This is a genomic window from Desulfosporosinus cupriresistens (assembly GCF_001707885.1).
In the GTDB taxonomy this organism is placed as follows: Bacteria; Bacillota; Desulfitobacteriia; order Desulfitobacteriales; family Desulfitobacteriaceae; genus Desulfosporosinus.
This window is the reverse complement of the sequence record NZ_MASS01000001.1, coordinates 115,343-172,001: the sequence shown is the minus strand read 5'-3', so window position 1 is coordinate 172,001 and position 56,659 is coordinate 115,343. Positions and strand designations below refer to the sequence as shown.

The following is a 56,659-nucleotide window of genomic DNA, read 5'->3' as shown; positions in this document are numbered from 1 at the left end:
TTTTCCCCGGCTTCGGCAAAAAGCAGCTCCTGCAATCAGTGATCGGTTCGCTGGGCGCGGGAGTTGTTTCTGCTTTTGTATGGCTGCTTTCGCAAAGCGTCACCTTCACCGTCATTGGCGTTCTGGTTGGAATTGTCGGCTCGGTGATGATGACCACCAAGGACCAGACCAATCTATCGGTGGTGGATCAGGTGCAGAATATGACCCGGTTTGCGAAAAGCCAAAAAATTTATCCGTACCGGTACGGCGATGAATGGAGGTTGGGCTGAAGTACGCAATGATACCCGTATATTACCCGTCCATCAAGGTAAACCCCCGTATTGTCAACGATATTTTCAAAGAGCTGATGAAAATAGAAAAGCAAAAAAATATTGAGGAAGAAAATGAGCTTAATATGGAGCTTAATGAGGGTATCGGACAGGAAACGTGAGGCCGCCCATGCAGACGACCTTCATAGACTATTTCTCAGGTATCGGGGGCTTTCGCGCGGGACTTGAAGCCTGCGGCATGAAATGCATCGGACATTGTGAAATCAACAAATATGCGGATAAAAGCTATCGGGCTATATTTGATGTGAAGGAGGATGAATGGTTTGCGAGCGATATCACCAAAATCCAACCGGGAGATGTGCCCTACGCCCATCTCTGGACAGCCGGTTTCCCTTGCCAGGATATCAGCATCGCTGGCAGCCAGCGGGGGCTTGCCGGAGAACGAAGCAGCCTCTTTTTTGAGATTGTTAGGCTCATCGAAGGCAAAGCTGCCGAAGATCGCCCCCAATGGGTTATCCTTGAAAATGTTAAAAACCTGTTTTCCGTTCATGGAGGATGGGATTTTGCGACCGTTCTCTTTGAAATGGCCTCACTCGGCTATGATTTGCAGTACGGACTTGTTAATTCACGGGATTTCGGAGTCCCCCAAAACAGAGAACGGGTCTACATTGTCGCTCATCGACATACTGGAGACGGATGTACCGGAAGGATATTTCCTCTCCCAAGCGGCAATGGAAAAGCTCTTATCCAAATCATAGGCGGGATGCAGGGACGGAGGGTTTACTGCCCCGAAGGCATCAGCGCCACCCTCACCGCACAGGGCGGCGGTGGTGGTGCCAAAACAGGCCTTTACTGCATGTGTGTGGGCGTAAACCGCATTGACGGCTTCAAAGAAAGGTTGGAGCTTGCCCATACCATCACTGCCGGAGACTACCGGGAACTGGACCGGAACCAAACGCAAAATGCCGTGCTGGAGGGCTGTGAAGCCTGCATGCAGCCGGAGGATAAAAACGGCTGTCCCATCTCTTTTATCGACCTGAATAAAAACCCGAAGCTGACCAACATTGCACGGTGCATCAGGGCCCATTATAACACCGGAGTTACCAACAGAGGCGCGGATAAATCCGGCGTTCTGCATTTGTGCGCAAGGGCGGTTTTAACACCCGACCGTGTGGAAAAACTGCAGAACGATCCCCACAACAAGGCGTGCGGTCAGCCGAGCTTTACCCTTACGGCACAGGACAGGCACGGAGTTTTGCTCATGCACTGCAAGGCGGCCGACTGCTGCCCAAAATTAAAAATACGGGAGGACCAAACAGAGGGCTACGGCGACAGTATCAGCCTTGCCAGCCCTGGCAGCGAAACACGGCGCGGATGGGTCGGCAAAGGATTGGCGCAAACCCTGGATACAAGCTGCAATCAGGGGATTTTCCTGGTTTGCGGGCGGATACGACGCCTGACGCCAAGGGAGTGCTGGCGCTTGCAGGGCTTTTCGGACGGGATGTTTGACAGGGCCAAGGCGGTCAATTCAGACAGCCAGCTTTATAAGCAGGCTGGAAACTCCGTCACCGTAACGGTGGTATACACCATCGGCATGAGGATTTTGGAAGTGCAAAAAAGGAGGATAGAAAAATAGTTCAGACGGCTAGATACATGCTGTGCGGCAGGCTTTCTATGATCAAGAACCGCTTTCAGCCGCAATATGCACCTTCTGCGGCAAAACGGGCTGATTGACCCAATTTACCGATGACGGCGGCAGGCTTGCAAACAAGTATATTTTAAAGTGACAGGAGGTGTATATACAGAGCCATGATGGACGGATCGATATGGAAGGGCGCGCTGTTTTCGGCTTTGCTCCTTACAGCGGCGGTTTGGGATATCCGCAGGCGTGAGATCCCCGATTGGATACCGCTGCTCATCGTTCTAACAGGTATTCCACAAATGAATCCGACGGAAGCCTTTTCCGGGCTTGTGCTAACAGGGCTGCCGTATCTGCTTGCGGCAGTCCTTTCCTATAAAGGAGAAGACTTTTCCATAGGCGGCGGCGACATCAAGCTAATGGCCGCCTGCGGCTTTGTTTTGGGTGTTTGGGGCGGTATCCTTCAAAGCATTGCAGCCCTGACCCTTTTCCTTGCCGTCGGTATCGGTATCTGCGTTTACCGGGGAATGAAAAAGCTGAATACCGTCACCCTGCCCCTTGCACCGTTTTTCTGTGCAGGGGGAATTTTATCTTACTGTGCGCATCTCTTTAGCGCCGCAATCTAAAAAAATAGGAGGACTTGCGATTATGAAATTAAGCATTTTCAAAAACAGGACCGTGATCGGCCTGGGCTGCATCATCCTTTCCCTGATCATTTGTTTTGGTCTGACGCCGCTTTGGGGCAGCGCAGTACGCGCCCAAACGGAAATCGTGCGGATTACGGATACCGTTAAAAAGGGCGAGGTGCTCACCGCCAACAAACTGGAAACGGTACAGGTTGGCGCATACAACTTGCCGAGCAACTTAGTGAAAAACAAAAATGAGGCCATCGGCAAATACGCCGCCGCCGACTTGCAAAAGGGGGATTACATCCTTTCCACCAAATTATCCGGTACGCCCCTTGCTGAATTTGAATACCTGACCGGGCTTGACGGTACAAAACAGGCCATGTCCATCACCATCAAATCCTTTGCGGCGGGACTGTCGGGCAAGCTGGAACTGGGCGACATCATATCCCTGATTTCCGCGAGTTCAGGCAATACCGGGATTATCGTGACGCCGCCGGAGCTAAAGTATGTCAAGGTGCTGGCGGTCACTTTAGGCACGGGAGTGGATAAGGAATACAAGGCGGGTGGGGACAAGAGCGGCGACGCGGAAAAGAAACTCCCCTCCACCTTGACCTTGCTGGTAAATTCCGCCCAGACCAAGGTGCTGGCCGGACTTGAGCAAAACGGCAACCTCCAGGTAACCCTTGTCTATCGCGGGGCAAAGGCCAATGCGGATAAATTCTTAACGGCGCAGGACCGGTACTTTGAGACGGGTAAAATCGAGGCTGCCGCCATCATTGAAAGCAGCTCGCTGCCGGAAAAAGCGGAAAACACAGCCCAGGGGGATAACAGCAATGCCAAATAAGGGAAAGCAGATTCTGGCGGTCTGGGGCAGCCCGTCCAGCGGCAAAACCGTAACGGCTGTGAAAATCGCAAGGGAGCTGTCCCTGAACAGGAAAAATGTGGCGGTATTTTTCTGTGACGGGGTGTGCCCCGCCTTGCCCACGGTGCTGAAAACCAAAAAGCCGGTGGAGGGCTCCCTCGGCGAAGTGCTGTCCGCACCCAACCTAACGCAGGAGCTTATCTTGAAAAACTGTGTATGCCCCGCCAAAAATCCGTATATCAGTTTTCTCGGCTACAAGGTGGGTGAAAATGTCTTTACCTACGCGGAATATGCGAAGGAACGCGCGGTGGACCTGCTGGTGCTGCTGCGCCATATTGCCGACTGTGTGGTGGTGGACTGCGCAAGCAGTCTCACCGACAGCATTCTGTCCACGGCGGCCCTGGAGGTGGCCGACGCGGTACTGCGGCTGGGTAGCTGCGATTTAAAAGGCGTGTCCTACTTCATGTCTAGCCTGCCCCTCATTGCTGACCGCCGGTTCAAACCGGAGAAGCACATCAGGGTGCTGTCCAATGTAAAGCCCCGGCAGGATTCGGGCGGCTACGAAAACACCTACGGTGGTGTTTCCTACAAACTGCCCCATGTGGCCGCCATTGAGGAACAGTTTTATTCTCTTTCCCTGCTGGACGGTCTTTCCGGCAAAGAGGCAAAGACGTATGAGACCGTTATCCGGGAAATTGCAGAGGGGGTGTTTGCCAATGGCTAAGAATATCGGCCTTTTTTTCAACACGGCAAAGCACCAAAAGCCGTTTTCTGAGGTGCTGCAGGAGGTGCAGGAATACATCTCCGGCAAGTATGCCACCGTGATTACGGGCAATCCGGCAGAGCAAAAACAGCAGATCACCGCCTACATCTCTAAGTACCTGACCGATTACAGCCTGGGTGTGGAGGGCTTGACGCCGGATGAGCTTGTGGAAAGGCTCTACAGTGAAATGGCAGAGTTTTCGTTTTTGACCCCCTACCTTTTTGCCACCAATATTGAGGAAATTAACATCAATTCCTGGAAGGACGTAAAAATCACCTATGCCGACGGCAGGGTGGTTCCCTCCAATGAAAAATTCAACAGCCCCGAACATGCCATTGATGTGGTGCGGCGCCTGCTGCATAAATCCGGTATGATTCTGGACCATTCGCAGCCTGCTGTCGTAGGGCATTTGAGCAACAAAATCCGCATCACCGTCCTGGGCAATCCGCTGACCGACCATGGCAAGGGGGTTGCGGCTTCCATCCGGATTGTCAACCCGCAGAAACTGGCGCGGGAGGACTTTATCCGCAATGGGACCTCGACCGCCGAAATGCTGGACTTTTTAAGCGTCTGCCTGCGGTACGGACTTTCCATGTGCGTCACTGGCTCCACGGGCAGCGGAAAAACCACGCTGATGAGCTGGCTTTTGTCCACCATTCCCAATGATAAGCGTGTGTTTACGATTGAAAACGGCTGCCGTGAATTCGACCTTGTTAAAGAGGACGAAAACGGCCATGTGGTCAATAACGTGGTGCATACCGTCACCCGGTATTCCGAGGACAAAAGGCAGAATATCGACCAGGAAAAACTGCTGGAGTACGCCCTGACCTGCAACCCTGACGTGGTGTGCGTGGGCGAAATGAAATCAGCCGAAGCGTTTGCGGCGCAGGAGGCGGCCCGGACCGGTCACGCCGTCATTACCACTACCCACGCCAATAGCTGCAATGCCACCTACTACCGCATGGTGACGCTTTGCACGCAAAAATACGACCTGGGCGATCGGACACTATTCAACCTTGTCACTGAGGCGTTTCCCATTGTTCTGTTCGTCAAAAAACTGGAGGACAACTCGAGAAAGTGTATGGAGATAACTGAGTGTCAGATACTTCCTGACGGAGAAAGGCGAATTCATACCCTTTTCCGCTTTAATGTTACCGAGAATATGGTGGTAGACGGAAAAATGAAAATTCAGGGCGGATTCCAGAGGGTGAACACCCTGTCCGAGAGCTTGCAGAAAAGGCTGCTGGAAAACGGTATGCCGATGAGCCTTCTGAACAAAATCACGAAAGGAGAGGATGCTGCATGACATTTCTCATTATGCTGGCGTTCATCGGCCTGATCGCTGGTAGTTTCCTGCTTCTAAGGCTTTCTCCCTTTGAGTTTGCCGAAAGCATCATCAGGCCGCTGCAAAGTCGGAAAAAACCCATCGGAAAGCAGATTGAGGAAGCAAAATTCCCGAGGCAGGCGCGGGGCATTCGTAAGACCATCCAGGAAACCAAAGAAGTGCTGGCGCTCACAGGCAAAAGCACAAAATTTGGAGCGTTGTGCGTCCTTTCCTTTTTCCTGCTTGTGGTTGGCGTACTGGTTTCCCTGCTGATGGAAAATTTCTTTATGGTGCCCGTGGCGGCGGCGGGGATGGCGCTGCTGCCTTTCTGGTACATCCTGTTTACGTCTCACTCCTATAAAAAACAGATGAACGCAGAGCTGGAAACCGCCTTGTCCATCATTACCACCTCCTACATCCGAAATGAGAGCGTCATCACGGCGGTGGAGGAAAACTTAGGTTACTTGAACCCGCCGGTCGCAGATGTTTTCCAGGGCTTTCTTGCCGACGCCAAATTGATCAGCATCAATGTGAAGCAGGCCCTTCAAGCCATGAAGCCCCGGCTGAACAACGATGTCTTCCATGAGTGGCTGGACGCCATGACCGCCTGCCAGGAGGATAAGACCCTGAAAACCACCCTGACCCCTATAATTTCAAAGCTGTCGGACGTGCGGGTGGTATCGGCTGAGCTGGATTATATGATGTATGAGCCCTTAAAGGAGTTTATCACGATGGCGCTGCTGCTGGTCGGCAACATACCGCTGATTTATTTCTTGAACAAGGACTGGTATTCCGCGCTTGTGGATACGGACTTCGGCAAGGCGATACTGGCGGTTTGCGGTGCAGTGATCTTCGTGTCCCTGGCCGCGGTGATCAGGCTGACAAAGCCGGTTGAATATAAGCGATAATAAAATTCTGAAATGAGGTGAAACCCTTGTATGCCATTCTATTTTTCTTCGTCCTGTTCTTCGCGGCAGGGGCGTATCTTGTCCTTGCCGACGTATTGAAGCTGCCGACCCTTGCAACGACAAAGGCGGTCTTGACGGTGGCAAGGCAGGATAAAAAGCAGACCATGAACCTTGAAACAGTCGTCTTTGAGCTTTCATCCAGGCTTTCCGGGCTTATCAGGCTGGACGGCTACAAGCGGCGCAAGCTGGAGGCCGCTTTGAAATCCGCCGGGATGAAGCTAACTCCTGAAACCTATATCGCCAGGGCCTGGGTAAAGGCGGGGCTGATAGCGCTTTTGATTTTCCCCCTGCTGCCCATCTTCCCGATTTTATGCCCCGTCATCCTGTTTTTGGCGGTGGCGGTCTTTTTCAGGGAACAGCAGGTGGCCGACGAAATTGTTAGGCAGAAACGTGAAAGGATTGAATATGAGCTGCCGAGGTTCGTTTCTACCGTTTCCCAGGAGTTAAAGGTTTCCCGCGATGTGCTGTCCATTTTGAATTCCTATCAGAAAAATGCGGGCGAAAGCTTCAAGCAGGAGCTGGAAATCACCATTGCCGACATGAAATCAGGCAATGAAGAAACGGCGCTGACCAGGTTGGAGGCAAGAATCGGGAGCACCATGCTCTCCGATGTGGTCCGGGGGCTTATTTCCGTTAAGCGCGGCGACAACGGCGCAGTCTACTTTGAAATGTTGAGCCACGATTTTAAGCTGCTGGAATTGCAGCGGCTGAAGCTCATCGCCATGAAGCAGCCGGGCAAGGTGCGGAAGTATTCCTTCTTTTTGCTGGGCTGCTTTCTCCTGATGTATCTCGGCGTTCTTGGGTATGAAATTATGAACGCCTTTGGAAAGCTGTTCTAGGAGGTGGAGCCATGATAAAAGTGCTTAAATCCAGAAGCGGAAAAGGCTATATTGATGCGGTCGTGGTAGTTCTTGCGGTGATGATGGTGCTTGCCCTGGTGGTCAGGGTTGCGCCGGTATTTGTCGCCAAACAGCAGCTTGACACCTTTGCTGCGGAGCTTTGCCGCTCGGCTGAAATCGCCGGGCGTGTGGGGAACGAAACCACGGCAAGAGCCAACCGGCTGAAAGATGAGACCGGCTTGGACCCGGCCATCAGTTGGTCGAAAACCGGCGACATCCAGCTTAATGAAGAATTTACCGTAACCCTTTCCAATACGGTCAATATCGGCCTGTTCGGTGATTTTTCTTCCTTCCCGATTACTCTGACCGCGAAGGCGACGGGCGTATCGGAGGTGTATCACAAATAATGGTAAGAATAAAGAAAATCCTCCGGCATACCTCCGGCAATTCCGCCCCTTTGACGCTGGCGATTGTCCTTGTCGTGATTATCCTGTCCTGCGTGGTCTTTGAATATATGCGGCTGATGGTCATAGCAAGCGGTGTGCGGGACGCAGTTCAGTCCGCAATGATTGACGTTGCCACCGAAAATTGGGACGACGCCTACAACGGACTGCGTGAGGGCTACAGCGGAGGCTATACCTTAAGCGGGACGGATTGGGTGGTCAAGCTGGACACCGGGGATGTATACTCCCGCCTGGAAAGCACCTTGGGCGTAAAAAAAGAAGGCGGAAAATATATAAAATACACAGGCCCCGATGTGGAATACACCCTGTCCGACCTTTCCGTCAGTATGCAGAACGCGCCCCTTGCCCCGACCAACACCGGCGGCATTTCGCAGCTATCTGCGACGGGGACAGTGGATGTAGAAGTGCCCCTCTCCTTTGGGTGGGGAGATCTTCCACCCTTAAAAATTACCATGAAGCTGAAAGGAGGATTTACACCAAAATTCTAGAAGGATTGTGCATTTTAACCCCGTAGGATGGGAAAATTATAGGACTAATGGCCGCTAGACGCGGCCCAAATGGTAATGGTATAATATGTATGAAAATACACTTCGATTTTTATAGATAAACCCTATGAAGGAGGTTGAGTTTATGAGCAAATTAAATGTCAAGACCCAAAAGAGACTGCTAGTTTCAGGACTTGCCGTCCTATGTGTCGTTCTGGTCATTGCCGTTTTCTCCTTTGTCGGAGGTAGCGGTGAAAAGGATAAATCAAATATCGCAAATAACATAAGCAATAACGTAACAGTAGATGATATAAAAACCGACGACAAGGCCGGGGTATCCGTCCCCAATATTATGGCACCCACCAACGGGACGGAAAGTCAGACATCAAGCAATGTAGTCCTTGATATAGACAAGCAGCAGGACGTTGAAGTACCGATTGCCGAAACCCCACAAAAACCGGCTGAACCGGAAAAACCTGTGGTCAAGGATGAAGGTGCCCTGAAAAATCCCGATACGCCGCCTGTATATGATAAAGAGCAGACCACTGTGGAGAAAAAAAGCAGTGAGCCCAAAAGCGGGGACAAAAAGGACGGCCAGGTATATATCCCCGGCTTTGGATGGGTGAAGGATGAAGGCGGCGGCAGTCAAGGTGTAAAAGTAGGCAACGAAGGTGACAAGCTAACAGGAAACAAAGTTGGTCAGATGAATTGAATATAGCCGTAATAAATCGTTGGAGTATGGTATAAAAAGCCATACTCCTTTTATTTTGACTGGAGGTGCTCATTTGAAAAGAATTATCCCCTTTATGCTTTGCCTTGTGCTGCTTTTCTGCTTTTCGCCGATGGCCGCTCTTGCAGATACGGGCGGTAGTGGCAATATTGATGGAGGCGGCGGCGGTCTTGGAGGAGGAAGTGATGAAAACTATTGGAACGGCGGTAATGACGGGGTACGTGTAACGGTTGTCAATGCGAATACGGGTTCGCCTGTGACAGTATCTATTGACATTACTAATATAACGCCAACAGTACAGTATCATTTTGGAAAGGTCAGTAAAATCCAATACCGAAATGGGACATCATTGTCGCTTGAAACAAACACATATACGTATGCAAATCCATCTATAGAAATGCCGAGAATTGTTAGCGGGGACGGTAACGCTAATATTGATGCGATTAAAGCATATTTTTGTGATGAAATTATTGTCCGCTATATTTCCCAACTTACAGGAATTGAATACCAATCCCTCATTAGCGGAGAAAACAAGCTTTTTTTGGAGCCCATTGCTTACTTCACTTTTCAAGGGCAGAAAGTAGCCATGACCGCAACGGAAACCGCCATGTACGACAATTTGCTAAGCGGTGGTCTGGGTTCCAAAATGGGTTCTCTGACCCATAAAAACCTGCCCTTCGCCATGTTCCTGGAAACCCCTGATTTGGGCTTTGTCGCCTATTCCGGCGCAACGGACCAAAGCCAGTCCAACGATACCATTATAGCCGAGTTGGGACTTGGCATTGTGAGATTTGCCGGCCAGCCCGCAACTCCGCCCCCTGAAACGGATTACGATTACGAATACAGGGTTGATACGGACGTAATCACTCCGGTCATGCTCTACGCTTCCAGGGAAATTAATCCCGACAGTCCTGCAAAAGTGACTTTCAGGATCAAGGGCAGTACGTACACCGTCAGCAATATCGTCATACCCGCAGGCGAAAGCCAGCTTGTGTGGTGCAAATGGCACACACCCTCCAGCCCTGAGGAAATCACCATTACGGTAAGCAGTACAAAAGGCACATTAAGCCAAACGTCAATTCATGTAAAGATTATCCGTCTGGACGAAAATGAACCGCCGAATCCGACGGCAACGGACAGAAATGACGGTTTTTCGACAATCGGTATTCCGTCAAGGGCAGTGAAAGCCTCGGCCTCCTGGGGGGTTTGGTGGGCGCAGTGGCATCCCTATTGGGTCTGGATATCCCATTGGGTGTGGGTTGGCGGTGAGGATGGAAGCTGGGAAGATCATGGCTGGTGGGAGGACCACGGCTGGTATGATTTTTTCAGAGACAACTATTCCGCATCCCTTTCCGGCAGCATGAGCCTTTTGCCGGATGATAAAGTGCCCACCGCCAGCGGCAGCACTATGAAATCGGGCTATGGAGTAAAAACCACCGTCAATGCGCAGTTTACAACCAACGCGCCGCCCTCCCATGTGACGGGTACGCAGACGGCGACAGCCTATTTTCCTGAATTCCATTACAAGGATTACTGGCGCTTGCTGGACCGGACGGCAAACGGATACTCCGCGCAGTTTCAGTTTAAGACAAACAAGTATTCCACCTACAACCGCAGGGTGCATTTTCTTCCGATTTGGTATCCCAACGGACAATACACGGTGGATACCTACATTCAGGACGCCTGGACCCCTGCCGGTATGCTGTCAATCAGCATAAGGGATGATGTAAGCATTTCCGGCTCACTCTATGACGATTGGCACCTTGCGCCCCTTAACCCATAAGTACGGATGGAGGTTTTATATTTTTATGGAAAACGAAACGGATCTGAAAAAACTTCGTGTTTTGATTGTAGAGCCTGAAAAGCCGCCTTATGTTGCTGAAATTGAAAACAATCTCCGGTCCTTGCAGGAGATGGTGGGCGGAAATATACAGTATGTCGGACTTGACAGGGACACCTTCTTCTACTGCAATGAGGAAGGCAAGCTGTTGGGGCTTCCAGGAAATCGCAAGCTGGATAACGGTGATATTGTGGCGGGGACTTTTATCATCTGCCGTGAAGATGGAACAGGTGAAGAAGCTTCTCTTACGGATGAACAAATCGAAAAATACATGAGTCGATTTAGGGAGCCGGAATTATATACAGTCCAAGAGGTCGAGGACACGAGCTATGCCAGCGTTAAATCTTACAATAGCAGCGACGACTTCTTGAAGGCTCTTTTTGATGCCCAAGATGAGGACGAAGACGAAATGGAGCTATAATGAGCATGACTTTCACGGCTGTACCTAAACGGGGTGCAGCCCTTTTTTTATCTGGAGATGGTTATGATTTTTTGCCAAAGATCCTGAGATAAAATGGGTTAGAGCTGAAGCATAAAAGGCAAGTTCTATCAGTATTCCGGAACTTGTCTTTTTTATTTCACCCCCTTACGGTGAATATAAAGGGGGGGTCTAGAATGTTGATAAAAAAAGGAAGCTATAAAAAGCTTCCGGTAATCTAATCAATCATCATTCAGGATATCCCACTTGTCATTATCCCTTACATAATCTTCAATATCCGAAACAGTATCCCAATCCCTTGTGAATACACTATCATCGTAAATATTGCTTATAGTTTTATCATCCAAATGGTCTAAATCAAGATTTACTTTAGGGTCAAACATATACATTTCTCCCTCCATAATCCTACAATTTAATTATCATTACTAAAGTGATAGTCATAAGCTTCGGTATAGTTAATTCCCAGAGCATTGCATGCGTCTTCAATATCACAATCATTTTCACGCATGAAATCACTTACTTCTCTGTCCAGAGTTGTATTAACTCCATCAAAAATTTCGAAAGACATCAATTCTTTACCTCCTTACATTTAATAAATTAATAATTAATAAATAATGATTATATATCATTGAAATACTTTTGAATTAATGCATTTTTATCTTGAGCAAATTTTTCGCCTCTAAACTCTAGTGAAAAACGATAGCCCGAAATATACTTGTCATCCGATTTCTCAATTATACCAATATTTATTAGATTTTTTATACTTTTGGATACGATGCTTTTGTCTAAAAATATCAGTTCAGAAATATTCTTTTGAGAAATTGCCTTATAATTTTCAACATCTAAAACACATAACAAATAAAGAATAATTTTATAATCTGCTTTACTTAAATCACTTCGAACAAAAAGTTGTTCAAAAAAATTTCTTTGGCTATGTATCGCATTAAAATCTGTCAATGTTCTTTACCTCCTTATTATATTCAACCTATATGAAAATAATATAACAAAGTTGAATATAAGTCAACTAATTTATGCGGAATTCTATTTGAAGAAGATTGTTGGTTGTCCACCAATCTCACTCTGGCAACGGAAGATCTTCATTCTGTTACCAACCAGCTTTTCTTCAGAAATATTGGACACCTGATGTACCATATAAACTTCTCCATCTATCCGGAATCGAACTGGTCTGGGAACACCCTCCAAATCAAACCAAGCAATCTTTTCTATTGGTTTCATAAGAACTTTCATTATTCTTCCCCCTCAGAACATAAAAGGAACGTGCGTTCTATTATATTTGAATAGTTTGGAAATATCAATGGAAAAATCACATCAAGGTAAGCCGGAACATATATTAACGTCCGGTTTTTTGTTTTGCCTAAAAAGGATATCAAATGTCAGCCTGTTTGTTTTGGGAGGAATATTCAGGAAACATGTAGAATGTTACTTGAGATTGGCTTGGACTCGGTAGGAGGTGATATACTCTTGGATTATTTTGGTGAAGACGAGATCTATGTTTTGGCTGAATGCAAATTTTGTGAAAAAGTCGTAAAAGTACCAAAAGATATCTGTGTGCAAACTACAGAGGGCTTGAAGACTAAGAACACTCGTAAATGTGTCTGCGGTCAGGAATTTAATCTAATTAATGGCGTTGCAAAGAGCCTTTCTCCTGGTATACCTGTCATAAACATCATTGCACATGGGAACTCATTTGATATTGAACTTCATCCCGGAGACGTACTTATCAGGAAGAAAGGATTAATTGAAAAAGAAATGTTAGTAGGAATACCCGACCTGTTTATAAGTGAGTATAACAAACCCGGACTGCTGCAACCAGGAAAAATGAGAATTATCTGTCTGATTGATAATAAAAAGAAGGAATTTCTCACTTATTTTAGCAAACAAAATCTATCTCAATTTGAACAAATTTATTTCGAATTAAACAGATATGTGAGAGAAACTCAGGGTACTTGCAGCGTATGTAAACACAACTGGTATTTTAATATGGCCGATGTACTAAGAGAAAAAGGAAAACGAATGAAAGATACGGGAAAAGATCTATTGGCATTAGGATTTCTACCGTTGGCACTTATACCAAATGAACAAATTCGCGATCTGGAACGTTGCCCTAAGTGTGGTTCCAGGGCTGTCACATTAAAGGACGTAATCAACAGAAAATAACCATAACCGTGCAACATATTTACATGAAGGAAATTTACGTTGATTTCTGAGAAGAATGGATAAAATAGGCTTTCGGATTTTGGCTGTAATAGGGGGATAATATATGGCAAAACGCAAATGCCCTGCTTGCGGGTCAACAGATACTGTTAAGTTATTATACGGTATGCCGAATCAAGAGGCTTATGGGGATGAGCAGCGTAGGGAAATTGTGCTTGGCGGGTGCTATATCTCTCCTAACAGTCCAAACCGAGCTTGTAAGAATTGCGGACAACGGTTTGGTGGTAATAACTCTGAACTAAAAAATATGTGTTCCTTTGACTTTTATGTTGGCGGTTATTTCGGTACATCGTACCATGTTTACATAGACGGCAGACGTGAGAAGAAGTGGCTTAGATATGGACAAACATCCAATGGATATATTCTATTTGACTTGAAAAATGAAATCCCTTCCGAGTATTATGCTATGGAAGATGTCGTTCTAACTGAAAAAGAGTTGTCAAATGAGCAATGGTATAACTTGATTGATGAGATTGCCGCTTGTGAAGTTGAATACTGGAACAATAACTATTTTAATAGTACGATTTTAGACGGGACGCAGTGGCATATTGAAATTGGGCTTCCCGAAGGGCATGAAATTTATAAATCTGGAAGCAATGAATATCCACCCGCATGGAAGAAGTTTATAAAGGTTCTCAAGAAATATGTTGATGAACGTATTGGATGATAACCCAGAGTCTCAATTAATAACATGGAAGGCAATAAGTTGGCTCGGTAAGGGGAGATTAAATTTATTGGAAAAACACAATAAGTTCATTATCATTAGTAAAAATGGTCATAAGATTTTGAGAGTTAAGTTTAAGGAAACTCATAAACGATACAATTCACATATGGGTGAGGTAGATATATTATTTGATGCAGCTAAAAACGCATATTTTGATATCGCATGTTTACAAACAAAACAAGGCCGAATTTACTGTGATAGACATATTAACGCTGTATCATGGCACGGTTTCTATGACGAAAGTGAAGAGCGAATAAAGCTACCGGTTATTAACTTCAAGGATAATAAGAATAAAGTTTGGTGCCCTCGTCATGCGGGGGTAGTTCAGAAGAAAAATGTTTTTCTATTTCCAATTTGTAGTTGTTATATCCCAGCTAATATGGAGCTATCAAATATCCCAACAATTTCAAATAGAGAAGGCAATTTTGTCGTAGAGGTAAATAAAGAATGTAACGTGAGAATTGACTTCTTTGTTTTGCCAAGAGGGGTTAATTATGACGATTTCGTTTCAAGAGTTAGCTTATCGGTATTCTATTTTATTGCAGATATAACGATTTTCGACAAAAGCCTAAATGGAGAACTCTTAGAATTACCAGTATCAAAAAAGGAAGATGTAAAGTTTCTCTCTGCAAAAATTGCTGATTGGCATACTTTAATTCGTGTTGTATATGCAGAAAAAACACGGGAACCAGAACTATGTGGTAAATACAGTTTATTGTTTCATGACCCCAATAGTTCTATTGATATGTTATTGAACAGATCAATTGGTTACCCCGACAAGAATGGAAAAGTTATATTGGAGTCTATGAAATCTAGACATAACCTTGAGGTCAAAAGACTCGGATTATAAGAAATAAGATTTTTTGTAATAATTCAAGCACATGGGTTAGAATGGCTTTTTACGTACACCTCATACAAAAAAATTGCTACGTTTAACTACTATGCTATAATAAAAACAATTAGGGGTTTCTTGGCAAGAAAATGATACATAATTTCGCAAATGGGGGTTTTTTATTTGATTCGGCAAAAATATAAATTTCTTGAATTCTTTGCCGGAGTAGGCTTAGCCAAATTGGGATTAGGCCATAATTGGGAATGTATTTGGGCTAATGACATCAGCTCCAAAAAAGCAGAAATCTATCGAATGAACCATGAAGCAAGTCATTTTGTACTTGGAGATGTTGCTGACGTATCAAACATTCCGATAGATGCTGATATGGCATGGGCTTCTTTCCCTTGTCAAGACCTATCTCTAGCTGGTTGGCGAAGTGGAATGCTAGCACGTCGAAGTGGAGCATTTTGGCCTTTCTGGAACCATATGTTTTGTCTTTTACAGTTGGGTAATAGACCACCACTAATAGTTATTGAGAATGTGGTTGGGTTGATTCACAGCGGTGATTTTGAAGGTCTATGTGAATCTTTGCTTTCATTAGGAATGCAGTTTGGGGCATTGGTAATTGACGCATCACACTTTGTGCCTCAATCTCGCCAAAGAGTATTTCTTGTTGCTGTAGATCTAACTGTTCCTGTTGACAACTTTACAATTAACGGAGCTGCAAACTCAATTTGGTTCCCGGAAGCTTTATTAAAGGCAAAATCAAAGCTTCCAGCCCATCTTCAAGCTGTATGGAGATGGTGGAATGTACCAGTTCCAGAGAACAATTATATACCAAATATCACCGAAATTATCGAACGTGAACCAACCGGGGTATCATGGAATTCGGATGAAGAAACGCAACGATTGCTCTCGATGATGACGGATCGAAATCGTAATAAAGTTGAAGCTTCACGTTTAGCTGGTGGTGTTCAAGTCGGCTTTCTTTATAAACGTATTAGGCAAGGGGTACAGCGAGCTGAGGTTCGCTTTGACGGTATCGCGGGATGTCTACGGACACCCAGAGGAGGTTCAAGTAGACAAACTGTTGTCGTTGTTGAGAATGGGGTAATTCGTACACGTTTACTTTCACCTCGGGAGGCAGCAAGGCTAATGGGGGTTGAAGACACGTTTTGGTTACCAGATGCTTACAACCATGCCTATGAAGCTATGGGTGATGGTCTCGTTGTACCAGTCGTATCTTGGTTGTCACGACAATTACTTGAACCATTACAGTCAGCATGTAATGCATTAGGAAGTCATGCTCGCGGAGGTAGTCAAGTGATCGAGAGACAGGATGTTATTGCTTCGTATCGTTCTACGCAACGACTTGTAGAAAGGTGGAGAACAGGTTGAATACGACAAATTCTCATATGGAAGTGGCTTTTGAAGCACTCAGGTCTTGGTATGAGAGTCAAAAACCTAGCCCAGACCAGGAACCAAAACGTTATGTAGTTTGTGCCGGACTTGCTATTACTGAGCTAATAAAGGACACTTTTCCTCTGTCGTTAGGAGATTACATAACAGAGAAGAATCAAGTTCGTAAAACCGGGGGGCCAACTATAAAGGCTCTTTTGCTGAGATTTGGTGAAACACGCGAATATGCTCGGGAAGGAGGTAGGACAACAAGAGGAACCAGAACCTCTGCAGAAGAATTGGTCAGGCGATTGAATTCACTTGAAGTTCTCTCTAGGCTTTCCAATTCTGAACGACAGGATGTTATGGAAAGTCTTCAACGATGGTTGGTTCAACGAGTCAGAGAATATTTTGAGCGGAGAAAAATTGAAGTTGAAATTTCTTTAGACCGATCTGGACAACAAATTGTTGCAGACATTCTAGATGCAGCAAATGAAAAAGGAGTTGCTGGAGCCGTTGCACAGCATATTGTAGGAGCAAAACTTGCCTTGCGTTATCCCCATATGGAAATTGAAAACCATTCATATACAACTGCCGATATTCAGTTAGGTAGACCAGGAGATTTTGTTGTTGGGGATACGGTGTTTCATGTGACTGTGGCTCCTATGCCTGCAGTTGTCGATAAATGTGACCAAAACTTGCGAAACAATTACAGAGCTATTTTGTTAGTAACTGATTCTAAAACTCAAGCAGCTAAACAAATGGCAGAAATGAAAGGGATATTGAATCGTATTGGTCTATATGCGATAGAAGCGTTTGTCGGACAAAACATAGAAGAAATGAACGAGTTTGGTAGGAATTCATTATCCCATGGCTGGCGTAACCTCTTAGAAAAGTACAATGAGCGAGTATTAGCAGTAGAAACGGATCGTTCCCTATTGATAGAAATTCCGGCAAATCTTCAATGACGAAGACGAAATGGAGCTATAATAAGCAGGGCTTTCGGGGCTGTACCTAAACGGGTGCAGCTCTTTTTTTATCTGGAGGCGGTTACTCCTGGGGCATAGAAGCATATTCAAATCGGTAGATTGCGAAGGCATTCAGGAAATCGAAGCAAGCGAGGTGGAAATAGCTTGATTTTCCCAATCATTATGATTATGGTGTGCGCTGCTCTGGGGGGCGGCGCTTTTCTTTTCATCAGGCTGTCGGACAAAAGGAAAAAACAGGCTGCGGCAGCGGACGGCCAGCAAAAGACAGCCAATGAGTTTGTCAACGTCAAGGACATCAAAGGCAAATATCTCTACACAAGAGACCAGCTTGTCCTCTGTTATCTGAAAATAAACCCCATCACCATCGACCTGTTCAGCAAGGGCGAAAAACAGCAGTTGATCAAGCAGCTCACAGCGAATATGTCCGGCATACAGCACCCCTTTAAATTTCTTGCCGTATCCCGTCCGGTGGACATTACGCCCCTGATCTCCGAGCTGTCGGCGGCGCTTGCCACCTCCGACCCCAAGCAAAAAGAACTTCTCAAACAGGAAATCCTGGAGATGACCACCTTTGCCCTGTCCGGCGAGGTGGTGGAGCGACAATTTTATATCGTTCTCTGGGAAAAAGCCGACGAGGGCGCCGAAAAGGAGTTGCTGGTGAAGGCAAAGGATTTTGTGGGAAACCTCGACGACTGTGGGATTGGCAGCGAAATCTTGGAACAGCAGAATATTGTACGGCTCTGCAACCTCATCAACAACCCCGCCTACATGCACCTGGAGGACACGGACTTTACCCCTTCCATTCCCATTTTAGGCGGAGGTGTGGTATTTTGATAGGAATCTCCAGAAAAAAGACCGAGTTTGTACCGGTTAATGAGGCCCTCTTAAACGTCATTTCTCCGATGGGGCTGGAAATCAAGAGAAATAGCCTGGTGATCGGTGAAAACACGGGAAAGATTTACGGCGTTGTTCGCTATCCGCAAAAGGTGGATACAGGCTGGCTGAGTAAAATCACCAATATACCGGGCACCCTTGTTTCCATCGGCATCCAGCCGGTGGACAACAGTGCTTTGATTTCAGCCATATCCAAGAGCATTATTCAAAACCGGGCTACCGCCGACGGCGCCAAGGACCCCTTGACCCGGCAGAGAAGCGAAAAAGCCGCGGAGGACGGAGAGCGGATCATGCTCCAGATCGACCAAAACGGCGAAACCGTGGCGTTGATGAGCCTTGTCATCATGCCGGTGGCCCATGACGAAAAAAGCTTTGTCAAGGGGTGCCGAAGGGTGGAGAGTGTCGTCAACGTGATGAAATGCAAGGTCAGAACCCTTGCCAACCTGCAAAAAGAGGGCTTGCAGACCATTTCCCCGACCTATCCCGTAAGTCCGGTTGTGGAGAGCATTGTACAGCGTATCATCCCCATGAGCACCTTTGTGGGCGGCTTCCCCTTTGCAAGCTCCGGTTTCAATGACGGCACCGGGTACTATTTTGCAAAGGACAATAACGGCGGATTGATCATAGTAGACACCTGGAAGCGAGGCAATGACCGCACCAATTCCAATATGGTCTTTATGGGCGTAGCCGGTGTGGGCAAATCCACCGCCGTCAAGCATATCGCTTTAGCGGAATATATGAAAGGCACCAAGCTGATTTTCATCGACCCCGAATCGGAATACCGGGATCTGTGCCTGAATTTGAACGGCGACTGGATTAACGCGGGGGGTGGCGCCAACGGCAAAATCAATCCCCTGCAAATCCGGCCTGCACCCAGGGACAGCGAGGACGAGTCGGACGAAAAGGGCGGCAAGCTGTATCGGGACGAGGGTAACGGCATGTCGGACATGGCGCTCCACGTTAAGAATCTGGAGATCTTCTTCAATCTCTACCTGCCCAGTCTCACGGACATGCAGAAGGCCATCCTGAAACAGAGCGTCATCGAGCTTTACAACCGGTTCGGCATCTATTGGAACACGGATATCACCACCCTGTCCAACACACAGTTTCCCACCTTCAGTGATCTGCACAAGCTGATTTCCGAAAAAGCGGAGAAGGATAGCAACAATCCCGTCTATCGTGACCTGGCCTTGTTGCTCTATGATGTAGCCAACGGCAGCGACAGTTTTTTATGGAACGGACACACCGCCGTCGAAACCCATTCCCGCTGCATTTGTTTGGACACCCATTCCCTGCAAAACACCAGCGAAAACATCAAAAGGACGCAATACTTCAACCTGTTGACCTGGTGTTGGGAGCAGATGTCTAAAGACAGGACCGAGCGTGTATTGCTTATTTGCGATGAAGCCTACCTGATGATCGACCCCCAGGTGCCGCAGAGCCTTGTGTTTTTGCGCAATGTGGAAAAACGGGCCAGAAAATATGAAGCAGGACTAATCATCATCTCCCACAGCGTCGTGGATTTTCTATCGCCGGAAATCAAGATGTATGGGCAGGCCCTGCTGGACATCCCCTGTATCAAAGTCATCATGGGGACAGACGGAAAGAATTTGCAGGAAACAAAGGAACTTTACAACCTTACCGAAGCGGAGGAAGAATTGCTGGAAAGCAAGAGACGAGGCCACGCCTTATTTGTGATCGGTTCCAAGCGTCTGCACGTTAATTTTGAGATACCTGAATACAAGTTTGACTATATGGGCAAGGCTGGAGGAAGATAAAAAAAGAAGCAGGCTGTATATCTCATGCAACCTGCCTTTCTCACTTTGTCTTTAAATCCTTAATAATAGCCAGAAGATGCTCCAACTGGCCATCGTTTAGCTTCTTTAACTCACCCATCAAGCTATTTAATTTTGTCGGAAAGCTTACTTCGTCATCAAAGAAATCCTTTGGAGGGACATTCAGATATTCGCAGATATAAAAAAATCCTGTCATGGACGGCAGCGACTTTTTGTTCTCAATTTTATTGATATAGCTTTCGCTTTGACCTAAAGACAGGCTCATATCCCTTGCGGAAACCCCTTTTTGTGTGCGGAGCCTGGTTAATCTTTCGTAAAACAAATCCTCATACATTACAATTCACCACCTTGTATATATGATTATAGACAATACATCGGTTCATTATACGGAATTACAGCATATGTTTCTATTGACATAGGGAAATGTATTCCATATAATGTAAGAAAATATATGCCTTAATTCCTTATTATTATGAGAAAGGTGGTTGCTTAAAATGACGATGCTTATTAAAGAAGCCAATATAAAGCCTGCCTGCTGCTTTGCGGGACCCCGCCCTCAAAGCCTTCCCCTTGGGTTTGACGAAGAAAACGCCGGTTGCCTGCGGTTGAAGCAGGTACTGAAGGAACAGGCGGTCTATTTGATTGAAGCTTTGGGAGTTACTCATTTCATCAGCGGTGTTGATTTAGGGGTCGGCCAGTTTGCCGCAGAAATCGTCCTTGACCTCAAAAGAGACTATCCCGAAATTACCCTGGAGTGCGTTATTCCTTGTGAGGATCAGGCGGCAAAATGGACGATAGCACAGCGTGACAGGTACTTTTCTATTGTGGAACGATGCGATAAGGAAACCCTTTTGCAGCGTCATTATACTAAGGACTGCATTAAAAAGGAAAAGGAATACATGGTCAAGCAAAGTAATTATGTGCTTGCGGTATGGAACGGCAAACCCGGCGGCGCGGGCAACATCCTTGCTTTTGCCCGCACCCTGGGAAAGACTGTGATTCTGATTGACCCCAATACCTTTGAAGTGCGAACTGATTCTAATAAACACTAGCGACACAGCCCAATGAACCGCAAAGGCGCTCCTCAGTAGGAGCGCCTTTTAAATGGAGGTGATTTGATTTTATGGCAATTGATCCGGCAACGGCAAAGCTTCTTGCCCAGGCGGCCTTAAAGCTTGCATCCGATGAGGAAGCAAGAAAAAGGTTGCTGATTATTATTCTTACACCCTTGCTGTGTGTAGTTCTCATCCTGACGGCCTTCGTTTATATCCTTACCCACCCGCTGGAATTTTTGGGTGAGTTTTTCGATAGCCGGGCCATTACTGAGGTCGAGCGGCTGCAAAACGACTACGGGATGTACCAATACCTTGCGGCAACGAATTATGAAAGCGGCGTAACCTCCTATAAGGACGTGATCTTCACCGATGGAGCCACGTCGGTGGTGTACTACAACCAAGGAGATGAACGATATAAAGACATGCCTTACGGGACAGACAACATCGGCGGCTATGGCTGCGGCCCCACCGCAATGGCTATGGTAGTATCCAGCCTGACGGATAAAACGGTTGATCCGGTAGAAATGGCAGAGTGGTCTTATGATAACGGGTATTGGGCTCCCGGCGGCGGTTCCTATCATTCCCTTATTCCGGGCGCAGCGAAAGCCTTTGGCTTGCAGGTAGAAGGCTGCCCGGCAAAAGAACCGCAAAAAATCGTTGATGCACTGTCCTCCGGTAAGCTGGTGGTCGCACTGATGGGCATGGGGCATTTTACATCCGGCGGGCATTTCATCGTGCTGCGCGGCGTAACCACTGAGGGCAAAATCCTGGTGGCGGACCCGGCCAGCAAAAAGCGCAGCGAACAGGAGTGGGATTTGTCCGTCATACTGAATGAAGCAGGAAAAAATGCCGGGGCGGGCGGCCCGTTCTGGATTGTTTCGACATAAGAAGCCCTTTACTTTGGTTGAGTATTTTAATACGGAGGTGTAAATGAATAACCGGAAAAAATTGATTGAATTGTTTATCTATGTACTGATTGTGGTGATCGGGATTTTCCTGCTTTTTACCACCAATCTCAAAGAGCGGGAAAACAAGCCCTATGACGGAGGTGTGAGCGTTGCTGCTGTATCTTTCGAGTAATGGGAAAAGCGGACTGACCGACTTTATGGAGGGGCAGGAGCTTGTGATAAAGAAGCTCATCGGTAGGTTTTCCTTGAAGCTTTTTGCCGCAAAGGACATGAGGAATTATATAGGCTGCAAGTATTTCCTTGTGGATATTTCCTGTATAGAGGAACAGCTTGATGATTTCATCGTTGCCCTCCAATCCATGCAAATGATGCTGAATATGAGAATCATCCCCATCCTTTCGGATATGGTAAATGCAGACGCCTATATCGGCAGGCTGGTGGATATCGGGGTAACGGATATTGTAACCGCCGACAGCATGGACGGCATCAGGGATGAGCTTGCCGAGTGTCTTTCGGAGGATGGTGGTATGCAGAGGTATAAGCGGTCATCTGAAAGCTTTAAGCAGGATACTGCCTTTGAAGAAGCCCCGAAGCCGAAAGAGATAGTCAAATACAAGTGGAACAGCCGAAATGTGAAGATTGCCATTGCCGGCACACAGCGGCGCAGTGGCGTTACCGTCACCGCCTTTAATCTGGCGGCCTGGCTCATTGCAAGAGGGGCTTCCGCCTGCTATGTGGAGACCAATACCAACCGGCATTTGAACTGGATCGTAAATATCTATGATGCGGAAAAAGACGGAGAAGCCTATCCTGTCGGCGGTGTTGACTGCTATTTTACCAATGAGCTGGATAAGGACTACAACTTTGTTATCTACGACTGCGGGGAGTTCAAAGAACCAACCACAATATTCAGGGAGGCGGACATCCGTCTGCTCTGTGGAAGCATCCTGCCCCATGAGGCAAAAGACTATCTGCAAGTGTTAAATGCTTGTAAGGATATGGACATTTATAAATTGGGTTTGTGTGTGCCGAAGCCTTTGCAGGAATTTTGCAGGGAATCGTTAAACAAGGAGATTCTGATAGCAGAATCCTCCCATGACCTGTTTGAAAACAATATTAACGGACATATCTATCTGCCGATGGTAAAGAGGTTCATTATAATATATAAGTTTGGTTGAGAATTAGTTGTAGCTTTTGCTATGTTCGGAATTAGACTAATTTTCTTTGGTGTTCAGCAAATTTAGGCCTAACAAAGCTTACAGCTAGACACCAATGGCGAAACGCACTGTAAAAAGAGCCATAAAACGGCTGCAATCTCACAATGTGGTGTAAACAAAGAATCCTCAAATTTCAGGAAACATGAATGACTCTAACATGACAAACCAAGCGAAGAAAGCTGCTCTATTGCCTACCATATAAACTACCATTGATATAAAGGCGTATTTATGTTATCTTAGTTGTAGAACAAGAGGTGAAAAGATGGAATTATATACGGACATCCAGCAATTGTTTAAGGCTTTGGCCGATGTAAACCGCCTCCGCATCATTGAGGTATTATCTAAAGAATGTAAAAGCGTCAACGAAATCGCTAAGGCGGCGGGTCTATCTCAGCCACTGACTTCTCACCATCTAAAAGTACTCAAAAACACCGGGATAGCCCGTGTGGAAAATCGAGCTAGTTTTGCCTTCTATTGAATTACCGACGACGTGATCTGGAAGATCATCTCACAATCAAAAGATTTCATTCAAAATAAAACTCAGGTCAAAGCTAACAACTTGTCTGATTTACAAAACAATCAAACGGGAGAGGAGTTTCCTTATGTTCGAGATGATAAATAGCGTGGTTCTACCTAGCGCTAGTGACTGCTGAGGCACTTCATCTAGTGCTGGTCAGCACTTAGACGGAAACACCGAACACTGTAAAATTTGCGGGAATCCACTGGAGTACTTTGATCAAGGCAAAGCACTGACTTGTGCCCAGTGTGGCAAACAGGAGATAGCAAACATCTGTTGCTCTAATGGTCATTATGTTTGTGATGAGTGCCACGGAAAAGGGGTTTTCGACTTAGTCAAAGCCTATGTACTTGATAATAAGTCTAAAAACCCGTTGGAAATTGCTGAAACACTTATGGGATATGACGACCAAGTTCCCATGCTTGGCTGTGAAAACGCTTGGCTAGCGGCTGGAGCCTTGATCGCGGCCATTAGGAACGAAGGTACTATTATAGTAACGGATGATCAGGTTCTGGAGGTGCTAAACCGAACGGTAAGGCAAGCTGTTGGCGGATACTGTGGTCTGACAGGGGTATGTGGGATTGCGGTAGCCATAGGCGCATGCTTTAGCGTTATCTTGGGAGCAGCCTGTCCTAAAGACCAGGAAACGGCAACTACCATGAGAGTTGTGGCCAAGATGGTTAACACTATTGCTAACGAAACAGGGCCTTGCTGTTGTAAGAACTTCGTTCGAAAATCATTGACCGAGGCAGTAAAATTGGTGAAAGAACATCTAAGTGTTTCCCTGCCAATAGTCAGTGAGAACATAATTTGTAAACACGTTGAACGACATCCTCACGGGTGCCGGAAAGAAAAGTGTTCCTATTTTGGCAAGGACACTACTGTAGTAGAGAGAGGGGAAAAAGGTATGCTAAAGAAATATGATGAGTTCTTTTCGTCAGTGTACAATGAAGGGGTTATTGACAGGAAAACCAAACATTTAATTGCCCTGTCAGCTTCCCTGGCAGCAGGTTGTGAACCCTGAACTCAGTATTGCTTTGCAGTTGCAAAGGAACTAAACATCCCGGAAGATGAATTAAACGAAACGATAGCTATTGCTATGACGGTGGGTGCAACAAAGATTAGAGCATTAGCCGACAAAATTCACTCTACTAATAGTGAACCCTCCCGACTGGAAACGAAAGAGGAGCAACCCACCGAATGTAAGACCTGAACTGTCTAAATTCCTGTTTCGGGTAAACAGGGTAGTTTTGACCGGGCATCCAATTGGGATGCCTTTTTAATCAGCAAGAGTTAAGTTAGGAAGGTGAACTGACTTGATACCTCCATTTATAGCAACTGGGATTGGCAGCTTACCGCATACCGACCCGGTTGAGGCTGTTCAAACGGTAAAACAGTTCTTCCCGGACATGCCTCATTGGCCACAGCTACCAAGCAACAATACTTCTGAAGGGTTAATCGGCCAATACATTGCCCCACTCGTCCGGCTTGGTCTGGTGGATAAAGAGTCTGGTAGTGCACCCATTTTCGTCCGGCAATTAGATTGGCTAGACCGGCTTACTGAGTTTTACGATTTGTATTTGAGAATATCCGAAGGTGATGACGAAGCATTAAGTCACTTTGGCTTACCTAATGAATATGCCAAGGGATTCTGGGCATTTGTCGATGAATTGTCTAACGGTGGTTTCCATAATGCTAAATATATCAAGGGTCAGGTTACCGGCCCAATCACTTTGGGGCTGCAACTCACAGACCAAAATAAAAGGTCGTCGTACTACGATGAGGAACTACGGGATATTGTTGTTAAAACCATAGCCTTGCAAGCCAGATGGCAAGTTGAGACCTTAAGCAGATTCGGCATACCAGTCGTAATTTTCATTGATGAACCTGGTCTTTATGCTTACGGTCAGTCCACACATATAACTCTAAACAAACAGGAAATCATTGATGAACTTAACATTATCGTCGATACGATTCATTCTGCCGGTGGTAGTGCGGGGATACACGTTTGTGCAAGTACCGATTGGGGAATGCTGCTCGAATCTAGGATTGATATATTAAACTTCGATGCCTTTGAGTATTTCACAACCTTATCCTTGTATCCCGAACAGATACAAAATTTCCTGCAAAGAGAGGGAGTTTTGGCATGGGGAATAGTTCCCACATCTGAAAAAGTTTTAGCTTACAATTCAGACCAATTAAGTCAAGTGCTTAATGCTCAGATTGATACGTTAGTTGGCAAAGGGATAGACAGAAATGCCCTGACCAGACAGATTATGATTACCCCAAGCTGTGGAGTAGGAACTCTCAACATCGATACTGCAAAAAAAGTCTACAGTCTTACGCAAGAAATATCCCTCAAATATCAGCACGTACTTTGAGTCAAGTGCTGAATTATCTGTAGAACGATTCCCCTGATTGGTAGGATAATAGTAAAATTAAGTGTAGAGGGATAACAGGGAGTGGTCTGAATGTTTGAAGATGAAATCACTAAAGCTTGGGAGCAGCTAAACGAGATTCGACAGATTAAGAAATGCAGTTCATGCGAGTGTTTGCTGGATACTCTCGAAGCTATAATGGGAGACCTTGAAGATATAGACGGTTCAAATGCCAAGGACGTACGTGAAGAAATGTTAGAGTGGTTTGAAGCTGGTAATATAAATCGACACCTATGTCTCGGGTGTGAAACCTGCCTACCTATCGAACCCTATAACCAATTTAGCAAATTGATAAGTGGTATTAGTACCCTTGTTCAGGAGCAAGGATTGTTTAATATGCTTGGTTCTTCCTGTGGTTGTGGGCATTCATGTGAGCCCGAGCCAATAAAGCAAACTATTAAAAAATGGCCGGTTGTTGAGGGCAATTATCAGGTAGGAAGACAGAATTCCAAGGTAGCAGTTTGTACCTTAACTGATTTTGACCTATTGGAGGAAATTAAAGATGTAGGGCTTCTGGAACAAGTTGCTATTGTTGGCACACTGACAACAGAAAATCTAGGCATCGAACGTTTAATAAGGAATATTGTAACGAATCCAAGCATTCGTTACTTAATTCTTTGTGGTAAAGATTCCCGAGGTCATAAAGCTGGTCAAGCCGTTCTAGCCCTTAAATCCAAGGGTATTGGTGAACAACGGCAAATTATAGGAGCCGTCGGCCCCCGTCCAATTCTAAAGAATTTATCTCAAGAGGAACTCAATGCCTTTAATAGTTATGTTACGGTTATTGATGAGATTGGGACAAACGATATTAACCGTTTGAAGGAAGTCATCAACACCTGTAATGCTCAAACGGAAGGTTTGGAATTAATAATTCCCCCGAAAGTGCATTTGCCGAAAACGGTTGAAGCCGAAAAGACAACAAAGTGGGAACCTGATCCGGAAGGTTTTTTCTTAGTTTTAATTGATTCAGATAGCAAAAAGGTTGTTTGTGAACATTACACGAATGACCATGTTCTCAATGAAGTTATTCGGGGAGACAAAGCATCTGACATTGTCAATACCGCTATCAAACGGGGCTTGCTTTCCAGACTCGACCATGCTGCTTATTTAGGCAGAGAATCGGCCAAGGCAGAAACTGCCTTATTGCTTAAAATAAAATACGTTCAGGACGAAGAGTTAAAATAAAACCAATTATCCATGCTCTGACGAAGGGCCAATTGATGATTATCTAATCATTGAAAGCTTACAGGAGTGAAAGGAAGGGTTTATACCACATGATGCTTGAGCTTTCCACAAATTCAAAAGTAATTTCGGCCTGCCCTGTTTGTAACGGGATCGGTCAGAAAGTACGTAAGGTAACAGTTGAACATCAGGTACAACCTGGTATTGAGATTGAAGGAGAACAGTTATTTCTATGTAAAACTCCCGATTGTAAGGTTTCCTATTATTCTCAGGACGGGAAGAAAACAATACTTCAAGAACAATTGATTAGCAAGATTTGGTTTAAGAATGTCCCGCCCCCTGTTCCCATTTGTTATTGTGCAAATGTCACGGAAGAAGAAATCTTCTATCATGTCGCTATAGCCAAGTGCTGCTCTACTTTGGATGATATTAAGAAGCATACAGGGGCCAATACCGGACGTGAATGTTTGACTAAAAATCCTGCCGGTGGCTGATGTTCCTCTGTAGTGCAATCGGTGATTGCCAAAGGTCTTGCTATGAGAGAGTAAGTTATTTTGTTATATAGGCATGCAAGAAATGCCCTCCTACGCTGATTTCAACGTTAGGAGTGCGTTTCTTTTTTTGTACTAGTCAGAAACCCTCGTATACTAGACAGACAGTACATTACGAATAACTCCCATAAAGAGCAGTACGGGATGAGCAAGTCGGGTGTCCTTTGGGTATGTGAGAATAACCGGACACTCAAGCCCAATGGACATTGACTGTAAAAAAACCTTTTCCACCAACTCCCAACGAATCAGATTTTTGGGTAAAATACTGCAGGTCCGTGCCAGACCGAGGTGATTGGTCTTCACTGAGGAATGACCTGGCCAACGGACTGACTGTCGTGATCCCCAGTGAGAAATATTTTATTTCATAACGAGGAACAATTTAGCAGGAATTTGCGAAGGATTGTAGAACATTAAGATTAATTGAAAAATGATATTGCAGCGCAAGACCATGAAGGTGTTTGTAAAAACCATGGAGGTTTGACTCGTTAGAGTCTACTTCATGGTTTTTTATTTTGTTTAAAAGAAGGAAGATTTTTCAATCTTATGATTGACAACACTGCGTTGTGTCAGAAGTGTGGGGAGAAAGATGAGTTGTGGGTTCAAGGTTACTCAAGGGATGATGATTTGGCGGGTTAATCTTCAGATAGATCAATATGGGAAACGGAAAGGGGTTATGTAAATGCATAGACGGATCATGAAGGGAAGCGCTTGGCTTCTCAGTTTGCTGCTCGTAGGACTGGCTTTGACGGGTTGTTCTGCAGTTCGAACTGGAAAGGAAGGCAACAAGTCGGAGACAGGTCAAGTTGTCGGGAATTCTCAGGGTACATTAAATTCTGAAGTAAAAGTAGTGACTGATCTAGTGGGACGTGAGGTGAAAGTGAAAATTCCCGCTCAACGGATTGTGGCCATCGGGCCTGGTGCGTTGAGGTTAGTTGCGTACACCAAGGGTACCGACCGAGTCGTTGGTATTGAGGATATGGAAAAGAAAGTGCCGACGGGAAGGCCCTATATGTTTGCTTATCCGGAACTTAAGGCTCTTCCGACGATTGGGCAGGGCGGAATAGATACCATACCAGATGAAGAAGCGTTGCTGAATGTCAAACCCGATGTCATTTTTGTGTCGTACTTGGTGGATAAGGCGAAGGCAGATAAGCTGCAGGACAAGACGGGGATTCCTGTCGTTGTCTTGAGTTATGGGCCATTGGCAACGTTCAATGATGATGTCTATCGTTCCTTAGATCTGCTTGGTAAGGTTATCGGAACACAACAGAGGGCAGAAGAAGTCATCAACTATGTTAAGAAGAGTCAGGTGGATTTGGCAGAGCGCACAAAAGGCATTGCGGACTCAGCGAAGCCTAAAGTTTATGTGGGAGCATTAGGGATGAAAGGAACTCAGGGCATTGAAAGCACTCAGGCTAAGTATCCGCCGTTTGTGAACATCGGGGCTCGGAATGTCGCCGATGAGACCGGAAAAAGTGGAGGTTTTATGATCGAATGTGAGAAGCTCGTGAGCTGGGATCCAGATATTCTCTTTATCGATGAAGGAGGCTACAGTAAGGTGCTTGCCGATGCTCAGAAGAACCCGGCTTTTTATCAGTCACTCCGTGCGGTCAAGAACGGGCAGGTTTACGGACAGATCCCGTATAACTTTTATACCACGAATATCGATACGGCCTTGGCGGACGCTTATTATGCCGGGAAGGTGATTTTTCCGGATAAATTTCAGGATATCGATCCCGTCAAAAAGAGTAAGGAAATCTACAGTTTCCTCCTAGGTAAACCTGTCTATGAACAAATGGCTAAGGATTATGGAGGGTTCAAGAAACTTGATTTAACTCAACCGTAAAATCAGACAGATGGAGAACAGACTTGTGGACATTCATTTATAGAAGGTGAGGAGGTAACAGTATGCAATTAAAGGACTATTTCGACGGAAAGGCTGCGGAGTGGGATACCCTTATCAAAGATGAGGTAATAATTCGCTTGCAAAATATGGTCGAAGAGCTTGCTTTGTCTCGGGGCAGTAAGGTTCTTGATCTAGGTACAGGCACCGGAGTGCTTATTCCGATGCTGATCGAAGCCGTGGGTTCATCCGGAGATGTGGTGGCCATAGATTTTGCTCCCCAGATGCTGGCAGAAGCTCAAAAGAAGTATCAGGAGCCAAATTTAGAGTTCTTGGAGGGGGCTGCTGAGGATATTCCCTTGGCAGACCAGGCGGTAGATGAAGTCGTGTGTAACTCGGCCTTCCCGCACTTTGATGATCTTAGGCGGTCTGCCAAAGAAATGGCTCGAGTGTTGAGACGTGGGGGAAGAGTTACTGTAATGCATCCGCATAGCAGAGACTATATTAATGATCTGCATGTGTCTCTTGGCGGAGCGGTACGGAACTGTCTGATTCCGGAAGAGGAGGTTATGTTCGCTATTTTTTCAGAAGCAGGTTTCGAGAATATTACCATTAAAGATGTTCCTCAGCGTTATTTCTTGTCGGGGAGAAAAGTATGAACATGACAAGGTGCGGGTGTTATTGGATTCATAATACAGAATCTTGTGAGTGAAATAATCTTTTTTTCAGAAAGAGAGAAGAAGTCTTAGAAAAACTAAAAATTAAGGAGTGGATAAAAAATGGACGAACAAGTTCAGCTGGATTGGGAACGTTGCGTGGCGTTTCACGGGCATGTCTGCCCAGGGTTAGCGATTGGCTTCCAAGCAGCTCAGATTGCCTTAAAGGTGCTCCATGCTTTAGAGGGGGAGCCGTACAATCCTAAAAGTGGGTTTGTCAGCATCGTACAAAATGATGCTTGTGGAGTGGATGCTGTGCAGACTTTACTCTCAAGTACATTTGGCAAAGGAAATCTAATGTTCAAGGATCATGGCAAGCAAGTTTTTAGTTTTATCCGTCGTCAGGATGGGCGTGGTGTTCGAGTTGCCCTGAAGTATGGGGCAATGGACAATGAACGGCATCAAGCTTTGCGGCCTAAAATGATGGACAATACGGCAACCCCAGCTGAGTCGGAGGAATTTTATAAACTGCATGGCGAGATTTCCATGCACCTAGTAGAAGCACCACCAGAAGAGCATTTTGTCTGGCGAGAAATCACCTTCGACCTGCCCAATGGCCCTAAACTCAATCCAACGGTGGAATGTGCATTCTGCGGAGAGGGCGTAATGGAACAGCGGGCGAGTGTTCGTGATGGGCGCATCGCCTGTCCGGAGTGTGTGGAACAATACGAGTCGCGAGTCCTCGTGTTAAATAAATAAAATAGGTTTTCAATAAGAGTAGACACACCAGAGATTCTACTTTGACATGTTTAGATAAGCTGATTTCGATCAGTTTGTCTAAACATGCGATACGAAATAGAGAGGATGAATCTTAAATGAGAAAAGTGATGGCGTTATTGTTGGCCTTGCTTATGCCGGCGTTGCTTTTATCGGGATGTGGAGGGACTGCAGGTACGAAGGAAGCAAGAACAGTTCCGACAGTGGCTAAGGCTCAGAAACAAAAAATTACGGATCTGGTCGGGAGAGAAGTTGAGATAGAGGTACCTGTCCAAAAGGTTGTGGCGATTGGACCAGGTGCGTTGCGGTTGGTGACCTATGCCGAAGGAGCGTCCATGGTGGTCGGGATTGAAGAGATTGAGAAAAAGCCTTCGCCGGGAAGATCGTATATGCTGGCTTATCCCGACTTGAAAAAACTGCCCAGTATTGGGCAGGGAGGACCGGATACTGCCCCGAACGAGGAGAGCTTGGTTGGCGTTAAACCAGATGTAATTTTTGTCTGCAATCTTGTAGATAAAGAGAAAGCAAATCAACTTCAAGCCAAGATAGGCATTCCGGTGGTCGTTCTGAGTTATGGCGATGTTACAAGTGCTACAACATCGTTTAACGAGAATCTATACCGTTCCTTAAGTATGATCGGTACGATTATCGGGAAGGAGAAGAGGGCCCAAGATGTTGTGGCTTATCTTAGACAAAATGAAAAAGATCTGGCAGAGAGGACGAAGGATGTTCCTGCGGGGGACAAAGCAAAAGTATATGTTGGGGCCGTGAGCTCAAAAGGAGCGCACGGGATCGAATACACTCAGGCCAAATACCCGCCGCTGGTGTTCATTGGGGCGAAAAATGTCGTCGATGAAACCGGGAAAAGCGGAAGCTTAATGATTGATAAAGAGAAACTCATCAGTTGGGATCCGGATATCTTGTTCCTTGATGCAGGTGGGTATGCGCTAGTTACGGATGATTTTAAGAAGAATCCAGCTTTCTACCAGTCTTTGAGTGCGGTGAAGAAGGGCCAAGTTTATAGCCAGATTCCTTATAATAACTATACGACCAATATTGAGACGGCATTTGCAGACTCCTATTACGCAGGAAAGATTATCTTTCCTCAACAGTTTCAAGACATCGATCCGATTAAGAAGAGTGATGAACTGTACCAGTTTCTTCTCGGTAAGCCCTTGTATGCAGAAATGGTACGGGATTATGGTGGCTTTAAAAAGCTGGAACTAGGAAGGTGATCGAGTTGGTGGGCGAGGAAACTGTGCTCGATGGCGGGATAACCCATTATTTGAGATATACATGGAAGAAAAAATTAATCTTGTTGGGTCTGATGATTATGACTGCAGTGCTCGCCCTCTATGCCATCAGTGCCGGTTCAGCCGAGCTTTCGCCCTGGCAAGTGTTACTGACTTTACTCGGCCAAACTGAGGGACATGCTCAGATTATCATTTGGTCAATCCGCTTGCCCCGGGTGTTGGCAGCGATGGTCGCTGGGATAGGTTTGGCGGTTGCGGGTGCGGTCATGCAAAATATCCTCAGAAATCCCTTAGCTTCTCCAAGTACCCTCGGTATTGCTCAAGGTGCAGCCTTTGGGGCTGCGCTAGCCATCATCGGCTGGGGAGCAGGTAGTACACAAAGTACAGGCGGAGGAGCGTTGCTGATTAACAGTCCTTATCTTGTCACAATTTCAGCCTTCGTAGCGGCCATGCTTACGACCATGATCATTCTTTTTCTGGCTCAATATAAGGGAGTCTCACCAGAGTCTATGGTGTTAGCCGGGGTCGCTTTGGGATCTCTCTTTTCGGCAGCCACGATGCTTTTACAGTATTTCACCAATGATGTAAATGTAGCCGCCGTCGTCTTTTGGACGTTTGGTGACATCGGGCGGGCATCGTGGGGTGAGTTGGGGATTATGTCTTGTGTAGTCTTAGGAGCCTTGCTCTTTTTCCTGTTTAACCGCTGGAATTACAATGCTCTGGACAGTGGGGCAGAAACAGCCAAGGGCCTAGGTGTCAACGTGGAAAAGACGAGACAGTGGGGAATGTTCTTTGCATCTTTGATCACAGCCACTGTCGTTTCCTTTTTGGGAATCATCGCCTTCATTGGTCTCGTGGCTCCACACCTCGTCAAACGCTTGATAGGCGGGGACAATCGCTTTCTAATTCCGGCTTCTGGGGTGATGGGTGCTTTGTTGCTTCTGGCTGCGGATACCCTGTCCAGGCGGATTATTGCGCCCGTGGTTTTGCCTGTTGGCGCAGTCACTTCCTTTCTCGGGGCTCCTCTCTTTCTCTATTTTCTGGTGAGGGGGTCGAAGTTACGATGATCTTATCCGTTAATGGGATCGAATTTAGATACAGCTCCCGCACAATATTAGAGAATGTAGGCTTCACTGTACTGAGGGGGGAATTCCTAGCAATCCTCGGGAACAATGGTGCTGGAAAATCGACGCTGCTCAAGACCTTGAACAAGATTTTATTACCGAAAAAGGGAAGTATCTTATTGGAGGGGCAGGAAGTGTCTAAGCTCAGTCGCTTGGCGATAGCCCTTAAAATGGCGTATGTCGCGCAAAATTACGAGAGCAACCGTCAGACCGTCTTTGACGCTGTGCTCTTGGGCCGCAAACCCCACATCAAGTGGGAGGCGACAGCGGCGGATTTGGCGTTGGTGCAAGGGATATTGGCCAAAACAGGTCTGGGGGAATTTGCCCTGCGCTACTTAGATGAACTGAGTGGAGGGGAACTGCAGAAAGTCGTCATTGCCAGGGCCTTGGCTCAGGAACCCGAGGTTCTGTTATTGGATGAGCCAACCAGCAACCTGGATCTAAAAAATCAAATGGAAGTGTTGAAAACTATCCGGACCGCAGCTAAGGAGAAGAATATTGCGGTAGTTGCTGTAATGCACGATCTTAATCTGGCCTTACGCTTCTCAGATAAATTTTTGTTACTACAGGACACAAAGGTATTCGTTGCCGGTGGCCCAGCGGTGATGACTGCAGAAAATATCTCTCAGGCGTATGGGGTTCCGGTTAGCGTGGAAAAGGTACGGAACCAAACTGTCGTGATCCCCAGGTGAAATATTTAAGAGGAAGACAGGTCTAAAACTTCTTGGTTTTTTTGTTCAATTTGAATGGAAGATGCTAGATAAAAAAACGCAGGAACTAAAATGGCTATACCAAGGAGGAAATTATGCGGATAGCAGTCATTGATGGACAGGGTGGCGGCATTGGTAAGCATATAGTCGAGCAGTTACGCAAAAAAATGCCAGAGCTGAATATACTCGCTTTGGGAACCAATGCCCTTGCAACTGGAGCTATGTTGCGGGCCGGGGCTTCTGAGGGAGCTTCTGGTGAGTCTGCGATTTGTTATAATGTAGATCGGGTGGATCTAATTGTGGGTTCGGTTTCGGTGATGATGGTTTATGGTTTCTTGGGAGAAATCACTCCGCTAATAGCTACAGCAATCGGTGCGAGCAGAGCGAACAAATTGCTTCTTCCTATCCAACGTGGGAATATTCTACTGGTTGGAATCCTTCGCTCCCCTCTGCCCCACCAGATTGAGGCACTGGTAATAGAAGTAGAAGAAAGACTTAAGCATAATCATTTTTCCTGAAATTGAGGTGACTATGAATTATGGATTATACAAAAACCGTTGTAATCACTGGTGCATCCAGGGGAATTGGAAAAGCAACTGTGGAAGTGTTTGCTCGACAAGGATACAATGTACTGATCAACTTCAACAAGTCAGAGAAGGACGCCATTGCCTTATATGAAAGTCTCAAAGAAAAGGAATTCTCGGTTAAGCTTTTTAAGACAGATATATCAAAAAGAACTGAAGTAAATGCAATGATAAAGTTTTGTGTCAATGAATTTGGAACTATTGATGTCCTTGTGAATAATGCCGGGATATGTCAAGAAAAATTATTTATCGATATAACAGATGAAGACTGGGATCGAATGATAAATATTAACTTGAAAAGTGTTTTTTTCTGTACGCAAGAAGTTTTGAAATATATGATTCCTCAAAAGAAAGGGAAAATCATTAATATTTCTTCCATATGGGGAATGGTGGGGGCTTCCTGTGAAGTCCATTATTCTACTGCAAAAGCAGGCGTAATTGGCCTAACAAAGGCATTGGCGAAAGAACTGGGGCCTTCAAATATACAAGTAAATTGTATTGCGCCTGGAATTATCCAAACAGATATGCTTTCTTCATATAATCAGGAGCAGTTAAATATGCTTAGAGAAAATACTCCCTTAATGAGATTAGGGAGTCCTATAGATATCGCCATGTGTACCTTTTTCTTAGCTTCTCAGCATGCAGACTTCATAACTGGCCAAATCATTAGTCCAAATGGTGGTTTTGTTATTTAGCGACTTGTTTTTTAGAAATTTTCAAGCAATTAGGCATATAACGAATGGCTCTAACTAATTCTTGGTCAGTCAATTTGCGATCTTTCGCAAGCCCAGAAAATGAATTGCCAAAATCCGGCATAATTTTAACCCCCTTGTAACTTAAAGGCTACCTTCATTTAATTCTCAATTACTGGGAAGGTACCTCGATGCTATTGTACAGGAAAAGATAACAGCAAGGTTACCTCTCTCGAAGATCTAAGTAAAGCGAGCGTTGCTCAAATCAGTATTGGTACCCCTGAGTCCGTTCCAGCAGGAAAATATGCGCAAGAATCGTTGACGAATCTCAAACTTGTTGTCGGATTCTTGCTGCTAATCCTATTTGGCAAGAACGGACCCTTGGGAAAACTCCTGTTGGCGCTTATACATTTAAAACGCCCAACGCCGCCCCTCCATCAATGACGGCCATCGTTCTAAGGTGCTTTTTGCGCCACGGGTTGGAATCTGGCCAAATCCTATCCAAATCCTCAAAATCATTTCAATTATGTTTTATCTAACAACTTCTTTAGCAGTAAGCAAGGATGACTCACTTGTAGCTTATGCTGAATTTTCACTCTAATATTAAGCATATTAAGAGAAACTTTTGGCAGGAATTCACGAACAATTGTCGAATGCTATAAAAAAAGATATTGCAGAGCAAGACCATGAAGGTATTTGCAAAGGCCATGGAGGTTTGACTCGTTAGAGTCCTACTTTCATGGCCTTTTTTTGTTTGAAAGGAGGGCGAATTGAAGAACAGGGTGTGTTTGCAGCTGCAAAGGAAGGTGGGTGGAACTGATTGAACAAAAAATCAATGATTTTTAAAAAGATAACAAGAAGAGCAATAGGATTTATACTCACTATGTTTATACTATCAGTTGGAGTTTTTTATTTGGCGCGTCTGGCACCTGGTGATCCGCTGCAATCCTATTACGGCGATGCAGTTGAATCCATGACCACAGTAGAACTAGACGCTGCGAGAGTTCGTTTAGGCCTGGATGGCCCTATCTATGTTCAATACATCAAATGGAGTAGCAACGCATTTCAGGGTGATTTTGGCTTATCGCTGAAAAGCAAGATGCCGGCGATAGATGTTATTTCTCCACTAATCGGAAACACTTTGATTCTTGGGGGCACAGCCTACATACTTGTTTTCGGTTTAGCCACTCTCCTTGCCTTGTTTTGCGCAATGAATGAAGATACGTTAATGGATCGAATCATCTGCAAAGTGGGAACAGCGGCCTATTATATACCACCATTTTGGTTGGGCGTTGTTTTGGTCTTGATTTTTAGTATTAATCTGAGATGGCTACCAAGCAGTGGGGCTTATGATATCGGCAAATCGGGCGATATCTTAAATCGAATACAGCATATGATTTTACCGCTGGTAGTCATGATACTCAGTCACCTGTGGTATTACGCCTATATGATCAGAAACAAGCTTCTGGATGAAGTGCGCAAAGATTATGTGTTTTTAGCCAAATCCAAGGGCTGTACAAAACATGAAATTGTTTTCAAGCATTGTTTTCGCAATGTTGCACCGACCATTGTCAGCATCATGGCTATTTCGATCCCTCATGTCTTAAGTGGAACCTATATTGCGGAGTCAGTATTCAATTACCCTGGCATAGGGGCACTTTCCATCCAAAGTGCAAAATATCATGATTACAATTTACTGATATTGGTTGTGCTGATTACCGGAATACTGGTTATTTTGAGCAGTATCATTGCACAATCGATCAATGAAGTAATTGACCCAAGAATGAAATTGACGGAGGCACTGGCATGGCGGAAAAAAGCAGAGAAAAGTTTGTCATAGTCGGGGCTAATTACAAGATTCATAGGCCAGAGGAGACAAAACCGTCGTTTAGAAATAGACTGAAGGGAAAACCAATTATCGCCATTGTCCTTCTCAGCATCATCGTATTGGGGTGCGTTTTTGCAGAACAAGTGAATAATCATGACCCGACAGGTTTTTATCTACAGAATCTTAGTGAAGCACCCAATGCGCAATTCTATTTCGGGACAGACTCGCTGGGTCGCGATATTTTTTCCATGATCTGGTATGGTGGACGAGCTTCAATCTTTATAGGTCTGCTGAGCATGGCGATCATCACTGTGATAGGGGTTGTCTTCGGTTGTAGCGGTACTGCAAATTCACGCGTTGATGCGGTCATGATGCGCGTTCCCGAGCTTATTAATAGTATTCCGATCTTGTTGCTTGTCTTGTTGCTGGCGTCGGTTATGGGAACGCAGAATGTTCTAAAGATATCCTTTGTCATTGGCGTGACCAGTTGGTGCGCCTTGGCAAGAATCGTGCGCAGTGAAGTCAGGCAGATACGCAGCAGTGAATACATGCTTGCCGCGCAATGCATGGGAGGAAGCTTCCTGCATACGATGTGGACACACTTGATACCAAATCTGGTTTCAACAATTATGTTTGTTGTTGTATCCTGTATCAGTTCAAGCATGTCCTTGGAGTCTACTCTGAGTTTTCTCGGTTTGGGGCTTCCTGTGAATGTTATTTCCTGGGGAAGCATGCTATCTCTTGCCAACAAAGCACTGCTGCTCAATACCTGGTGGGTCATAATAATCCCGGGCGTATTCCTAATAACAACCTTGGTGTGTATCACAAATATCGCCTATTTCTTCAGAAGAGAAACAAACAAACGGGAAAGCATTCTATAAAGGGCAATTGCCGTTAGAGCCATTAAATTAGAGGAGGATGAGTATGAATTACAAGCAAAGAATCAAGACACTATTGGCAGTCATTTTATGTTTAGGGGTTATCTTGAGCTTTACAGGGTGTTCTTCAAGCGCCAGCTCAACCAAGAGTACAGCAAAGGACGCCTCTGATTTGTCCAATACCCTGGTTTATGCAGGCGAGAATACAGATACAATTAACCCCGTTGTCACCGGTCAAAGCGAGTTGGTGAGTATTATTTTTTCCGGTTTGATGAAGTATGACGCTTCCGGCAAGCCTATTGAAGACTTAGCAAAAAGTTATACCTATGATGAAAAGTCACTCACTTATACCTTCAATCTGAGGCCAGGGGTTTTGTGGCAGGATGGTAAACCGTTTACTGCTGAGGACGTTGTCTACACCTATAAAGAGTTGACCACCGATAAAACCTTAGCTTCAACGCTTCTTGATGATTACAAGGATATCGCCAGCGTCAAAGCGAAGGATGAGTTAACCGTTGAGATAACTCTTGCGCAATATAATGCTGCCATGCTTAATTATTTTACAATTGGCATCATTCCGAAGCATCTGCTTGAGGGTCAGGACCTTACGACAGCCCCCTTCAACCAAAATCCTGTCGGCACCGGTCGTTATAAGTTTGTTAAGTGGGATAAATCCGGCGGAACGGTAGAAGTGGTGAGAAACGAAAAATACTACGCTAAGGTCCCGAACATTGAAAAAATAGTCTACAAAACTGTTGCGGTGGAAAGCACCAAGGCCACTATGCTGCAATCCGGCGAAGCAGACCTGGCCTGGCTCAATGCCAAATATGCTAAGAATTTCCAGGGTAAGCCGGGCTTCAAAAATTACGATTTTACAACAGCGGACTACCGTGCTGTGTCAATGGATTTCAGATCTAAATTCTGGATCCAAAACAAGGATTCAATTGGTGTGCTTAACGATGCTATCGATAAAGAAGCTGTCGTGAAAAGCGTGCTTACCGGTGAGGGTGGCCCTGCCTACAGCCCCATGCAGCTGAACGCTTTTGGCGGCAATAAGGCAGCGGACATCTACCCATATGATCTGGATAAGTTTGCCCAAGAGATGACCAAGCTTGGCTGGACTAAAGGGAGCGACGGTATCTATGCACGCAATGGTCAAAAGTTCCACTTCAAAATTCAGGTACGTGATTACGAAGAAGAGCGCGTAGATATTGCCAATGTTGTTTCAAAGCAGCTGAAAGATGCAGGCGTTGAGATGGAAATCGTTCTTGTGACAAAGTTCGACTGGAAGGCCGGATATGACGGCTTCTTAGCCGGGTATGCAGCTGAGTTTGATCCGGATGGAGCCTATAAGCAATTCATTACAGACGGAAGCGCGAACACTATGAAATACTCCAATCCGGTCGTGGACAATTTACTTACCCAAGCAAGACATTCCAAGGATGCTAATGAAAGAAAGAGCTTGTATGGTCAATTTGAAGTTGCTTTTGCCAAGGAACCAGCTTCTGTCTTAATCGCCTATCTGGACGGCAATTATGTAGGCATTAGTGGCCTTGACGGTCCCGACACCAAAAGAGTGCTCGGACACCATGCGGTGGGCGTGATGTGGAATATTGAAGATTGGAAACTTTCAAAAAAGTAGAAAGCTTAAGTTAGAATAAAACTGCTACAGTAATTGTAAGATGTGCCGGGTATTTCAGTGAAAACTCGGCACATCTTACATCAAATATGGGAGGAACTTTCAATAATGGAACCTGTTTTGCAACTTAAAAACTTATCAGTTAGCTTTGATACACCAAAGGGTGAGGTTGAAGCTGTCAGAGATGTTAGTTTATCACTCAACAAAGGCGAAATCTTGGCTTTAGTAGGGGAATCCGGATGTGGCAAAACCGTTATGAGTCAATCAGTTCTGAAGCTGCTTCCTAAATCTTCGAGGATAAAACAGGGGCGAATTATAGTTGAGGGAGAAGATATAACGGATTATAAAGAAAAACAAATGCGTAAGTTGCGCGGTGGTATTTTGTCTATGGTATTTCAGGACCCCATGACAACGTTAAACCCAACAATTCCGATAGGCAAGCAGATTACTGAATCTATCTTAAAACATAACAAGGCACACAGGGAGCAGGCCAGAAAACGAGCGTTGGAAATGCTGGCTTTGGTAGGCATTGAAAATCCTGAACAGATGTTTGCGCTGCAGCCACACTTTTTTTCGGGTGGCATGCGCCAACGCTGTGTCTTAGCAATAGCTCTGGCCTCCAATCCCAAGGTGTTGTTTGCGGATGAAGCCACTACTGCGCTTGACGTGACGGTTCAGGCCAAAATAATCGATCTTCTTTTAGATATTCGGGATAAGACCGGTATTTCAATCATTTTTATTTCTCATGATTTGGGAGCTGTGGCCCGCATTGCAGACCGTGTGGCGGTGATGTACGCCGGAAAAATAGTTGAAATCGGTACGGCAGAAGAAGTCTATTATGATCCTCGACATCCTTATTTGTGGGGGTTGATGTCATCTTTGCCATCTATGACTAAGGCGGGGGAGAATCTTACCAGTATTCCCGGTATGCCACCAGTTATGCTGTCTCCTCCGCCCGGTGACGCATTTGCTGTTCGAAACGAATTTGCTCTGGCGATTGATTACGAAGAAATGCCACCAATGTTTCAAATTAATCCCACCCATAGTGCGGCTACGTGGTTACTTGATGACAGAGCGCCAAAAATTACGCCCCCAATTTCACTGGGAAGTAGGACTGAAGCATGGAAACAGAGGAAATTTTAAGTGTTTGTAATTTGAAACAGTATTTTCATATAAACAAAGATTTAACGATCAAAGCTATAAATGGTGTGACTTTTCAAGTTAATAAGGGCGAAGTTTTTGGCCTTGTAGGTGAAACCGGCTCTGGAAAATCAACAGTTGCGCGTACGATTATGGGAATATACCCAGCCACGGGAGGTGAAGTATATTTTAAGGGCAATAGGATATCCGAAAAAAGGATCTATCGGCAGAATAAAAAAGATATCCACCAAAACATGCAGATAATATTTCAGGATTCAGCTGCTGCTCTAAATCCAAGAATGACGGTCGAACAGATAATTACTGAGCCGCTGAAGATTAACCGTATTATAAGGAACAAAGATGAGCTTCGAGATAAATTAGAGTCCTTACTGTTGGAAGTGGGCTTGGATAACACCTATAAAACGAAATATCCCACTGAGATTTCAGGGGGTCAGCGTCAACGTGTTGCCATTGCAAGATGCTTAAGCACGAGTCCTGATTTGATTATTGCTGATGAGCCTGTTGCATCCTTGGATGTTTCAATTCAGGCGCAGATCATTAACTTGTTTCAACGCTTGCAGCGCGAGCGGGGGTTTTCATTTCTCTTAATCGCCCATGACCTCTCCATCATTAAGTTTATTTGTGACAAGGTGGCCGTGATGCTTCATGGCAGACTTATGGAACTTGCAACAACCAAAGAATTATTTAATAATCCGCTCCACCCGTATACACAGTCTCTTTTGTCGGCCGTTCCTGTACCTGACCCTATCTTTGAAAGGAATAAAAAGCTGTTGGACTATGATGTGAAAAGCGCCAAAACAAATGGGGACATGGTTGAAGTATCACTCGGGCATTACGTTTTTAAATAATTAGACATCAGTTGAAGTGTTGACGTTTAATCGATGAGTCTCCAAGTTATGGATCTTGCTTATCCTCATGCGTGTCTAAAAGAGTTTGTACTAATACTTAATATTCTCCAGTGCTTTTTCGTAGGTATTACCCTGTGAAATGCAGCCATGAAGAACCTAGTGAGGCCTTGGGACATCTGATGAAAATCTTCAGACTTTAGGAACTCGTTGAGGGGAGAAAGAAACAAGTTGTGCAAATACATCCTGAAAAGGTTACTGCAGTTGATACCCGTCTTATTAGGAATTACCTTCTTAACATTTACCTTGACCTATCTTTCCCCGGGTGACCCGGCTGTGCTCATGCTTACAGCCACAGGGGGGACGCCGACTCCGCAACTTGTGGAACAGGTGAGAGCGGGAATGGGGCTGAATAAGCCGTTCTTAACTCGCTATGGCGAGTGGCTGATGGGTGTAATACAAGGGGATTTTGGCGTCTCGTATCAATATAGCAGGTCGGTGTCCGATCTAATAATCTCCAGGTTGCCCGCTACTCTGGAGCTGGCCGGGACATCACTGGGCTTGATGATGATCGTTGCCCTGCCTTTAGGTATTATATCAGCGTTTTACAGGAATAAGGCCTCAGACTACATCATCAGAATCCTGTCCTTTGTAGGAATATCCATGCCGAGCTTTTGGCTGGGGTTGTTATTAATGTACGTATTCTCTGTAAAGCTCAAGATTTTACCGATTATGGGAAACTCCGACTGGTCCGGCATCCTCTTACCAACAGTCACTCTGGCGTTGGCTATGGCATCAAAATATACCAGGCAGCTGATGGCAGCTATCCTGGAAGAAATAGGTCAGGATTATGTCATCGCGGCTAAAGCCAGAGGCCTTAAAGATAGAACAATACTATTCAAACATATCCTCCAAAAGTCATTAATACCCATTGTCACGCTATTAGGGTTATCCGTGGGTTCATTATTGGGAGGGGCGGCCATTGTTGAAACAATTTTTGTTTGGCCGGGTGTAGGTAAGCTGGCGGTTGAGGCTATATTTAACAGGGATTATCCCTTGATTCAGGGTTATGTCGTTTGGATGGCGCTCATCTATGTCGTGGTCAATATGGTGGTGGATATTTCCTATCATCTTCTTGATCCCCGCATTCATTGGGAAAAGGGGGGTTAAGGTGGAAGAGCTTATGGCAGTTCTCAGAAAGAATAAAGCATTTGCATTTTTCTCAGCCTTAGCGCTGCTAATGGTGACTGTCAGTGTATTCGCGCCCTATCTTGCGCCTAATGACCCACTGAAAAGCAATCTGGCCCATACACTGCAAGGTCGAAGTGCGGAGTTCCCGCTCGGGACGGATCAGCTGGGCAGATGTCTGCTATCGAGACTTTTATATGGTGCCAGGACTTCTTTGAAATTGACCTTTTGCCTAGTTGGCATAGTGCTTACAGTTGGCACAGCAATCGGTACAGTGGCAGGATATGTGGGCAGAAGAGTCGATACCATCATTATGAGAATTTCTGATGTTTTTTTAGCCTTTCCAGGCCTTGTTTTTGCGATCGCCATTGCCGGAGTGCTGGGAGCCAGTTTGATGAATGTTGTTATAGCCCTAGCCGCTGTAAGCTGGACTAAATATACTCGGGTAAGCAGGAGCTTAGTCCTGGCTGTCAAAGAAAGAGACTATATCCTCGCGGCTAAAATGGGAGGAGCTAAACGGTATCAAGTAATTCTTAAATATATCTTGCCCAATATAATCCCAACACTTATTGTCATGGCGGCTATGGATATAGGCGTAATGATGCTGGAGATATCAGCCCTCTCATTCTTAGGTCTTGGCGCTCAGCCCCCAACTCCTGAGTGGGGTTATATGCTTAGTGAAGGCAGGAACAATATGCAGACAGAGCCTTGGCTGATGATCTATCCGGGAATGGCAATCTTTATCACGGTTATGATCTTTAATCTACTAGGCGATAGCCTTAGAGATATATTAGACCCGAATCAAGAGTATTAAAAACTATCTGGAGGGAATGTAAATGAAAAAGAAACTAGCGATCTTTCTGGTTATGGTGTTATTGTGTACAAGCCTTGTAGCATGTGGGAAAAGTAACTCTGGGGATAAAACGGCTAACGGAGGAACAAAAAGTATTGTCTTTGGAATAGGGCAGTTTCCGACGAATATAGATCCGGCCCTGGAATTTAATGGTTGGTATGTTTACATGTTTGGTATCGGTGAAACCTTGGTAAAATTCACTGATAATATGCAAATAGAACCTCTCCTGGCAGATTCATGGAATAGAGCCGATGATTTAACCTGGAAATTTCACATCCGGCCAGGGGTTAAATTCCATAATGGGGTAGTAGTCACGGCTGAAGCTGTAAAATCATCGCTCGAACGATCTTTAAAGCTGAATCCAAGAACGGCGGAGATCTTACTGATCAATTCTATGACAGCAGATGGACAAAATCTGACGATAACGACCAAAACTCCTTATGAAGCATTATTGGGTAATTTAGCTGATCCTTTGGCAATTGTAGTGGACACCACGGCGAAGACAGAGACCTTTGCTCAGGCTCCGATAGGTACAGGCCCTTTTAAAATTCAGTCCTATTCTGAAAGTAAACAGGCGGTTGTAGAAAAAAACAAGGAGTATTGGGGCGAGAAAGCCTTGGCAGATCTGGTAACCTTTAAATATATTAAGGATAATAATACGCGTTCCATGGCCCTGCAGAGCGGTGAAATTGATGTCGCCAATAATATTTCCAGTAGTAATATAGCACTCTATGAGGGTAATTCGAGCTATAAGGTGGACAAAATTTCCAGCCTGCGGATCATAATGGGCTATGAAAATTTGAATAGTGAGTTCTTAAAGGATCCAGCTGTGCGTAAGGCTATTGCTTTAGGCGTTGACAGGGAATCTTATGCCAAAACACTCCTGAAAGGAACTGCTATTGCTGCAGTCGGTCCTTTCCCGGCATCCTTGCCTTTTGGGGCAAAAAAGCTGACAGGCTATACGTATGATAAGGCAGCAGCAGCTAAGCTCTTGGCGGATGCGGGCTATGCAGATTCAGACAAGGATGGCATCTTGGAAAAAAACGGAAAGAAATTAGAATTGAGGATGGCGCTTTATCCAACCCGTGCCGAGCTTCCGATCCTTGGGGAAGCGATGCAGGCGCAGCTTAAAGAAATTGGGATAAGCCTTAAGCTGGAATCGTATGAATCCGTTGCCACAGTGTTGAAAAACAATGATTTCGATCTTTGCTTATACAGTGTCAATACGGCAACGACAGGGGATCCCCAGTCCTTCCTAACCTTGTACTTTAAGACAGGCGGAAGCGCAAATTATGGCGGATATACTAACCAAGAGGTAGATGCTCTGATTAATAAACTGAGCACGGAACGTGATACTCAAGCAAGATATGGCCTTGCCATCAAAGCACAACAAATAATCTTAAATGATAACGCAGATCTTTTCCTTGTCACACCGACGCTTAATATAATTAGTAAGAAAACGGTGAGCGGCATAAAAATGTATCCCGTTGATTACTATCTACTCAATAACAAGGTAACCATTGAATGATACTATGGAAATTTTAACGATAAATAATCTATCCATAGACTATGGTGGGCAGAAGTCAGTTGTCAAAAACGTCAACATGTCCGTTAATCCTCAAGAAATAATAGGAATAGTAGGGGAAAGCGGCAGTGGAAAGTCAACACTTATCCGTGCGGTCTTAGGCCTGCTTCCTATTGGAGGCAGGGTTTCTGACGGTGAGATAATTTTCAAAGGCCGAAATCTCCTGGATTATTCGAAGCAAGAATGGAGAGAACTGCGCGGCAACAGAATAGCCATGATCTTTCAGAATTCAGGCGCAGCCTTAAATCCAACCCGAAAAATTGGCAGTCAGTTTATTGAAAGTATCCAGTGTCATTTTGAAAGTTCAAAAGCTGAGGCCTATGCTAAAGCTATCGATATGCTGGGGAAGATGCGGTTGCCTGATGCAGCCGGTATCATGAATTCTTATACGTTTCAATTGAGCGGCGGTATGAAGCAAAGAGTGGCTATTGCCATGGCCATGACTATGGAGCCAGAGCTTCTTTTAGCAGACGAGCCCACCAGTGCTCTTGACGTTACTATTCAAGCACAGGTTGTAAGACAGATGATGGACTTGAGGAAGCAGTTTAAGACAAGCATTATCATAGTTACGCATAATATGGGTGTAGCCTCCTATATGTCGGATAAAATAGGAGTCATGCGGCAAGGTGAATTCGTGGAATGGGGCACTAGAACTCAGGTGATTAATCATCCTCAGCATGAATATACGCTCAAGCTGTTATCAGCCATACCTGAATTGGGAGGACGTCGCCTTGTTTGAAGACATGCAACCCATCCTGGAAATAAAAAATCTTACTAAGCAGTTTGCCTTAGAAGGCGGCAAAAAGTTAACGGCCGTTGATAATGTGAGCTTAGAGGTGTATTCTGGCCAAAGTTTAGGCATCGTTGGCGAAAGTGGCTGTGGTAAAAGTACGCTGGCAAGGATCATTGCACATTTGGAAAGTGCGACCTCGGGAAACATTTTTTATAAGAATAGAGACATTACCCATCTAAAGAGCGAAGAACTTAGGCAAAATCGAAGAACGATGCAAATGATCTTTCAAGATCCTTCTGCATCCTTCAATCCTCGTATGAAGCTAGGGGACATTGTCAGTGAGCCGCTCTTAAACTTTAAGCTTGTGAATAAAGGTCAAGCTATGGTGGAAACCAAAAAACTGCTGGACATGGTTGGTCTTCCAGAGACTATTATAAGCAGATATCCGCATCAGTTAAGCGGGGGACAAAAGCAAAGAGCGGCAATAGCTCGAGCCTTATCCTTAAAGCCTGAGATCATTGTATGCGATGAAGCCACCTCGGACCTGGATGTTTCTATACAGGCCCAGGTGGTTCAGCTCCTGGTGGATTTACAAAAAGAGCAAGGCTTGTCCTATATTTTTATCGGACATGATTTGGCGTTGATTCGAAAGATCTGCCATAGGATCGCAGTCATGTATCTCGGTCGAATTGTTGAAGTCATTGACAGTGAGGTGTTGACCACGGAGGCAGTTCATCCTTATACTAAAGCATTATTGGCGTCCGTATTTTCTGTCCAAGGAGAAAGTAATTCGGCAATCGAAGTAATTGAAGGGGATCCGCCAAGCCCGTCGGAGATTCCAATTGGATGTAGTTTTAACTCCAGATGTACAAAATGTGCAGGGAAATGCTTCAGAGAAAAGCCTGAACTAAAAGAAGTAAAAACCAATCATTTTACGGCTTGTCATTTGTATTTCGACTAGGGAGAAAAAGTGTCCCTGTCTGGGGGACAATATGGAGAATAACTAATTTGGAAACGATTGAAAAAGCAAAGAGAACGCGCGACCTGACAGAAGGCACCATATGGAAGCAACTGCTGCTGTTCGCGCTGCCTCTGCTGGGAAGTAGCTTGATCCAGCAGTTGTACAATACTGTAGATTTGATTTTCGTGGGCAATGTTCTTGGTAAAGAAGCTTCAGCGGCGGTAGGAGCCAGCAGCCTGATCATCACCTGTCTGGTTGGCTTTTTTACGGGCTTGTCTGTAGGCACGATCATAATCATTGCGCAGAGCTTTGGACAAAAATCAAAGACCGATTTGCAGCGTGCAGTGCATGCCGCCATCGGACTTAGCTTTTTGGGTGGAGTTATACTCATGGTGATAGGCTATCTAGGAGCCCCTTACTTCCTCCGTTGGATGAACACGCCTGAAGAAATATGGAGCACTTCGTTGTCGTATCTAAGAATTTATTTTCTGAGTTTCATATCTGTCATTACTTATAATATGGGTGCAGGCATCCTCCGGGCGGTGGGAGACTCAAAGAGCCCCTTGCTTTTCCAGCTCATTGGCGGTATCACCAATGTAGTGATGGACGCGCTTTTCTTAGTAGTCTTTGACTACGGTGTGGATGGTGTGGCATGGGCAACTCTTTTTTCGCAGACTATAGCTGCTGGGTGTGTGCTCATTCATTTATCTAGGACAAAAGGCGACCACCATTTGTCCTGGATAAAGATCCGATTATACAAGGACATTTTTTTCCGCATTTTGAAAGTCGGCGTACCTGTCGGGCTCCAGTCTCTGGTTATCACCTTGTCAAATGTTTTTGTGCAGTACCAAATAAACAGTTTCGGCGTGGACGCGATTGCCGCTTTTACCGCGTATTTTAAGGTGGAACTAATAATCTATCTACCGATAGTTGCTTTTGGGCAGGCTATCACCACTTTTTCCGCCCAAAACATCGGCGCTGGGAAAATAGAGAGAATGAGGATAGGTACAAAAATTTGCCTTTTGATAGGGATGACGCTTACAATCGCAACCAGCGTGACGGTGTTGATATTTGGCAGACAAGCCTTCGGGGTCTTCAATCCGGATTCCTCTGTAATCGACTATGGAATAAGAGTCATCCAGATTTCTTTCCCGTTTTATTTCTTGTACGTCATTCTGGAGGTGCTGGGCGGAACCATCCGCGGTGCAGGAAAATCTACCCCGCCCATGATCATCATCTTGCTGAATATCTGTGTACTGAGAACGATACTTCTTTTTTCTATCCTGTTCTTTTACCATGACGTTCGCGGTGTGGCACTGACATATCCGATTACCTGGGCCGTCACTGCTGCTTGCATGTCTGTCTATTTCTTTAAGGGAAAATGGCTTAAAGAACTTTAGCGTTTAACTAAGATAACTCCGACAATAATAGTCATTAGCCCAATAAACTTATTCCAGGTAAATTTTTCACCAAGGAAAAGTATGGCGACAAAGACAGTTATGGCAGGATATGTAGCAAGCATAGGAGCAACTTTTGATATAGCACCTAATTTTAAAGCATGATAATAAGCAAATTGTCCTAATAACGATGCAAATAAGCCTTCTGCCCCAATAAAAAGAACGTCCTTAATAGCGACCTGGCTAAAGCTCGCAAACTTACCAGTCAATAGACATGTTGCAAGTAAAATAATACTGACAATAAAGCTTCTGATGGAAAGCCCCAAAAGTGGATCAACATTTTGGATACCGATTTTACCAAATACAGGGGCAATTCCCCAAAAAATAATTGTGAGTATGACAAAAGTAAAATAAACCATCAAAACCCTCCGAACGGCCATTTTTGCTTACCTATTATAAATAAGCCAACAATAATAATTTCATAAATAGCGTAACAGATTTTTGATTTATGATCAATATCCAATCATTTCAGAAGAATAAGAGGTTAAATGTTCGTTCAGCTGTTGTCTCGCACAAGAGTTTATTTGAAGGAATTTGTTTAGGAATTTCAAACTTCACAATGATAGCCACGACTTCGTCATCAGCACGAGCACGAACAATAATAATGGTAATAATTCCATTTTGTTATTTTATGCAATATACAACACGTATACCAAATATCACGATATTTTATTTTGGATAACCCTGATAAATCTTTTCCAAAAGCTTAACTTAGCAGGAATTTGTCAAATGGTTAGAGAATACAGTTCAACAGAGAAAATAAAGAAAAATGATATTGCTTAGCAAGACCATGAAGGTGTTTGCAAAGACCATGGAGGTTTGACTCGTAAGAGTCGACTTTATGGTCTTTTTATTTTTTAGAAAGGAAGGTGGATAATTTTTAATGTGACGGTGTTTTCTTACTGGGTGCAGAGGGCTGACACAGGGTAACCCCTCAAAATTTAGAAAAGGGGATATTTACAATGAATCTGAATCTTTTTTTTACACGGCGATGTTCACTAGTCTTGATATTTCTATTAGCTATTACCCTACTAACAGGGTGCTCGCAGCAAACAACAACGAAAAATGGTGAACAAATCCAGGTAACCGACCTTGCAGGGAGAGAAGTTAAGCTCAAAGCTCCGGTCAATAAGGTGGTGCTGCAGTGGAGCGGCAGCGGAGGTGCTTTTATTACTATGATGGCCTTAGAGGGGAAAACCGTATATCAGAAGATTGCGGGTATGGATGATGGACTAAAAATCAATCGTTTCGACATGTGGACAAAATACTCTGAGGCCATACCAGAACTAGATAAAATACCTGATGTAGGCAATATTGATACAGATACCTTTAGTGTTGAAAAGGTTATTGCCTTAAAAGCGGACGTACTTGTTCTGCCGCTTGGCTTATTAAAAAAATCCCAGGATATTATAAATAAACTAGAAGCAGCCGGGATACCTACTGTGTTTATCGATTACCATACTGAAAGTATCGAAAATCATACTAAGAGCATTCAATTGATGGGTAAAATACTTGGTAAAGAGCAGCGGGCGCAGGAACTTGCCAACTATCACCAAGAAGAGGTTAATAAGATCTACTCGCGTTTAAAAACCATAACTACGCCCAAACCCAAAGTTTATGTAGAGTGCGCCTCAGATAGCCCTGCTACCTATGGTAATAGTTACGGAAACTATATGTGGGGTGCTTTAGTGGAGCAATGCGGCGGAAACAATATAACCAAGGATAAATTTGAAACATATGGTCCAATTAATCCTGAGTTCTTACTGAAAGCTAATCCGGACATTATCATTTTGACTGGCTCATACTGGCCCAAAAAACCGGAATCTCTGCGGCTGGGCTTTATGGCCGACCAAGCAGAATCTCAGAAGCTGCTGCAGGCCTTCACCAAACGGGTAGGTTGGTCAGAACTCAAGGCAGTTAAGAATAAGCAAGTGTTTGCCATCCATCATGGCATTTCCCGTGAGGTCTATGATTCGGCGGTTATTCAGTATCTTGCCAAAAAGTTTTATCCTGAAGAGTTTAAGGATATCGACCCGCTTCAGACCTTGCAAGAATTTTACAAAAAGTTTATGCCGGTCGAACTGAGTGGTCTTTGGATGATGGATTTGCAGAATTAAACGAGGAGAAATGGAATGGAATTAGTCAAAGAAAAAGCGGTATATCAAGGGATTGTTGCCCGAAAATACTCATTTTTGCTCATGTTTGCCGCGCTAGGCTTAGTGAGTTTGCTGGTTGATGTTTTAGTGGGGCCCGCTTGGCTATCTGTCCCGGACATAATTAAGACGATTTTTGGGGTAGCTACGGTTGAACCGACCACTGAGGTTATTGTTTGGACATTGCGTCTGCCGACGGGCTTGATGGCTATTGTTGTAGGAGCTACCTTGGGTATCGCCGGAGCTGAAATGCAGACCATCCTGGATAATCCGTTGGCTAGTCCCTATACATTGGGTATTTCGTCAGGTGCAGGCTTTGGGGCGGCACTGGCCATGGTCGTAGGGGGAGGTAAGCTACCAATACCTGAGGCTTATCTTGTTCCCAGCAGTGCCTTTATTTTTGCGCTCTTAACTTGTCTGCTGATTTATTTTATTGGACGGGCAAGGGCGATGACGGCTGAAACCATGGTATTGGCCGGGATTGGGCTGATGTTTCTCTTTCATGCCTTGTTGGCTTTACTCCAGTATATGGCATCGGCCGAAGCGCTGCAGGCTATTGTCTTTTGGCTATTTGGCAGCTTGATGAAGGCAACCTGGCCCAAGGTGGGGTTAGTTTCGGCAGTTCTTCTGCTTGCCATTCCTATGATTGTCAAAGACGCTTGGAAGCTCACTGCCCTGAAGTTGGGCGATGAGAAAGCTAAAAGTCTGGGGATAAATGTAGAAAGGTTGAGGCTAAAAACCTTTGTACTTATTTCACTATTGACTGCGTCGGCAGTATGTTTCGTAGGTACAATCGGGTTTATTGGTTTGGTGGGGCCTCATATCGCCAGAATGCTAGTGGGGGAGGATCAGAGATTCTTTTTGCCCCTATCGGCTCTGGGCGGAGCCTTACTGCTTTCGGTTGCTTCGATTGGCAGTAAGCTGATTATTCCAGGCGCGATTTTCCCAATTGGAATTGTCACATCCCTGATCGGTGTACCTTTCTTCTTTTCCCTTATTCTGACGCAGAAAAGAGAGTATTGGTAATGTTGGAAATATGTAATTTATCGTTTGGCTATGGTTCGCAACCAATCTTGAGAAACATTAATCTAACCTTCCGTCCGGGAAAGCTGACGGCGGTTATTGGTCCTAACGCTACAGGCAAGTCTACGCTGCTCAAATGTATCAGCGGCATCTTGCGGGGGCAGGGTAATATTCTCATAGATGGCAAGAACGTAAAAAATCTGAAAGCACAGGACATGGCAAACCAGATCAGCTTCCTATCGCAAGAAGGCTCTGGCAAGCCTGTGTTGAGTGTTTTTGAGGTTGTTCTGCTGGGAAAAGTGCATTCTTTGTCGCTGAAAGTCAATGATGTCGAAGTGAATTGTGTGCTTAAAATACTCAGGCAATTGGGTATAGAAGATTTAGCTTCCAGGAATATTGGCGAGCTGAGCGGCGGTCAACGGCAAATGGTGTTTATTGCGCTGGCGTTGGTAAGAGAACCTGGTATTTTGCTCTTGGATGAACCGACAACCAGTTTGGATTTGAGTCGAGAATTAGAAATGTTAGAGCTTATTAAAAAACTTACTATCACCCGAAATATGACCACGGTGGTGACCCTTCATGAGCTGGACATGGCAGCTCGTTTTGCCGATGAAATTGTTGTCTTGTCTAACGGAGAGGTGTATGCAACCGGACCGCCTGCAGCGGTACTGACTTCGAGTATGCTCCGAACAGTGTATCAAGTGAAGGCCGCCATTCTTCAGACCAGTGATGGGGTTTCCCACGTTATGGCCATAAGTTCGATAAAAGCGAGGAGAGATAAGCATGTTAGAAAATCGGATTGAAAAGTATTGGGATAAGCGGGCTGACAGTTATAATGAAGTTGTCCAAAAGGAAATGGCTTGCCAGAAAAAAGAAGCTTGGGAGTCACTGTTGCGGAAGTATGTCGGGCAAGGAGACAATCTGCAGGTCTTAGATGTGGGAACCGGACCGGGCTTCTTTGCTATTCTGTTAGCAGGGATGAATTATTCAGTGACGGCGGTAGATAAGTGTCAAGATATGTTGGACCAAGCTCGTAAAAATGCTGAGGCAGCCGGCAAGACCATTCGCTTTATCAAAGCAGATGCCCATGCAGTTGATCTGCCGAACGAGAGCTTCGATGTAATTGTATCGAGAAATGTCACCTGGCTTATGCCCAATCCGTTAGAAGTATACCAGGAATGGTACAGACTCTTAAAACCAAACGGCAAGGTCTTGGTGTTTGATGCCAATTGGAATTTGCACTTGAGTGATCCGGAGCTTCAAATTCAATGTGATAAGTATCGTCAGCTGGCCATCGAAAAAGGGTATCAAGATAATAAGCTTACTCCGGAGCAGCGGGAAGAAAGTGAGGCTATTGCCCGGAAACTACCTTTGACGTATAAAAGACGGCCATTATGGGATCAACAGGCTTTTCCCAGCTGTGGTTTTCAACAGATAGAAGTTGAGGAAACTATTAGTCATTTAGTCCATGATGAAATAGAGCGAATTTTATATTACCCAACCCCTATGTTTGCCATTTGTGCTTCTAAAGGTAATTCTTAACCTTGTAGACGAGCGCCCTGTTTTTTGGCAGGGCGTTTATTCCAAAGTATATCATGGGGAGGCAAGCACTGTTCGAGGTATATATTTGGAGAGGAATTCGGATGTCAAAGCAAAAACCTTTATAATCTCAGGTGCTTCCAGAGGAATTGGCAAGGCAACTATAGATCAAACTATAGATAGATATCCTCAATTCTAAAACAGTGTACTCTTTCGAGGAGGGGAAATCATGATATTGACACGTGATTATATAACCAGCAATCTTAGTGAAGGCGTAATTGCTGCTGATCTTTCCTCTTGGGAAGAGTTTTCTAGCATAGTAACAGGGAGACTATTGAACACTAGTAATTATATTTGGCGGGGTCAGAGGTCCGCTGACTGGTTACTGGAATCAACTTGGGATAGAATGCTGAAAAAGTCCGATGAAAATGATAGTTTAATGCATCTTAAAAACTTTAAGCATGCTGCCAGGGATAGGATGGGATTAAATCTGGAAAAAATGGAATCGGATGATGAGTGGTGGGCATCAGGTTTGCATTACAGCCTTGTCACGCCACTTTTAGAGTGGACAATCTCACCTTTTGTCGCCGCCTACTTTGCATTTTGTAAGGAGAGTAAAGAACAAGGTAAAAGAGCTATCTATTCCTTTGCTAAAAGAGCGGTAATGGTCAAAAATGACGAGTTGAAAATGAAGAACCCTGGCACAAGCGAAGATGATTTATTTGTTAAGTACATAAAACCTTTGTTTGATGATGACTCAAGGTTGGCTAACCAGAGCGGTCTGTTTACAAAGTCTCCAATAGGAGTAGACATTGAACAGTGGGTAAGGAGAAATTTTAGTGTTGTTAGCAAAGCAAAAGTAATATTACTCAAGCTGACGTTGCCTAACACTGAAAGAACTCCCATTTTAAAAGCTCTAAATAGAATGAACATAAATCACTTATCACTTTTTCCCGATCTACCGGGAGCATCAAAATTTAGCACATTGACGTAAGATATCAAAAAGTACTGAGTCATGACTAATCTGATCAAAACGTCATGTAATTCCCAGATTGGCGAGTTCAATAGTAATAAGCACTAGAGTCCTTATTGACAAACTGTTGCTAATTATGGAATCAAATTGAGTAAATTCAGAAATGCCCATGCCATAAGAACACCCTGGATTCTCAAAAAAGAGCCCAGGGTGTTGGCTTTTATTAGAATTTGATTCATTGGAGAGCGGCAGCTGTCTTAGACATTAGATAGCAGTCAGAGATAGGCACTTAGGGCTTTCTTTGACGCTATCTAATGGCAATCTTTCTAAGATAATACGGTGGTTGAGAAGAGTCATGTCTTTAATTTTGGCTTGGATAAACAATTGTTTTCCGAAAATGTCCATTAGTTTAAGGCCAGTTTCATAGGGCTCGATGATATCAACAGACTCCATGAGCATTACTTCGCTTTCTCCATCTTTGAGATAGACATTTGATTCACACATGGCAGTTAGCTCCTTCTTTTAAGAATTATTAAAGCTTTACCAGAACAAGCTCAAAAGTTGTTGCCTGGGAAAGGATCATTTTAAGTTAGGGGTCAGACCCAATGATATCGTGACGGTCAGATCAGGCTATCATCGGGTCTGAAGTTGATAGTGTTCCGTAAGGATCCAAACTCTCCTTAGGGATGATGAGTTGACATTTTCGCACGTAAGAGGCAGGAAGATTTTGAAAGCATTTTGGAACGTGGAATTCATTACATTACAAACTATGGAAAGACATCCGGCAGGGGCTCATATGCCTATAATCACCTCCTTGTAAAATGAAAAAGACCATGGAAAGAATGACCCGACTTAATGTCAAGTCAAGACCTCCATGGTCTCTTTTTTCATAATGAATATTTAGGCTATGTCAAAATATTTAGGCTATGTCAATAGTATTCTACATAAAAGAGTTAATCCCTTCTTTCCAATTGAAAAATGATCTATCTTTTTGAAGTTGTGATGTTTAAATTCTTGGTACCAAAAGAGTTTCCTGACTTATCATGCTTATTCGAATATTTATTTTATAACGAGGAACTATTTGGCAGGAATTCGCGAAAGAGTGTAGAATGATATAAAAAATGATATCGCAGTGCAAGACCATGAAGGTGTTTGCAAAAACCATGGAGGTTTGACTCGCTAGAGTCTTCTTCATGGTTTTTTGTTTACTTGAAAGGAAGGTGATTGAATAAAAAATATCTAGCCATAAAAATAAGGCACTTGTTCAACTAAGAAAAAGAAGGAGAGATATTTATGCATATGGCAGATGCCCTGATTTCACCCATAGTTGGTGGAGCTATGTGGGCTGCAACAGCGGGTGTTGCGGCTTACTCGATTAAGAAAGTGCAAAATGAAATGGATGAAAAGAAAATTCCTTTGATGGGAGTCATGGGAGCGTTTATCTTTGCGTCCCAGATGATTAATTTCTCAATACCGGGAACAGGCTCCAGCGGACATCTTGGAGGAGGGTTAATTCTTTCAATTTTACTTGGTCCCTATGCGGGCTTCCTAACGATGGCGTCAGTTCTCACAATACAAGCTTTGTTTTTTGCAGATGGAGGCTTGCTGGCCTTAGGGAGTAATGTCTTTAATCTCGGTTTTTTCCCATGCTTTATTGCCTACCCCTTGATTTATAAAATGCTCATGCGAAAAGGGTATTCTACTCAGCGAATATTTGGTGCGTCTATGCTTACTGCTATTATCGGCCTGCAGATGGGTGCTTTCGGGGTCGTACTGGAAACGTTCTTTTCCGGAAAGACCGAATTACCTTTTGGAACATTTGTCTTATTAATGCAGCCCATTCATCTTGCCATCGGTGTAGTAGAAGGCCTTGTCACAACCGCTATTGTAACTTTTATTTGGAAGTCGCGCCCAGAAATTATTGAAAAGGCCGGCTCAGGAGAGGCTATTGGGGATATCTCCATTAAGAAGGTTGTTACCGGACTTGTTGCAGTTGCGCTGGTTACAGGGGTAGTGTTATCCTGGTTTGCCTCTTCAAATCCAGATGGTTTGGAATGGTCCATGTTTAAGACTGCGGGTGTAGAAGAGTTGGAGGCCCAAGATGGCATTCATCAAAGCCTGTCTGAAATACAAAATAAAACGGCATTTTTGCCTGGTTATGACTTTAAGGCACCAAAAACAGGAACAGAACAAAGTGCTGGAGAAAGCGAAGCGGCT

General features: G+C 44.8%; 64 protein-coding genes and 2 pseudogenes (2 of these 66 cut by a window edge). 57 read left to right on the top strand and 9 right to left on the bottom strand.

The genetic code is table 11. The features are described 5' to 3' along the window. The 14 genes from DSBG_RS00820 to DSBG_RS00760 all read left to right on the top strand — a co-directional run. Positions 1 to 269, top strand: the 3' portion of a protein-coding gene (locus DSBG_RS00820; RefSeq protein ID WP_034106312.1) for a hypothetical protein. 52 nt of this gene lie to the left of the window's left edge; the window shows 269 of its 321 coding nt (coding positions 53–321); the start codon falls outside the window, past its left edge; it ends in the stop codon at positions 267 to 269. Further along, entirely contained in the window at positions 254 to 430 is a 177-nt protein-coding gene (locus DSBG_RS22755) for a hypothetical protein (RefSeq protein ID WP_176716128.1), read from the top strand. Before DSBG_RS00820 ends, DSBG_RS22755 begins: the two co-directional genes overlap by 16 nt. An 8-nt stretch (positions 431 to 438) precedes the next feature. After that, positions 439 to 1,905 (top strand): DNA cytosine methyltransferase, encoded by a 1,467-nt coding sequence (locus tag DSBG_RS00815; protein WP_068962319.1) that lies wholly within the window; start codon positions 439 to 441, stop codon positions 1,903 to 1,905. A gap of 173 nt (positions 1,906 to 2,078) precedes the next feature. Continuing rightward, a complete protein-coding gene (locus tag DSBG_RS00810) occupies positions 2,079 to 2,534 on the top strand; it encodes a prepilin peptidase (RefSeq protein WP_083236655.1) in 456 nt (151 codons plus the stop codon). Positions 2,535 to 2,556: 22 nt separating this feature from the next. Next, complete coding sequence (gene cpaB / locus DSBG_RS00805) at positions 2,557 to 3,381, top strand: Flp pilus assembly protein CpaB (protein WP_068962318.1); 825 nt, start codon at positions 2,557 to 2,559, stop codon at positions 3,379 to 3,381. Next, the gene (locus DSBG_RS00800; protein ID WP_068962317.1) at positions 3,371 to 4,123 is read left to right on the top strand and encodes a CpaE/TadZ family protein; all 753 of its coding nucleotides are present in this window, start codon (positions 3,371 to 3,373) and stop codon (positions 4,121 to 4,123) included. The genes cpaB and DSBG_RS00800 overlap by 11 nt, the downstream gene beginning before the upstream one ends. Next, positions 4,116 to 5,468 carry an ATPase, T2SS/T4P/T4SS family gene (locus DSBG_RS00795; protein WP_068962316.1) on the top strand — a complete coding sequence of 451 codons (1,353 nt, stop codon included), beginning with the start codon at positions 4,116 to 4,118 and terminating at the stop codon, positions 5,466 to 5,468. The genes DSBG_RS00800 and DSBG_RS00795 overlap by 8 nt, the downstream gene beginning before the upstream one ends. After that, complete coding sequence (locus DSBG_RS00790; protein WP_068962315.1) at positions 5,465 to 6,394, top strand: type II secretion system F family protein; 930 nt, start codon at positions 5,465 to 5,467, stop codon at positions 6,392 to 6,394. The genes DSBG_RS00795 and DSBG_RS00790 overlap by 4 nt, the downstream gene beginning before the upstream one ends. Before the next feature lie 26 nt (positions 6,395 to 6,420). Continuing rightward, a complete protein-coding gene (locus DSBG_RS00785) occupies positions 6,421 to 7,293 on the top strand; it encodes a secretion protein F (RefSeq protein WP_068962314.1) in 873 nt (290 codons plus the stop codon). Between the two features lie 11 nt (positions 7,294 to 7,304). After that, positions 7,305 to 7,700, top strand: coding sequence for a DUF4320 family protein (locus DSBG_RS00780; RefSeq protein WP_068962313.1), 396 nt, complete (start codon positions 7,305 to 7,307; stop codon positions 7,698 to 7,700). Further along, positions 7,700 to 8,245, top strand: coding sequence for a hypothetical protein (locus DSBG_RS00775; protein ID WP_083236654.1), 546 nt, complete (start codon positions 7,700 to 7,702; stop codon positions 8,243 to 8,245). The genes DSBG_RS00780 and DSBG_RS00775 overlap by 1 nt, the downstream gene beginning before the upstream one ends. A gap of 142 nt (positions 8,246 to 8,387) precedes the next feature. Next, the gene (locus tag DSBG_RS00770) at positions 8,388 to 8,954 is read left to right on the top strand and encodes a DUF6550 family protein (protein WP_068962311.1); all 567 of its coding nucleotides are present in this window, start codon (positions 8,388 to 8,390) and stop codon (positions 8,952 to 8,954) included. A gap of 73 nt (positions 8,955 to 9,027) precedes the next feature. After that, a complete protein-coding gene (locus DSBG_RS00765; RefSeq protein WP_068962310.1) occupies positions 9,028 to 10,755 on the top strand; it encodes a DUF8193 domain-containing protein in 1,728 nt (575 codons plus the stop codon). 25 nt (positions 10,756 to 10,780) lie between these two features. Continuing rightward, the gene (locus tag DSBG_RS00760) at positions 10,781 to 11,233 is read left to right on the top strand and encodes a DUF3846 domain-containing protein (protein WP_068962309.1); all 453 of its coding nucleotides are present in this window, start codon (positions 10,781 to 10,783) and stop codon (positions 11,231 to 11,233) included. 239 nt (positions 11,234 to 11,472) lie between these two features. On the opposite strand, the gene DSBG_RS22750 is transcribed toward DSBG_RS00760, so the two are convergent. The 4 genes from DSBG_RS22750 to DSBG_RS00750 form a co-directional block, all read right to left on the bottom strand. Continuing rightward, positions 11,473 to 11,634 (bottom strand): hypothetical protein, encoded by a 162-nt coding sequence (locus tag DSBG_RS22750; protein WP_176716127.1) that lies wholly within the window; start codon positions 11,632 to 11,634, stop codon positions 11,473 to 11,475. A 29-nt stretch (positions 11,635 to 11,663) separates the two neighbouring features. Next, positions 11,664 to 11,819, bottom strand: a complete 156-nt coding sequence (locus DSBG_RS22745; RefSeq protein WP_176716126.1) for a hypothetical protein — start codon at positions 11,817 to 11,819, stop codon at positions 11,664 to 11,666. Between the two features lie 50 nt (positions 11,820 to 11,869). Beyond that, entirely contained in the window at positions 11,870 to 12,208 is a 339-nt protein-coding gene (locus tag DSBG_RS00755; protein ID WP_068962308.1) for a MarR family transcriptional regulator, read from the bottom strand. Between the two features lie 84 nt (positions 12,209 to 12,292). Continuing rightward, entirely contained in the window at positions 12,293 to 12,499 is a 207-nt protein-coding gene (locus DSBG_RS00750) for a hypothetical protein (RefSeq protein WP_068962307.1), read from the bottom strand. Between the two features lie 234 nt (positions 12,500 to 12,733). Between DSBG_RS00750 and DSBG_RS00745 the strand changes: the two genes are divergently transcribed. From DSBG_RS00745 to DSBG_RS00715, 7 genes are all read left to right on the top strand, one after another. Beyond that, positions 12,734 to 13,429, top strand: a complete 696-nt coding sequence (locus DSBG_RS00745) for a hypothetical protein (RefSeq protein ID WP_141694209.1) — start codon at positions 12,734 to 12,736, stop codon at positions 13,427 to 13,429. A gap of 103 nt (positions 13,430 to 13,532) precedes the next feature. Beyond that, positions 13,533 to 14,153, top strand: coding sequence for a hypothetical protein (locus tag DSBG_RS00740; protein WP_083236653.1), 621 nt, complete (start codon positions 13,533 to 13,535; stop codon positions 14,151 to 14,153). Beyond that, positions 14,137 to 15,060, top strand: coding sequence for a hypothetical protein (locus tag DSBG_RS00735; RefSeq protein WP_068962305.1), 924 nt, complete (start codon positions 14,137 to 14,139; stop codon positions 15,058 to 15,060). The genes DSBG_RS00740 and DSBG_RS00735 overlap by 17 nt, the downstream gene beginning before the upstream one ends. A gap of 165 nt (positions 15,061 to 15,225) precedes the next feature. Continuing rightward, positions 15,226 to 16,440, top strand: a complete 1,215-nt coding sequence (locus DSBG_RS00730) for a DNA cytosine methyltransferase (protein ID WP_068962304.1) — start codon at positions 15,226 to 15,228, stop codon at positions 16,438 to 16,440. Next, complete coding sequence (locus DSBG_RS00725; RefSeq protein WP_068962303.1) at positions 16,437 to 17,408, top strand: DUF4928 family protein; 972 nt, start codon at positions 16,437 to 16,439, stop codon at positions 17,406 to 17,408. The genes DSBG_RS00730 and DSBG_RS00725 overlap by 4 nt, the downstream gene beginning before the upstream one ends. A gap of 165 nt (positions 17,409 to 17,573) precedes the next feature. Continuing rightward, entirely contained in the window at positions 17,574 to 18,263 is a 690-nt protein-coding gene (locus DSBG_RS00720; RefSeq protein WP_068962302.1) for a TraC-like domain-containing protein, read from the top strand. After that, a complete protein-coding gene (locus tag DSBG_RS00715) occupies positions 18,260 to 20,101 on the top strand; it encodes a VirB4 family type IV secretion system protein (RefSeq protein WP_083236651.1) in 1,842 nt (613 codons plus the stop codon). The genes DSBG_RS00720 and DSBG_RS00715 overlap by 4 nt, the downstream gene beginning before the upstream one ends. Before the next feature lie 40 nt (positions 20,102 to 20,141). Here DSBG_RS00715 and DSBG_RS00710 read toward each other — a convergent pair whose 3' ends face one another. Continuing rightward, on the bottom strand, positions 20,142 to 20,453 hold the full coding sequence (locus DSBG_RS00710; RefSeq protein ID WP_068962301.1) for a helix-turn-helix domain-containing protein: 312 nt from the start codon (positions 20,451 to 20,453) through the stop codon (positions 20,142 to 20,144). A 160-nt stretch (positions 20,454 to 20,613) separates the two neighbouring features. On the opposite strand from DSBG_RS00710, the gene DSBG_RS00705 reads away from it, so the two are divergent. The 9 genes and pseudogenes from DSBG_RS00705 (at position 20,614) to DSBG_RS00670 (ending at position 27,930) form a co-directional block, all read left to right on the top strand. Then, positions 20,614 to 21,171, top strand: a complete 558-nt coding sequence (locus DSBG_RS00705) for an SLOG family protein (protein WP_242877360.1) — start codon at positions 20,614 to 20,616, stop codon at positions 21,169 to 21,171. 71 nt (positions 21,172 to 21,242) lie between these two features. Then, positions 21,243 to 22,061, top strand: coding sequence for a C39 family peptidase (locus tag DSBG_RS00700; protein WP_068962300.1), 819 nt, complete (start codon positions 21,243 to 21,245; stop codon positions 22,059 to 22,061). Between the two features lie 43 nt (positions 22,062 to 22,104). After that, positions 22,105 to 22,254: a hypothetical protein gene (locus DSBG_RS22740; RefSeq protein WP_176716125.1), complete on the top strand. Its 150-nt coding sequence runs from the start codon at positions 22,105 to 22,107 to the stop codon at positions 22,252 to 22,254. 73 nt (positions 22,255 to 22,327) lie between these two features. Next, positions 22,328 to 23,260, top strand: coding sequence for a hypothetical protein (locus tag DSBG_RS00695; protein ID WP_242877359.1), 933 nt, complete (start codon positions 22,328 to 22,330; stop codon positions 23,258 to 23,260). A gap of 301 nt (positions 23,261 to 23,561) precedes the next feature. After that, positions 23,562 to 23,777, top strand: coding sequence for an ArsR/SmtB family transcription factor (locus DSBG_RS00690; protein ID WP_068962299.1), 216 nt, complete (start codon positions 23,562 to 23,564; stop codon positions 23,775 to 23,777). A 181-nt stretch (positions 23,778 to 23,958) separates the two neighbouring features. Then, a pseudogene (locus DSBG_RS00685) lies at positions 23,959 to 24,684 on the top strand (DUF5714 domain-containing protein); the annotation flags it as partial. Between the two features lie 448 nt (positions 24,685 to 25,132). Next, a complete protein-coding gene (locus tag DSBG_RS00680) occupies positions 25,133 to 26,197 on the top strand; it encodes a methionine synthase (protein ID WP_068962298.1) in 1,065 nt (354 codons plus the stop codon). A 90-nt stretch (positions 26,198 to 26,287) separates the two neighbouring features. After that, positions 26,288 to 27,439, top strand: a complete 1,152-nt coding sequence (locus tag DSBG_RS00675; RefSeq protein WP_068962297.1) for a DUF4346 domain-containing protein — start codon at positions 26,288 to 26,290, stop codon at positions 27,437 to 27,439. Positions 27,440 to 27,531: 92 nt separating this feature from the next. Further along, the gene (locus DSBG_RS00670; RefSeq protein WP_083236665.1) at positions 27,532 to 27,930 is read left to right on the top strand and encodes a (2Fe-2S)-binding protein; all 399 of its coding nucleotides are present in this window, start codon (positions 27,532 to 27,534) and stop codon (positions 27,928 to 27,930) included. Positions 27,931 to 28,083: 153 nt separating this feature from the next. Here the strand turns inward: DSBG_RS00670 and DSBG_RS22735 are convergent, their stop codons facing one another. Continuing rightward, complete coding sequence (locus DSBG_RS22735; protein WP_176716124.1) at positions 28,084 to 28,290, bottom strand: hypothetical protein; 207 nt, start codon at positions 28,288 to 28,290, stop codon at positions 28,084 to 28,086. 376 nt (positions 28,291 to 28,666) lie between these two features. Here DSBG_RS22735 and DSBG_RS00665 point away from each other — a divergent pair, with 376 nt between their 5' ends. The 8 genes from DSBG_RS00665 to ymfI all read left to right on the top strand — a co-directional run bounded on the left by DSBG_RS00665 (position 28,667) and on the right by ymfI (position 35,629). Continuing rightward, positions 28,667 to 29,833 carry an iron ABC transporter substrate-binding protein gene (locus DSBG_RS00665; RefSeq protein WP_068962295.1) on the top strand — a complete coding sequence of 389 codons (1,167 nt, stop codon included), beginning with the start codon at positions 28,667 to 28,669 and terminating at the stop codon, positions 29,831 to 29,833. A gap of 62 nt (positions 29,834 to 29,895) precedes the next feature. Further along, a complete protein-coding gene (locus DSBG_RS00660) occupies positions 29,896 to 30,489 on the top strand; it encodes a class I SAM-dependent methyltransferase (protein ID WP_068962294.1) in 594 nt (197 codons plus the stop codon). Between the two features lie 120 nt (positions 30,490 to 30,609). Further along, positions 30,610 to 31,245 carry an FmdE family protein gene (locus DSBG_RS00655; RefSeq protein ID WP_068962293.1) on the top strand — a complete coding sequence of 212 codons (636 nt, stop codon included), beginning with the start codon at positions 30,610 to 30,612 and terminating at the stop codon, positions 31,243 to 31,245. Positions 31,246 to 31,361: 116 nt separating this feature from the next. Beyond that, on the top strand, positions 31,362 to 32,498 hold the full coding sequence (locus tag DSBG_RS00650) for an iron ABC transporter substrate-binding protein (RefSeq protein WP_068962292.1): 1,137 nt from the start codon (positions 31,362 to 31,364) through the stop codon (positions 32,496 to 32,498). A 5-nt stretch (positions 32,499 to 32,503) separates the two neighbouring features. Beyond that, positions 32,504 to 33,583, top strand: coding sequence for a FecCD family ABC transporter permease (locus tag DSBG_RS00645; RefSeq protein ID WP_068962291.1), 1,080 nt, complete (start codon positions 32,504 to 32,506; stop codon positions 33,581 to 33,583). Further along, positions 33,580 to 34,332 carry an ABC transporter ATP-binding protein gene (locus DSBG_RS00640; protein WP_068962290.1) on the top strand — a complete coding sequence of 251 codons (753 nt, stop codon included), beginning with the start codon at positions 33,580 to 33,582 and terminating at the stop codon, positions 34,330 to 34,332. The genes DSBG_RS00645 and DSBG_RS00640 overlap by 4 nt, the downstream gene beginning before the upstream one ends. A gap of 113 nt (positions 34,333 to 34,445) precedes the next feature. Beyond that, positions 34,446 to 34,868, top strand: coding sequence for a DUF3842 family protein (locus DSBG_RS00635; RefSeq protein WP_068962289.1), 423 nt, complete (start codon positions 34,446 to 34,448; stop codon positions 34,866 to 34,868). A gap of 20 nt (positions 34,869 to 34,888) precedes the next feature. Further along, positions 34,889 to 35,629 (top strand): elongation factor P 5-aminopentanone reductase, encoded by a 741-nt coding sequence (gene ymfI / locus DSBG_RS00630; protein WP_068962288.1) that lies wholly within the window; start codon positions 34,889 to 34,891, stop codon positions 35,627 to 35,629. On the opposite strand, the gene DSBG_RS23905 is transcribed toward ymfI, so the two are convergent. Next, complete coding sequence (locus DSBG_RS23905) at positions 35,622 to 35,750, bottom strand: hypothetical protein (RefSeq protein WP_282434183.1); 129 nt, start codon at positions 35,748 to 35,750, stop codon at positions 35,622 to 35,624. The genes ymfI and DSBG_RS23905 overlap by 8 nt on opposite strands. A 104-nt stretch (positions 35,751 to 35,854) precedes the next feature. Between DSBG_RS23905 and DSBG_RS23500 the strand changes: the two are divergent. The 12 genes and pseudogenes from DSBG_RS23500 to DSBG_RS00575 all read left to right on the top strand — a co-directional run. Next, a pseudogene (locus tag DSBG_RS23500) lies at positions 35,855 to 35,962 on the top strand (molybdate ABC transporter substrate-binding protein); the annotation flags it as partial. 484 nt (positions 35,963 to 36,446) lie between these two features. Then, complete coding sequence (locus DSBG_RS00625) at positions 36,447 to 37,466, top strand: ABC transporter permease (protein ID WP_068962287.1); 1,020 nt, start codon at positions 36,447 to 36,449, stop codon at positions 37,464 to 37,466. Next, positions 37,433 to 38,335 (top strand): ABC transporter permease, encoded by a 903-nt coding sequence (locus tag DSBG_RS00620; protein WP_068962286.1) that lies wholly within the window; start codon positions 37,433 to 37,435, stop codon positions 38,333 to 38,335. Before DSBG_RS00625 ends, DSBG_RS00620 begins: the two co-directional genes overlap by 34 nt. Positions 38,336 to 38,378: 43 nt before the next feature. Next, positions 38,379 to 39,974, top strand: coding sequence for an ABC transporter substrate-binding protein (locus DSBG_RS00615; protein WP_068962285.1), 1,596 nt, complete (start codon positions 38,379 to 38,381; stop codon positions 39,972 to 39,974). A 105-nt stretch (positions 39,975 to 40,079) separates the two neighbouring features. Continuing rightward, positions 40,080 to 41,114, top strand: coding sequence for an ABC transporter ATP-binding protein (locus tag DSBG_RS00610; RefSeq protein ID WP_068962284.1), 1,035 nt, complete (start codon positions 40,080 to 40,082; stop codon positions 41,112 to 41,114). Then, on the top strand, positions 41,093 to 41,980 hold the full coding sequence (locus DSBG_RS00605) for an ATP-binding cassette domain-containing protein (protein WP_068962283.1): 888 nt from the start codon (positions 41,093 to 41,095) through the stop codon (positions 41,978 to 41,980). Before DSBG_RS00610 ends, DSBG_RS00605 begins: the two co-directional genes overlap by 22 nt. A gap of 228 nt (positions 41,981 to 42,208) precedes the next feature. Beyond that, positions 42,209 to 43,147 (top strand): nickel ABC transporter permease, encoded by a 939-nt coding sequence (gene nikB, locus DSBG_RS00600; RefSeq protein WP_068962282.1) that lies wholly within the window; start codon positions 42,209 to 42,211, stop codon positions 43,145 to 43,147. Between the two features lie 13 nt (positions 43,148 to 43,160). After that, positions 43,161 to 43,979: a nickel transporter permease gene (gene nikC, locus DSBG_RS00595; protein WP_141694212.1), complete on the top strand. Its 819-nt coding sequence runs from the start codon at positions 43,161 to 43,163 to the stop codon at positions 43,977 to 43,979. Positions 43,980 to 44,001: 22 nt separating this feature from the next. Further along, positions 44,002 to 45,546 carry an ABC transporter substrate-binding protein gene (locus DSBG_RS00590; RefSeq protein WP_068962280.1) on the top strand — a complete coding sequence of 515 codons (1,545 nt, stop codon included), beginning with the start codon at positions 44,002 to 44,004 and terminating at the stop codon, positions 45,544 to 45,546. Positions 45,547 to 45,550: 4 nt separating this feature from the next. Beyond that, entirely contained in the window at positions 45,551 to 46,342 is a 792-nt protein-coding gene (locus tag DSBG_RS00585) for an ABC transporter ATP-binding protein (protein ID WP_083236664.1), read from the top strand. Continuing rightward, complete coding sequence (locus DSBG_RS00580; RefSeq protein WP_141694208.1) at positions 46,335 to 47,297, top strand: ABC transporter ATP-binding protein; 963 nt, start codon at positions 46,335 to 46,337, stop codon at positions 47,295 to 47,297. The genes DSBG_RS00585 and DSBG_RS00580 overlap by 8 nt, the downstream gene beginning before the upstream one ends. Positions 47,298 to 47,344: 47 nt before the next feature. Then, positions 47,345 to 48,697, top strand: coding sequence for an MATE family efflux transporter (locus DSBG_RS00575; RefSeq protein WP_242877357.1), 1,353 nt, complete (start codon positions 47,345 to 47,347; stop codon positions 48,695 to 48,697). On the opposite strand, the gene DSBG_RS00570 is transcribed toward DSBG_RS00575, so the two are convergent. Continuing rightward, complete coding sequence (locus DSBG_RS00570; protein ID WP_068962279.1) at positions 48,694 to 49,113, bottom strand: EamA family transporter; 420 nt, start codon at positions 49,111 to 49,113, stop codon at positions 48,694 to 48,696. The two genes, DSBG_RS00575 and DSBG_RS00570, sit on opposite strands and share 4 nt — an antisense overlap. Before the next feature lie 603 nt (positions 49,114 to 49,716). Here DSBG_RS00570 and DSBG_RS00565 point away from each other — a divergent pair. From DSBG_RS00565 to DSBG_RS00545, 5 genes are all read left to right on the top strand, one after another. Then, on the top strand, positions 49,717 to 50,871 hold the full coding sequence (locus DSBG_RS00565; RefSeq protein ID WP_068962278.1) for an ABC transporter substrate-binding protein: 1,155 nt from the start codon (positions 49,717 to 49,719) through the stop codon (positions 50,869 to 50,871). 15 nt (positions 50,872 to 50,886) lie between these two features. After that, positions 50,887 to 51,933: a FecCD family ABC transporter permease gene (locus tag DSBG_RS00560; protein WP_068962277.1), complete on the top strand. Its 1,047-nt coding sequence runs from the start codon at positions 50,887 to 50,889 to the stop codon at positions 51,931 to 51,933. Next, positions 51,933 to 52,733 (top strand): ABC transporter ATP-binding protein, encoded by an 801-nt coding sequence (locus DSBG_RS00555; protein ID WP_068962276.1) that lies wholly within the window; start codon positions 51,933 to 51,935, stop codon positions 52,731 to 52,733. Before DSBG_RS00560 ends, DSBG_RS00555 begins: the two co-directional genes overlap by 1 nt. After that, positions 52,714 to 53,472 carry a class I SAM-dependent methyltransferase gene (locus DSBG_RS00550; RefSeq protein WP_068962275.1) on the top strand — a complete coding sequence of 253 codons (759 nt, stop codon included), beginning with the start codon at positions 52,714 to 52,716 and terminating at the stop codon, positions 53,470 to 53,472. Before DSBG_RS00555 ends, DSBG_RS00550 begins: the two co-directional genes overlap by 20 nt. Before the next feature lie 226 nt (positions 53,473 to 53,698). Next, on the top strand, positions 53,699 to 54,463 hold the full coding sequence (locus DSBG_RS00545; RefSeq protein WP_068962274.1) for an FRG domain-containing protein: 765 nt from the start codon (positions 53,699 to 53,701) through the stop codon (positions 54,461 to 54,463). Positions 54,464 to 54,706: 243 nt separating this feature from the next. Here DSBG_RS00545 and DSBG_RS00540 read toward each other — a convergent pair whose 3' ends face one another. Next, positions 54,707 to 54,946, bottom strand: coding sequence for a CooT family nickel-binding protein (locus DSBG_RS00540; RefSeq protein WP_068962273.1), 240 nt, complete (start codon positions 54,944 to 54,946; stop codon positions 54,707 to 54,709). 195 nt (positions 54,947 to 55,141) lie between these two features. Here DSBG_RS00540 and DSBG_RS24175 point away from each other — a divergent pair, with 195 nt between their 5' ends. Together DSBG_RS24175 and DSBG_RS00535 are read left to right on the top strand one after the other, a co-directional pair. After that, positions 55,142 to 55,267: a hypothetical protein gene (locus DSBG_RS24175; protein ID WP_348980951.1), complete on the top strand. Its 126-nt coding sequence runs from the start codon at positions 55,142 to 55,144 to the stop codon at positions 55,265 to 55,267. Between the two features lie 468 nt (positions 55,268 to 55,735). Beyond that, positions 55,736 to 56,659: the 5' portion of an energy-coupling factor ABC transporter permease gene (locus tag DSBG_RS00535; protein ID WP_068962272.1), read on the top strand. It continues 129 nt past the right edge of the window; 924 of the gene's 1,053 nt are visible here — the first part of the coding sequence; its start codon is at positions 55,736 to 55,738; the stop codon falls past the right edge of the window.

Coding starts and splice junctions, on each gene's coding strand:
- DSBG_RS00635 (WP_068962289.1), top strand. CDS start 34,446: ATGCGGATAGCAGTCATTGATGGACAGGGTGGCGGCATTGGTAAGCAT.
- DSBG_RS00570 (WP_068962279.1), bottom strand. CDS start 49,113: ATGGTTTATTTTACTTTTGTCATACTCACAATTATTTTTTGGGGAATT.
- DSBG_RS00590 (WP_068962280.1), top strand. CDS start 44,002: ATGAAAAAGAAACTAGCGATCTTTCTGGTTATGGTGTTATTGTGTACA.
- DSBG_RS00690 (WP_068962299.1), top strand. CDS start 23,562: ATGGAATTATATACGGACATCCAGCAATTGTTTAAGGCTTTGGCCGAT.
- DSBG_RS00545 (WP_068962274.1), top strand. CDS start 53,699: ATGATATTGACACGTGATTATATAACCAGCAATCTTAGTGAAGGCGTA.
- DSBG_RS00740 (WP_083236653.1), top strand. CDS start 13,533: ATGGCAAAACGCAAATGCCCTGCTTGCGGGTCAACAGATACTGTTAAG.
- DSBG_RS00655 (WP_068962293.1), top strand. CDS start 30,610: ATGGACGAACAAGTTCAGCTGGATTGGGAACGTTGCGTGGCGTTTCAC.
- DSBG_RS00815 (WP_068962319.1), top strand. CDS start 439: ATGCAGACGACCTTCATAGACTATTTCTCAGGTATCGGGGGCTTTCGC.
- DSBG_RS00540 (WP_068962273.1), bottom strand. CDS start 54,946: ATGTGTGAATCAAATGTCTATCTCAAAGATGGAGAAAGCGAAGTAATG.
- DSBG_RS00550 (WP_068962275.1), top strand. CDS start 52,714: ATGTTAGAAAATCGGATTGAAAAGTATTGGGATAAGCGGGCTGACAGT.
- DSBG_RS00795 (WP_068962316.1), top strand. CDS start 4,116: ATGGCTAAGAATATCGGCCTTTTTTTCAACACGGCAAAGCACCAAAAG.
- DSBG_RS00565 (WP_068962278.1), top strand. CDS start 49,717: ATGAATCTGAATCTTTTTTTTACACGGCGATGTTCACTAGTCTTGATA.
- DSBG_RS00555 (WP_068962276.1), top strand. CDS start 51,933: ATGTTGGAAATATGTAATTTATCGTTTGGCTATGGTTCGCAACCAATC.
- DSBG_RS00560 (WP_068962277.1), top strand. CDS start 50,887: ATGGAATTAGTCAAAGAAAAAGCGGTATATCAAGGGATTGTTGCCCGA.
- DSBG_RS00770 (WP_068962311.1), top strand. CDS start 8,388: ATGAGCAAATTAAATGTCAAGACCCAAAAGAGACTGCTAGTTTCAGGA.
- DSBG_RS00760 (WP_068962309.1), top strand. CDS start 10,781: ATGGAAAACGAAACGGATCTGAAAAAACTTCGTGTTTTGATTGTAGAG.
- DSBG_RS00675 (WP_068962297.1), top strand. CDS start 26,288: ATGTTTGAAGATGAAATCACTAAAGCTTGGGAGCAGCTAAACGAGATT.
- DSBG_RS00610 (WP_068962284.1), top strand. CDS start 40,080: ATGGAACCTGTTTTGCAACTTAAAAACTTATCAGTTAGCTTTGATACA.
- DSBG_RS00810 (WP_083236655.1), top strand. CDS start 2,079: ATGATGGACGGATCGATATGGAAGGGCGCGCTGTTTTCGGCTTTGCTC.
- DSBG_RS00700 (WP_068962300.1), top strand. CDS start 21,243: ATGGCAATTGATCCGGCAACGGCAAAGCTTCTTGCCCAGGCGGCCTTA.
- DSBG_RS00660 (WP_068962294.1), top strand. CDS start 29,896: ATGCAATTAAAGGACTATTTCGACGGAAAGGCTGCGGAGTGGGATACC.
- DSBG_RS00620 (WP_068962286.1), top strand. CDS start 37,433: ATGGCGGAAAAAAGCAGAGAAAAGTTTGTCATAGTCGGGGCTAATTAC.
- DSBG_RS00650 (WP_068962292.1), top strand. CDS start 31,362: ATGAGAAAAGTGATGGCGTTATTGTTGGCCTTGCTTATGCCGGCGTTG.
- DSBG_RS00605 (WP_068962283.1), top strand. CDS start 41,093: ATGGAAACAGAGGAAATTTTAAGTGTTTGTAATTTGAAACAGTATTTT.
- DSBG_RS22740 (WP_176716125.1), top strand. CDS start 22,105: ATGAATAACCGGAAAAAATTGATTGAATTGTTTATCTATGTACTGATT.
- DSBG_RS22745 (WP_176716126.1), bottom strand. CDS start 11,819: ATGTCTTTCGAAATTTTTGATGGAGTTAATACAACTCTGGACAGAGAA.
- DSBG_RS00750 (WP_068962307.1), bottom strand. CDS start 12,499: ATGAAAGTTCTTATGAAACCAATAGAAAAGATTGCTTGGTTTGATTTG.
- DSBG_RS00585 (WP_083236664.1), top strand. CDS start 45,551: ATGGAAATTTTAACGATAAATAATCTATCCATAGACTATGGTGGGCAG.
- nikC (WP_141694212.1), top strand. CDS start 43,161: ATGGCAGTTCTCAGAAAGAATAAAGCATTTGCATTTTTCTCAGCCTTA.
- DSBG_RS00670 (WP_083236665.1), top strand. CDS start 27,532: ATGCTTGAGCTTTCCACAAATTCAAAAGTAATTTCGGCCTGCCCTGTT.
- DSBG_RS23905 (WP_282434183.1), bottom strand. CDS start 35,750: ATGCCGGATTTTGGCAATTCATTTTCTGGGCTTGCGAAAGATCGCAAA.
- DSBG_RS00735 (WP_068962305.1), top strand. CDS start 14,137: ATGAACGTATTGGATGATAACCCAGAGTCTCAATTAATAACATGGAAG.
- DSBG_RS22755 (WP_176716128.1), top strand. CDS start 254: ATGGAGGTTGGGCTGAAGTACGCAATGATACCCGTATATTACCCGTCC.
- ymfI (WP_068962288.1), top strand. CDS start 34,889: ATGGATTATACAAAAACCGTTGTAATCACTGGTGCATCCAGGGGAATT.
- DSBG_RS00665 (WP_068962295.1), top strand. CDS start 28,667: ATGCATAGACGGATCATGAAGGGAAGCGCTTGGCTTCTCAGTTTGCTG.
- DSBG_RS00790 (WP_068962315.1), top strand. CDS start 5,465: ATGACATTTCTCATTATGCTGGCGTTCATCGGCCTGATCGCTGGTAGT.
- DSBG_RS22750 (WP_176716127.1), bottom strand. CDS start 11,634: ATGTTTGACCCTAAAGTAAATCTTGATTTAGACCATTTGGATGATAAA.
- DSBG_RS00775 (WP_083236654.1), top strand. CDS start 7,700: ATGGTAAGAATAAAGAAAATCCTCCGGCATACCTCCGGCAATTCCGCC.
- DSBG_RS00705 (WP_242877360.1), top strand. CDS start 20,614: ATGACGATGCTTATTAAAGAAGCCAATATAAAGCCTGCCTGCTGCTTT.
- DSBG_RS00710 (WP_068962301.1), bottom strand. CDS start 20,453: ATGTATGAGGATTTGTTTTACGAAAGATTAACCAGGCTCCGCACACAA.
- DSBG_RS00780 (WP_068962313.1), top strand. CDS start 7,305: ATGATAAAAGTGCTTAAATCCAGAAGCGGAAAAGGCTATATTGATGCG.
- DSBG_RS00615 (WP_068962285.1), top strand. CDS start 38,379: ATGAATTACAAGCAAAGAATCAAGACACTATTGGCAGTCATTTTATGT.
- DSBG_RS00640 (WP_068962290.1), top strand. CDS start 33,580: ATGATCTTATCCGTTAATGGGATCGAATTTAGATACAGCTCCCGCACA.
- DSBG_RS00800 (WP_068962317.1), top strand. CDS start 3,371: ATGCCAAATAAGGGAAAGCAGATTCTGGCGGTCTGGGGCAGCCCGTCC.
- cpaB (WP_068962318.1), top strand. CDS start 2,557: ATGAAATTAAGCATTTTCAAAAACAGGACCGTGATCGGCCTGGGCTGC.